The organism is Spirosoma validum (assembly GCF_014699035.1).
Taxonomy (GTDB): domain Bacteria; phylum Bacteroidota; class Bacteroidia; order Cytophagales; family Spirosomataceae; genus Spirosoma; species Spirosoma validum.
Genome location: NZ_JACXAA010000007.1, coordinates 57,672 through 115,342 on the forward strand (window position 1 = coordinate 57,672; position 57,671 = coordinate 115,342).

Below are 57,671 nucleotides of genomic sequence, written 5' to 3' on the forward strand. Positions count from 1 at the left end.
CAGGTAATAATTTTTTTGCTGAGTCGACTGATCTTTGGTCTGGATCGTAACGGTCAGCAAGCTAACGTGCGTATAGGCATTGTACGCGCTGATGTCACTGTCGGTAAGTTGCTGATTCTGCTGGGAAGCCTGTTCCTGAAGAAAAGTCAGAGCCTCTTCCTGAGAATCGAAACTGCCCAATAGATTTCCCAGATCAAGTGTAGGTTCCTGATCAGGCAACTCACCCGTGGTGCTGGAAATAGGCGATTCAATGCTCTCTGATGAAACAGCTTCAGGAGCTTCATATAACTCAATGGTCATATCACTTAAGCGTTTTGTCTTACCAATTAACTCGTTACAGCTCGTTTTGATAGATGAATTTTACACATAGACCCTAAAAAACAACGCTATGGATTCTAATTAGTTAGAACCCATAGCGTTGTTTTTTCATGAACAGCTTATTACTGTTGGAAGTATTCGATCTTGTCGGCGTCGAGGTTGTTGTTGGCCCGCTCTTCACCACCGCTGCCCCCCAGCATCGTACAGCTCACCGTCAGACTGCCCGAACTGGACCCCGCGCTGAAACGGCCCACCAGACCCACGCTCAGCCGGTCGCCCGCTGGAACGGGCTCCGTGGTCGTCAGCGTGTAATACCCATTCAGCGGACCACTTAACTGCCACACCCGGTTGGTCACTGCGCGTCCGCCCATAGTCGTCGCGTCAGCGGGCAAACTCAAGCTCAGTTTGGCGTCCTGGGTGATGCGCAGGGTGATCAAGCCGTTACTGGCTACCCCATTCTGTTCCACCACATCGACCACCACACTCATATCGGTGGTTCCGTACATAAGTGTCGGACGGGCGTACAGCAGCGGAATCAGGTCCGGCATTAGTCGATTCACCGTCAGGGTGGCCAGCGTGGAGGTTGTTGAGCAGACACCACTGCTGACCACTACCCGATAGGTCTGCCCGCTCAAGGCCGTGGTGGTGTTGGCGATGCTGAGCGTGGCCGAGCTGACTCCGGCATACGTGGCATCGTTGGTCAGATCGACAAAGCCGCTGCCTGAGTCAAGCTGCCACTGGTAGCTCAGTCCACTGCCGTCGGCGCTCACGCTGAAGCGAGCCGTCTGGCCCGCGGTGAGGCTCACGCTAGCGGGTTGAGCGGTAATATTGATGGGCGAAGAGGCATCGGCAACGGTCGTGGAAGCTACGCTGCTACAGCCATTGGTACCGATCACCGTGACGGAATACACGCCCGCACTAGATACCTTGGCCGTCGGTCCAGTTTCCACCTGGGTAGCCCCGGCACTGAACTGATAGGTAGTGCCGCCTGAGGCCGTTAAGGTCACACTGGTTTTAGCGCAGGTCAGCGGCCCATCGTTATTCATACTCGCCAGAGGAGGTTTCTGATCGGCCGTGACGGTGGTGGAGGCCACCTGGCTACAGCCGTTGGGGCCAAGGGCCGTCACCGAATACTCACCCGGTGTACTCACCGTGGCCGTGGGGCCGTTGCCGATCAAAGTGGCTCCCGAGCTAAAGACATAGGTAAAGTCAGGCGTAAGTACTTTCTGAGCCGAAGCGGTCAGCGTGACGCTGGTGGTGCTACAGGTCAGGCTGCCACTAGCGATCAGACTCACCGTCGGTAGAGCCTGATCACCGATCACTGTTACGGTGGCTGTGCTCGAACAGCTGCCGGTCGTGGCCGTCACCGAATAGGTACCGGCTACATTGACCAGAGCCGTACCCGAAGCCGGATCACTACTGACCACGCCCGGACCACTGAAGGCATACGTAGCACCACCCGTGGCGCTCAGCGTTACCTCACTTACTGAACAGTTCAGACTGCCACTAGCGACCAGACTCGCTACCGGTGGGATAGTATTACCCGTCACCGTCGTCGACGCTACGTTTGAACAGCCGTTCTCGCCAAGGGCCGTCACCGAGTAGATACCCGCCGTGGTGACGGTGGCCGATGAGCCATCTCCCGTGGGCGTGGCCCCATTGCTGAACACGTAGGTGAACAGCGTAGGAGCCGCCTGACGCAGCGAACCCGTGGGCGTCACCCGATTGGGGGCAAGCCGGGCCTGCGCGCTCAGAGTTACCGTGGGCTGATCGCAGCTGAGCGGACCATCATTAGCCAGGCTCACCTGGGGAGAGTCCGTGTTTTGTCCAACAACCGTAGTGCTAGTGGCCGTGCAGCCATTGGCCCCTGTAACCGTCACCGAATAGCTTCCCTGGGTGGTGACCGTGGCGGTTGATCCATCACCAAAGGGGGTAGCCCCGGTACTGAACTGATAGGTAGTGCCACCAGCGGCTGTCAAGATTACACTGGTTTTGGTACAGGTCAGCGGCCCGTCGTTATCCAGACTGGCGGTGGGTGGGGTTTGATCCCCTGTCACGGTGATGGAGGCCACCTGGCTACAGCCGTTGGGGCCAATGGCTGTCACGGAATACTCACCCGGTGCACTCACCGTGGCGGTAGGACCGTTGCCGATCGGAGTGGCGCCTGAACTGAAGACATACGTAAAGTCGGGCAGGATTACCTTCTGAGCCGAAGCCGTCAGCGTCACGCTGGTCACCGAGCAGGTCAGGCTGCCGCTAGCCACCAGACTCACGGTGGGTAGCGCCTGATCACCCATCACCGTTACGGTGGCCGTGCTGGAGCAACTGCCGCTGGTGGCCGTCACTGAGTAGGTGCCCGTTGTATTCACGAGAGCCGTACCCGAAGCCGGATCGCTGCTAACCAAACCCGGACCGCTGAAGGCATACGTAATGCCACCCCCCGCCGTCAACGTCACGCTGCTTACCGAGCAGGTCAGGCTGCCGCTGGTTACCAGACTCGCCACGGGTGGCGTGGTGCTGCCCGTGACGGTGGTGGAGGCCACACTCGAACAGCCATTTTTGCCGACAACTGTTACGGAGTAAACGCCTGCCGTGGTCACCAGGGCCGTTGAGCCATCACCGTTGGGAGTGGCCCCCGTGCTGAACTGTTGCACGGAGCCGCCCGAGGCTGTTAACGTTACACTACTGACTGAACAGTTCAGGGGGCCATTGTTGGACAGAATCGCACTGGGCGCACTCACATCCTGGATGACGGTGGTAGAGGCCACACTCGAGCAACCATTGGCCCCAATGACTGTGACCGAATAATCGCCGGGCGAGCTGACCGTCGCCATCGATCCATTCCCCGTCGGCGTAGCGCCTGCACTGAATCGGTAGCTCGTGCCGCCTGATGCCGTCAGTGTGACGCTGGTGGTCGAGCAGGTGAGTACGTCATAATTTTCCAGGCTGGCCGTGGGTGGCGTTTGATCGCCGGTCACTGTGACGCTGGCCGTGCTGGAGCAACTGCCGGTCGTCGCCGTCACCGAGTAGGTACCCGCTACGTTAACCAGGACGGTGCCCGAGGCTGGATTACTGCTGACCACGCCCGGACCGCTGAAGGCATAGGTCGTGCCCCCCGTAGCGGTCAACGTTACGTTAGTATTGGTACAGGTCAGACTGCCACTAGCGACTAGACTCGCCACGGGTGGCGTGGTGCTGCCCGTGACGGTGGTAGAAGCCACCTGGCTACAGCCGTTGACCCCTGTGGCCGTTACCGAGTAGATGCCCGCCGTCGTAACCGTAGCTGTGGGGCCGTTATTGATCTGGGTAGCACCCGCACTGAAGCGATAGCTCATGCTGGGCAGGGGGGATACCTTTTGGGCCGAAGCCGTCAGGGTAACGCTCGTATTGGTGCAGGTCAGGCTGCCACTGGCCACTAGACTCACCGTCGGCAAAGCCTGATCACCCGCTACCGTCACCGTGGTGGTGCTGGAGCAACTGCCGGTGGTGGCTGTTACCGAGTAGGTACCCGCTACGCTAACGATGGCGGTGCCCGAGGCTGGGTTACTACTGACGATGCCCGGCCCACTGAAGGCATATGTATTGCCCCCCCCCGCCGTCAACGTCACGCTGCTCACTGAGCAATTCAGGCTACCGCTGGTTGCCAGACTCGCCATGGGCTGGGCGGTGACATTTAGCGCAAAAGCGGTAGACGTAACACTTTGCCCACCTGACGTAACCACAACCGAGTAGCTGCCCGCGGCTGACGGTTGCACATTGCTTAGGGTGAGCGTAGCACTGGTTTGCCCGGTAACGGGTGAACTCAGATTGTCTTTGTACCACTGGTAGGTGATGGCCTGCGTAGCTGTAGCACTAACCTGGGCGGTCACGGTACTCCCCACGCATACGCCCGAACTGGCTGCGGGTTGACTCACGATGACGGGTGCTGGTGTGGCTAAAATGTACTTCTGGACACGGTGATTATTCTGATCGGCTACATGCATAGTGCCTGAGCCGTTTGCAAATACACTACTTGGATTTCTAAATTGATTAGCCGCCGATCCCGCGCCGTTGCCCCCCGCTACGGTAGTACCCTCAGTGGCCGAAGTCGAGTTGGAGGGGAATTTCTGGACACGGTTATTGTTAAAATCCGCAACATATATATTGCCCGAATTATCTACAAATACATAGTATGGTGTATTTAGTTGATTAGCCGCTGAGCCCAGTCCGTTGCCCCCCGCTACGGTAATACCATCAGTGACTGAAGTCGAGTTGGAAGGAAACTTCTGGACACGCTGATTAGCCTGATCGGTTACGTATATAGTGCCTGAGCCGTCCACAAATACGCTGCTCGGACGATTCAGTTGATTAGCCGCCGATCCCGCGCCGTCCCCCCCCGCTACAGTGGTACCCACAGTGGCCGAAGTTGAGTTGGGAGGAAACTTCTGGATACGGTGATTATAATAATCTGCGACATACATGTTGCCTGAACCATCCACAAATACACAATATGGATAAGACAGTTGTCCGCTGCTACCCACTACAGTGATACCCTCAGTGGCCGAAGTTGAGTTGGGAGGAAACTTCTGAATACGGTTATTATACATATCCGATACATACATATTGCCCGAGCCATCCACAAACACGCTGCTTGGTGAGTCCAACTTATTAGCCGCCGATCCCGCGCCGTTGCCCCCCGCTACGGTAGTACCCACAGTGGCCGAAGTTGAGTTGGGAGGAAACTTCTGGATACGGTGATTACTATAATCCGCGACATACATGTTGCCCGAGCCATCCACAAATATACCTCTTGGATAATATAGCTGATTAGCCGCGGGGCCTAGTCCGTTGCCACCAGCCGCAGTCGTGATCTGCTGAGCTTGCGTTAAACGAATACTAGCCAGCAAGAGCAGTACCCCCAACAGCCACAGACGGTTACCGAAACGGGGTGGATAAATTGATTGGGTAAAAAAAGTGTGCATAAGCAGATTTGGTTTTAAATAGGAAATAAATTCAAGGTGATATCGTGGTTGTCGCTACGCTTAGGGAGTGTTGGTTCGCAGTCGCGTCATAGAGTCGCTGGTGAGCTGGGCGTTGATTTGGGTGAGCTTATTCCGTTTCCGTATACGCTTATTTTTGGGCTCACAGGCAATACGGTTCTTCCCCGTTAGTGTATAGGTCGTGGACGTAGTCGTGTGGTTCGGACTGGTGAGGACGTTTACATTCAGTCCGTTTAGCCACAATAAATAGCTGAAGAGTATCCACAGAACACAGTAGGTAAGTAGGCGCATAAAGAGGTTGAGATAACGTAATGATTAATCAACTCCTGGATTGATGTCAGACCAGGGGGCCGCCATCCACCGACCACACCCGTGACTGGTGCAGCCGGTGAGATGGTCAACAGAGGAAGGGTGAACCATGGATAATGAGTCTAAATAGGGAGCCGGTTAGCCAGCAGGCGGTTGTCTGATTGGGCGTCAAAAACTCAGCAACGAACGGACACAAAAATAGGATTCACCCGGGTCATCGGGGTGTCAATCTGGGTATACAGACGTATCAGAGGGTATATCAGCGTGTCAAGATAGGTACATGAGCGTCTCAGGAGCCTGAAGGAGCAAACCAAACGGCGTCCATTCCCGTAGCAAACAACCATTCGGCCTGCCGGTAGTCCGTAAACAGCGACGGCCGCTTCTAGTCAGAAGCGGCCGTCGCTAAAGTGGGCACGCTGCCCCTACAGGTAATCGGAGGGTAGTTTGCCGAAGCGGCTTTTGAAGGTGATGGAGAAATGTTTGGTCTGTCGCAGGCCCACTTGATGGGCCGCTTCTTTCACCGAGGATACCCGCCGATTTTCCAGCAGGGTACGGGCGTACTGTAAACGGGCTTCGGTGATGTACTGAGCCGGGGTGAGGCCCGTCAGTCGTTTGATTTCCCGGAATAACGTACTCCGGCTTACCGAAATGGCATCGGCCAATTGATCGGCCGTCAGATCAAACTGGACTAACTGCTCCTGGGTATGCTGCTCCAGCCGTTCCAGCCACGCCACATCCACGCTCGACACAATTGGTACAGGCCCTGGCTCTTCGGTAACGTTCGTGCCAACGGGAGCCAGCGCATGGCGTTGCTGCCTATGCGTGAGCAGATTCGTCACGCGGGCCGTCAATTCGTCCTCATCGAAGGGCTTCAGTAAGTAATCATCTACGCCCAGCCGCAGCGCCTGAAGTTTATCGGTTTTATCGGCACGGGCCGTCAGCATCACCACCGGAATGTGTCGATACGTATCACTTTGTTTCAGCGTTTCCAGCAATTGAAAGCCGTCCATTACCGGCATCATCAGATCGGAAATAATCAGCGAAGGCAGGGTCGATAACGTACTGAGCTGATCGAGAGCCTCCCGCCCATTCTGGGCCGCTATAACGGTATAGATAGGCTGGAGAATCGCTGTCAGGTAATTACGCAGACTAACATCATCTTCTACCAGTAAAAGAGTAGCCCGTCTGTTATCTGGCTGGCTACTGACCGGAACCGTCATCCCCTGAATCGGAAAGATGGCCAGTTCATCAGGTTCTCCCAGGGCAACCGATTCGGTTACTTCGGCTGGTACGATGCGTTTAGGAATGTCCAGATAGAACGTAGTGCCCTGCTGCCACTGGCTATCTACCAGCAACTGACCACCCAGTAATTTGGCAAACTCCGCCGACAGGGCCAGCCCGATACCTGTACCGCCCTCACTCGGCGAACCGGGTTGCTTGGTCTGGAAATACCGATCGAAGACGTGCGGTAGGTCGTTCGGATAAATACCCCGCCCCGTATCACTAACTTTGATATGAATCTGACCCGGTGAGTCCGTTACGTTCACACAAATACGTCCCCCCGACGGCGTAAATTTGAACGCATTGATCAGCAGGTTATCCAGTATTTTCTGAAACTTATTAAGATCTAATTCTACCGTCAACGTCGTATCCGTGTCAAACCGCAACTCAAGGTCAACCCCTGACTGGTGAGCCAGTGACGTAAAATTAGCCACGATCCGGCTCATGAGCGTGTGTAGATTTACCGGCTCGTTCGTTACCTCCAGCTTACCCGCTTCGAGTTTGGTCAGGTCCATGATTTCGTTCACCAGCTCAAGGAGCCGTCGGGCGCTCTGATGCGCCGTCCGGAGAAGCTCTCCATTCTGATCGCCGGTCCCGGATTTTTTCAGAAGGCTACCAAGCGGTCCCAGAATCAGGGTCAACGGAGTCCGCAGTTCATGCGATACGTTGGCAAAAAACTGACCTTTCAATGCATCGACCTGACGTAACTGGTCGGCTTGCGCTGCGGTTAGTACCATTTGTCGCCGAACGGCCCGTTTGCTTTTATTCTGGAAATACAGGGCCACCGCCGTTGTCAGCAGCAGCAGGGTTACCAGGCCGATCACGATGATCAGATACGTGTACTGCTGGTCACGCTGTTTTAGTAATATGGCCTGCTCTTCGGTATGAAAAATGGCTTCCCACTGCGAGAGAGCAGCGGCATTCTGGGTCTGGTAGCGCTGGCTTACGGTTTGATATTCTTTTTCCAGATAAGCCAACGCGCTTGTTTTATCGCCTTTTCGTTTGGCAAGTTGGTACCATAGCAGATTTGTCGATGGAGAATAAGCCCGATGCGAAGCCGTGAGCCGGTTTAGCGAATCAATACGTAACGCTACCTGCCTGGCCTCATCAGTCCGGCTATTTTCCATGAATATATCATACAAAGCATAATAGGCCTGTTCTAACTGGAAGATTTCGCCCGTCAACCTGGAGTACTGCGTACTTTTTTGTATGAGCGCTTCCCGAATCGCAACCGATCCGATCGGCGTCCGTTGGCTGGCCAGTACCATTAACCAGGCGCTGATCCGAGGCAGATGCTTAGCCTCCGTCAGCGGAATCAGTTGCAGCGCGTGTTCGATGAACAGATCGAATCGCCCGGCATCTTCGTAATTAAACGCCAGCAGTAAGGTTTCCTGCGCGATCAGCATGGTGTCCCGTTGAGCTATACCGATTTGCAGGGCAGCCTGATGGTAGGGAAGCGCCTTGAGCGAGGCTCCGAAATAAATTCGTCGATTGATCTGACCCAATACCGAAAGCGCATTCGCTTCCAGATAAGGATCGTGCTGCTGGCGGCTCAACTCCAGCGCCTGATTGAGCATCGAATAGGCCAGCGGGAGATTTGATTCCTGCCTGAAAAGAATGCGTGACTGAACAACCCTGGCCCAGCCTTGCAACGTTTGCAGTGAATCGGCGAGCCGGACAGCTTGCTGACCATAGCGCCGTGCCGTTGTGTACTCACTGCGAATGGCGTAATAAGAAGCCCGTAGAATCAGCTCTGCCAGATAGCGGCCATCGTGGGCAGTTCCGATCCGTGATTCGAACAGACGCAGCCGTCGTTCGTTGCAGGTTATCGTGGCAGTAAGCTGGCTTTGCAGCGCAGCATATAACCAGTTCGGGCCGCTCCAGTTCGGGTCTGGTGGGCAGGGCAGGTCCGTTGGTGGCGTATCTTGCTGACACCACCGTATTAACTGCTCAGTTTTTCTGGGGTCAGCGGGGTATTGTTTAGTAGGTGTTACTGCCGACCAGAAGTCAACGATGCTATCAGTTGTTGGTTGAGCCTCTAAACTATAATTTACCAAAAAACAAAAAAAAAGCAAACAGAATTTTCGCATCTATAATGAGACACCCCAAGGAATTAACTACAAAAAAAAGGTTAATTGCTCAATTTTTATGAACTTAAGTCTATTTTTTATACACTCTACCGATACAAAACTCCACTAAAAGAACGCTTCGACCTCGACTTACTGCTTTGGCGAATAGTAAGAGTAAACAATAAAATGCCCACCGAATCTTCTGTTGAAAACCTGTTTTCCAAAATGTTTCCAGAATTGAGTTCGTGTTTTGTGAACACTTGATCGTACGGAAACAAAAGGTTGGTCAGGTTGGAGTCGATGAAGCAAGCACGTTATCCTTATGTTGTCCAAAAAGTCACAAGCCGTGGACGACGTAACAAAATGGTCTGGCTGCACCTGCTGGGGGCCGGTTTATTCACGACGCAGGTTGTAGGACAATCGCTGAGCCTCAATCAGGTTCTCGAACAGAGTGTTCGGCAGTATCCGTTTCTGAAATCCAAGCAGGCCGAAGTGAGCAGTGCCGAACGACGCGTACAGGCCAGCCAGACAGAACGGCTGCCAATCATGCAATTGCAGCATCAGTACAATTACGCTACCAGCAACAGCCTGAACGGATCGTTCTTCCCGAGCGAAGCCGTAACGATCTCCACCTCGGGGGGCGTTCGGCCCGTAGCTATTTCACAAGCCAGTTTTGGGAGTTTCACCAGCGCGTCCATCGAGTGGCGGGCCATTACGTTCGGGCGAATAAAAGCCAGTGTAAATGTAGCAAAAGCGGAATTACAGCGTAGTCAGGTCGATTATGAAAACGAGATTTTTCAGCATCAGGTCCGCACGATTGATGCGTATCTGCTTTTGCTGATCAACCAGAAACTCGTTCAGATTCAGCAGAGTAATCTGGATCGGGCGCAGACGTTCAAGCGCGTGGTCGACTCGGGAGTCCGCTCGGGCATGCGGGCGGGCGTCGATAGTGCGCTGGCCACCGCCGAAGCCGTTCGGGCCCGGTTGCTCCTGCTCGAAAGCCAGCAGCGGGAGCAGGTGCAACGTTTGCGACTTTCTGAACTGGCGGGGCAACTTCAGAGTGGTATGCAGGTCGATAGTATGCGGTTTTACACCTCACTCCCGAATGGTACGTTCCTGTCTGATTCGCTTTCACCCAGGAACCCAACGTTACGTTTGTTTCAGTCGCAGATCACGTTATCGGCGGCCCGAAGCTTGGCGACCCAACGATCGGGTATGCCGGTTATCTCGCTCGTGGGCGTAGGCAATGCCCGCGGCTCAGGCTTTTCCAATCAGGGCGATGTTTTTCTAAACAACCAGATTAACGGGCTTGGCTATCAGGTGGGTAATTATCTGTTCGGCCTTGTTGCCCGCTGGAATCTAACGAATCTGCTACGTGCCCACCAGGATTACCGGGCCGATCAGTTTCAGGTTGAGCGGTCGCGGCAGTTGTTCAATACGCAGCGACTCCAGATCACCCGTCAGTATCAGGAAGCTGAAACACAATATCAGGTCGCTTTAGAGCAGGCCCGGCAGGCCCCCATTCAGTTACGGGCTGCCCGGCAAGCCTATAACCAGGCTAAATCACGCTACGAAAGTGGTTTGACCGATCTGCCTACGCTACTCCAAAGCGTCGTTACGTTGAATCGCGCCGAAGTTGATGGCTACGTAGCGATCAGTAATGTCTGGCGCTTTCTGCTCCTAAAATCGGCCGCGGAGGGAGATTTGTCGGTGTTTATGAATCAGGTAAACTAAGGTATTCGCTTACGTGTGGCCAGGCTTGACAACGGCTGCGGTCGACCGTCTGACAGCACTAACGACTAAAAACTATGTATAACATCATTCGCTCTGCGCTTCGAAAACCCATTACGGTAGTTGTGGCGGTTATGGGTCTCCTCTTTTTTTCGGTGATGTCGCTCTTCACCATTCCGGTCGATATTTTCCCGAATCTCGATTTGCCTACGATCTACGTCGTGCAGCCTTATGGCGGTATGGCTCCTGATCAGATGGATGGCTTCATTGCTACCCGTTATCAGGACCACTTTCTCTACGTATCGGGAATCCGCGACATTGACGTAAAAACCATTCAGGGTCTGTCGTTGATCAAGCTCTCGTTCTATCCCGGAACCGACATGGCGCAGGCTGCGGCTGAGGTCGCGAACAACGTATCACGAGCCAAAGCGTACATGCCGGAAGGCACCGTGCCGCCCCAGGTCGTCCGGTTTGATGCGAGTTCGGTACCGGTGGGGCAACTGGTGTTTGAAAGTCCGAGTCGCTCGCTGAACGAAATTCAGGATTACGCGTCCTCGCGGGTGCGGCCGATGTTCTCCCGAATTCCGGGTGTGTCGAGCCCACCGCCATTTGGTGGAAACCAGCGAACAGTCATTATCAAAGTAAATCCGCAATTGGTACGTAGTTATCAGCTGACACCAGAAGAGGTCATTAAATCCATCGTGACCAACAACCAGCCCTCCCCTGCCGGCAACATTCGCATTGGCGATAAGACCTTAATGACGCCGGTCAACTCACTGGTAAAACGGCCGGAAGATTTTCTGAACATTCCGATTCGGGTTGGTTCCGGCCCAACGGTGTTCGTTCGGGATATTGGTACGGTCGAAGATGGCGCCGACGTAACGGTAAGTTACGCGCTGGTCAATGGTCGTCGGGCGGTCTACATTCCGGTGGTAAAGAAGTCAGATGCTTCGACACTGGATGTCGTGAACAACATCCGAAAAGCGATGCCTGAACTCCAGGCGGCAGTGCCGGAAGACGTCAAAATCTCCTACGAATTCGATCAGTCGGTCTACGTAACAAACGCCCTGAAAAGCTTAACGACGGAAGGTATTTTGGGTGCTGTGCTGACCGGTCTGATGGTGTTGCTTTTCCTCCGCGACTGGCGTAGTGTGATCATCGTGGTTGTCACGATTCCAATCTCGATTCTGTCGGCAGTCATCATGCTGAACCTGTGCGGACAGACCATCAACATCATGACACTATCCGGTCTGGCACTGGCCATTGGGATTCTAGTCGACCAGGCGACGGTAACGATCGAGAACATTCACCAGCATCTGGAAATGGGGAAGCCCAAAGCCGTGGCGATCTGGGACGCCTGTAAGGAAATCGTCTTCCCCGAATTCCTGATTCTGCTGGCAATTCTGGCCGTGTTTGCGCCCGCGTTCGTGATGAGTGGCGTACCACGTTCGATGTTCTTACCCCTGTCGCTTTCGGTTGGTTTCGCCATGATTGCGTCATTCCTGCTCTCGCAGACGTTCGTTCCGGTGATGGCCAACTGGTTGCTGAAAAGTCATCCGACACATGAAGCGCCAACGCTGGCACTCGACGCTCAGGAACGGCATATGATTGAGGACGAGCGCCCAGTTAAGGATGCAAAGGGGTTCGAAAAATTCAAACAACGGTACACGGCTACCCTCGAAAAAATCCTGAACCGGCGCGGCCTGGTTGTGGGAAGCTATCTAATTGGAAGTCTGGCGATTATTGTCGTGTGTTTTCGGGTGATCGGTACGGATATTCTGCCGCACGGCAACAGTCATCAGTTTCAGATGCGCCTGCGGATTCCCGATGGTACGCGGGTCGAACGGACCGAAATGGCTACGTTGAAAGTGCTGGATATTATTAAAGAAGCGGTCGGGAAAGATAACGTAGAAATCTCATCGGCTTATGTCGGTACGGTTCCGTCCAGCTACGGTACATCGAACATTTTCGTGTTCAACAGCGGCCCGCACGAAGCCGTTTTGCAGGTGTCGCTGAATGAAGAACATCCTGTACTAATGGACGATCTGAAGGAAGAGCTTCGGGAACGTATTGCCAAAGCTCTGCCGAATGCCAGCATCTCCTTCGAGCCGATTGAGCTGACCGAAAAAATCATGAGTCAGGGGGCTTCGACGCCGATCGAGGTGACGGTGGCGGCTAAAGACCTGAGCGAAGCGGGCCGATTTGCCAATAAGATTCGGGAACGGATGACGAAGATTGACTTCCTGCGCGACGTGCAGGTCGCTCAACCGCTGGCGTACCCCGTGCTGAACGTAACGATGAACCGCGAACGGGCTGGACAACTGGGCGTTACGTCCACCCAGGTCGCCCGCTCGATGGTGGCCGCTACGTCGTCGAGTCGGTTTACGGATAAAAACTTATGGCTCGATGAGTCAAAAGGCTTGGCCTATCAGGTGCAGGTTCAGATTCCGGAATACCAAATGAGCAGTGCTAACGACATCGGCAATATTCCGCTGAAGAGTGGCGAAATGCACCCGCTCCTGTCGGACGTAGCGACGTTTTCAGAAGGAACCGCACCGGGAGAATATGATCGCGCCGGCCCAAACCGGCTGGTAACGATCACGGCCAATTTGCAGAAGAAAGATTTGGGTACGGCCCAAAAAGCCGTTGAGAATGCCATTAAGGAAGTCGGCGAACCACCACGAGGAGTCCTTGTCGAAATGGGTGGACAAACTAACCTGCTAACGGATACGCTGAGCAGCTTGCAAACGGGTCTGCTGGTTGCCATTGTGATTATTTTCCTGCTGCTGGCCGCTAATTATCAATCGTTTAAATTATCGCTGGTGATTCTGGCCGCTATTCCGGCCGTGGTTGCCGGAGCTCTATTAATGCTCCTGGCCTGTGGTGCTACGTTGAATCTGCAATCGTACATGGGACTGATTATGTCCGTAGGCGTGTCGGTGGCCAACGCGATTCTGATGGTGACGAATGCGGAAAATCTACGCCTGGAAATCGGGCACACACGTAAGGCAGCTGTTCTGGCGGCTAACAGTCGGATTCGACCGATTCTGATGACCAGTATTGCCATGATTGCCGGGATGGTACCAATGGCGTCGGGATTAGGCGAAGGTGGTGACCAGATTGCTCCACTGGGTCAGGCCGTTATCGGCGGTCTGATCGCGTCGACGCTGGCGGCTCTACTGATTCTTCCCTGCGTCTTCACCCAGCTCCAGGCGAAAGCGACCACCCAATCCGTGTCGCTCGATCCTGAAGATCCCGAAAGCAAATTTTATCATCAGGAACAGCAGGAACTGAGCCACAGCCTGTAAGTCAATCTTTAGATAGTTAATCAGTATCGATATGAAATCGCTTTTAAACTTGATCGGAATTGTCAGTGTCACGACTGTCCTAAATGGCTGCTCATCAGCCAGCAGTGATCATAAAACAGGCGCGAAAGAACCCGAAGTGCAACAGGTTGGTATCACAACGGTACAGGCACTCCAACCCAGCAAGCGTGTTACGCTACCGGGAGAACTAAAGCCCTGGAATCGGGTCAATATGTACGCCAAAGTGAAAGGGTTTGTGCGCGATATTTCGGTTGACCGGGGTACGATGGTGCGCAAAGGACAAGTGCTGGCCCGGCTTGATGCACCCGAAGTTATTTCGGAACTCAGTCAGGCGCAGGCGCAGGTGCAGGCGCAGGAATCCAATCTGGTGGAACAAACGGCGCGCGCTCGGGCCAGTCGGCTGATGTACCAGCGGTTGCTTCAGACGGCAAAAATGGAAGGAGCGGTTTCGCTAAACGAAATCGATCAGGCACAGGCGAAAATGCAGTCAGACAGTGCGATGGTCGCCATGAGCCGTGGAACGATACAGGCCGCCCGCTCGAACTATCAGGCTAAAAATGAATTACGTCAATATCTAACAATTACAGCTCCCTTCGATGGCATCGTGATTGAGCGGAATATTAGCCCCGGTGCGTTAGTCGGCGCGGGCGATAGCGGCAAACCGCTGTTCGTTCTGGAAGATAGCCACACGTTACGTCTGACCGTTGCCATTCCCGAAACGTTTGCGAATCAGTTGCCACAGAAAAGTTCGGTTTCGTTTACCGTCAATGCCATGCCTGATCGTCAGTTCAACGCAAAGCTCGCCCGGTCGGCGCAGAGTCTGGTCGAAGCAAATCGTGCCATGATGGCGGAGTTCGACGTACCCAATGCATCGCATGAACTGAAAGCGGGTATGTATGCCGACGTACAGATGCCTATTGAACGTACTGCGAAAACGATGTTTGTGCCAACAACAGCTGTTGTCAGTTCCAGCGAAAAAATGTTCCTGATTAAGGTGAACGACAACCGGGCGCAGTGGGTATCGGTGCAGAAAGGGAACGTACTGGATAGCTTGGTTGAAGTATTCGGCGACGTACAACCGGGCATGACCATCGTCAAAAAAGCGTCCGAAGAAATCCGTGATGGCCAGGAGATCAAAGCAGTGAAGTAGATAATTTTAGTTTACGCCATTAATCAGTTCGGTACGACCCTGCTGGGGCCAAAAGTTTATACAAATCATTAGTTCTATAAACATTTCACCCCAGCGGGATCGTATTATATCCTAGTGTTGCTCGATTATTTATCTGGACATTTCCATCTGTTTTTCCCCTGTCCGGATATGTTCAGGGCGCGGCCCCATACCAACCAAGCGAGCCGGTAATCGTCGAAGTACAGGCAAATGCCTGAACAACCAGAGTAGATACGGCGGAAAGCCTGTGGGACGGGTCGATGAGGCATTGATCAATCGGCGATGGGCGAAAATCTGCCCTGCCTGAATTACCCGCACGGGCCACAATCGCCGACGCTGAATCCGGGCTAACAGATCCGTTGATACAGGCCCCTTTTGCAGCGGAACGGCCAACTGATTCGCGGTGGCAACAGCATCCTGAATTGCCAGGTTAACCCCTACTCCACCCGCAGGCGACATGGCATGAGCAGCATCGCCAATGCAAAGTAATCCCGGCTTGTACCATTGGCGCAGTCGGTCAATTTTAACAGTCAGCAGGCTGATTTTATCCCACGAATCCAATTCGTTTATATAGTCGCCAACAAAGGGAGCCAGGTCCAGAATATCGGCCTGTAAAGCTGATAGCCCACGCTGTTTAATTGTCTTGTACTGGCCTTTGGGGATTAGGAAACCGCATTGAAAATAATCGCGACGGTCGATGAGTACCATGAATTTGCCCGCTTTCAGATACCCCAGCGACTGCTCGCCAATAGCCGGATCTTTAAGAATTCGCATCCAGAGTACATCAATCGGAACGCCAAAATCCTGAACAGGCAGTTTTGCTTTGTCCCGAATAATAGAACGTCGTCCGTCGGTGCCCACAACCAGGTCGGCTTTGATTACCAATTCATTGGTCGGTGTACTGGCCTTCACGCCCGTAATCGTTCCATTTTCTTCAATCAGGTCGATCGCTTCGGTTTCCATACGCAGCTGAAACGACGGATACTGTTTGGCCTTATCGGCAATAAAATTCAGGAAATCCCATTGGGGCATGAACGCAATAAACTTGCAGTGCGTGGGCAGATGCGCAAAGTCGGCGATGGGTACGGTCTGGCCGTCAGAGGTAATTTTTACAGAATTAAGCTCCTGATGGGGCAGTTGAAGAAAATCGTCCAGTAAACCCAGTTCAACCAGCAGTTCCAGCGTCGATGGATGAATGGTATCCCCACGAAAATCCCGAAGAAAGTCTTTATGTTTTTCTAAAACCACTACGTCGACGCCAGATCGTGCCAGCAGAAAGCCCAGCATCATACCGGCCGGGCCTCCACCAACAATACAGCAGCGTGTTTGTATACTCTGCGGATTTTCAGTCGCTTGTGTCATAGCCAAAACGCATATTGTCATAGCTAACTGCTTTGACCAGGTTGTGTTTATTTGACGTATAAAAAAGTGCCTCTATTCTCACATGGATTGTTAACTCGCGCGTTTTTTCGCTTCGTGTTTTCATGATTCGTTTCATGAATTTGTTACCCAAAATACAAAAAAAGCCCTCTCCAGTTAGCTAACGAGACCCATGAGTTTTTAAAATAATTTATTTATATGATACTATTTGTATGAATAAAGTTTTGTTTAATCTTTGGTAACCATTTACTAAAAAAGGTTCAACAAATTAGTAGTATGCCGCACCCTTTCTACAAAACAGCTCCAAAAACCTACGATAGCTCCATCTGCACTGCTATCCTAACCGATTGGGTCCAGGCGGTAAGTACTTTTTATCAGCACTACCAGCAACTGGCCACCTACAGGATACGACAGAGTATTCCTCTCATCCAGCCAATACCAGTTAGTCAGTGTCCACTCGGCCATCTGGAGCACTTGATGGACGATATGCAGCGGCAGATAGAAAGTTTGCTTTTAGAGATGGGGGATGCTGAACCATCCCCCTCTAGCCAGGCCAGTTACCAGAAGCTCATCGATCATACTGCCCGCTTGAATCGAGTGAATCAGCATGCGCAGACCCTAGGCCTGTTAACGACGCTGTCACCCTCATAACTGCTTAAACAATTACTTTATATTTACCTCCCTTAACTGATAAACAGATGACACCGAACAATTCTTTACCGGATCTTTTGGAACGGTACGTCTTTGCGGTAGCTGCCCGGTTTGTCGAGTCGACCTCACCCGCGGATCAAACTCGATTGATTAATCTGTATAATTCGATTGGTAAGCCTATGCTTGACAGCAACCCGGCTGCCCCTGCTCTCCATACAGCAACTGAGTTAGGGCGTGCGTTGCCTTTACCGGAAACTAAAACCCAACAGAAGAACACAGTTACCAGGCCACCACGTAAGAAGCTTGTTCTAACAGAATCCCTTCAAGCCCTTGGTCAGCGGTCACTGGCTATGAACCAACAACAGATTAAGTTGACTCAGTCATACATTCTACAGATGGAAATGTTAATTATACGAACCCAAAGCACAATTAAAAATGCTTCCTTACGGGCTCAGTTGCTCAAACATTACCAGGGTATTCGGGAAAGCTATCTAGCCCGGCTGGAGCAGTTGGAAGCCTTTCAGGCAATAAAATTGAGTAAATTTTATACAGTGCAGAGTTGAGTTTATAGGAGTTATTGCAGTGCACCTCCAAACCAAACCCTTAGAAAAAGCAATGGCTGATGTGTGCCCAATCAGCACAGAGGGGCATGAATATTCCTTAAGCCGCTACCAGCAGAACCGTTTTTACGGGCACAACCATCCATGCCATAGCTCACGAGCATCTTTATTCAGTCTGGCCATATCAGACTGATAGAAAGACACTTGCGCGTCAAAAAAAATGTGGATTAATTCACTACTACTGTAATAGTTTACCCGCCCGCTTAGCCCACTGCTGCAACCGAGCCAGTGCGGCTGTCTTCTGAGCGATATCAGCCACCCATACTTCTTTGGGGGTCGAGTGCACCAATCCGTTAGCTAAATCCGTATATTGACGTATCCATCCACTAGAATCGGTTATTTTGTCATTTGTCAGTAATCCAGGCATTTTTAAAAGCCAGAATTCGATTTTGATTGTTACGTTCAAAATACCTTCACACAGTTATGTCGTTCTATTCAGCAAAACCCGAAGATTTACTTTTCGACGCAGCCCGCAAGGGTGATGTCACTCATCTTAATCAACTTATTGACAGTGGGATTGACATTAATATAAAAAACGACAAGGGCTTCACGCCGTTGGTTTTAGCCGCCTACGACGGCCATCTGGACGCAACACAACGTTTGCTGGATGCCGGGGCTAACGTGAATAATCAGGATATTGCCGGCAACACAGCCTTAATGGGTGTCTGTTTTAAAGGCTACGGCGAAATTGCCGAATTGCTGATTCAACACGGCGCCGACCTGAATCTGCAAAACGGAAATGGCAGCACAGCGCTTATGTTCGCTACGTTGTTTGGCCGAAATCAGTTAATCAAAATTATGCTCGACCACGGCGCCGATACGTCAATCCGTGATGGTCGAGGATTGACTGCCCTCGACCTGGCAAATCAGCAGGGTAATGAAGAAATCATCAAGCTTTTCGCCGAATTATAGTCTAGTTGACTAGTGGTGTCGGGTTCTCAAACTCGACACCACGCACCGTACATTATTGATTCCATTAAAATAATTGCGGATATTAGCACCTGTTGTCAACGATTAGGACTAACTGAAAACATTTGTCTGAGTCGTGCAATCGGTGCTTCTCCTCTATGACACAATTGTTCCGTCGGCTTTTCGCACTTCCGCTGATTAACGTACCGACGCAGAGTATCTGGATCTTTCTGGGTTTAGTTTCATGGACGGTTCCACTGGGCAATTACGTCTGGCTGGGAACACGTTATTTCGAAGACTGGCGTATTTTCCTGACCGCTTCCACCAGCGCTTATCTAATTTGTCTTTTTTTGTTAGTGGGTCAAACGGCCATTATCCGTTCGATTACCAATCGGTACCCGGAGGTTTCGCAAACGCCCAAACGTATGGTTCTGGAATTTCCGGTCTTCTTTTTCCTGACACTTGTAACCGAGTTCAGCTCGTTCTATCTCTACCAGGCTATACCGTTTTTTAACTTCTACCCCACCCCATCGGCTCAGATAACCATTTTCTGGATTGGTCTCGGCTCAAACATTATTTCCCTGTGTATGTATGAACTGTATTATACACTTACCAAGTGGCGGGAGAACAGTTTGCAAGCCGAAGCCTATAAACGCGAAGCCCTCTTGAATCAGCTCGACGTATTGAAAAATCAGGTAAATCCTCATTTCCTGTTCAACAGCCTGAATTCGCTGTCTTCGCTGATCAGTGAGGAACCAAAACAGGCCGAACAGTTCGTCGATGAACTAGCAAAAGTGTACCGGTATCTGTTGCAAACCAACGAAGGCAATCTGACTACGCTCGATAAAGAGTTATTTTTTATTGAGTCGTATTATTATCTCCTGAAGACACGCCACCAGCAAGGTGTCCGGCTCACGATTGACGTAACCCCCGAATACCGTACGCAATTTTTGCCACCGCTAACGTTACAACTGCTGGTTGAAAACGCGGTGAAACACAATCGGGTACAGGCTACTCAGCCATTACAGATTACAATCGACACAACGCCGGAGGGCTGGCTGCGGGTCCAGAATAATCTTCAGCTCAAGAGCGTTCGTATGGCTTCGAACCAGGTAGGTTTATCCAATATCACGACTAAGTATCGCCTGCTTAATCAACCCGAGCCAATCATCACCGACACGAATGGCCACTTTATTGTCAGGCTGCCTTTACTGCCCGAAAGCAATTCGAGGCTGGTCCTTTCCTAGAACCAGCCTCGACGTAATCGTTTTTTCTGAGCATTCCAGTTACTCTACTTTTTTCTTACGGCCGGAGTACTCCCGCTCGACGATCCTGCTTTAGCCGGGGGCGTAGCAGACGTAGCAGTCGCCGGATTTCCTTCTTTATCTAACTCGACAACCTCGTAGCCTAAGCGTTCCAAGCCTGGTTTGACCAAAGCCTTATCGCCTACAACCGTAATGATCATGTTGCTGGCGGGCAGGCGTTTCTGCACGATGGCGTTGATTTCCGCTTTGGTTATGTTCTTGAGAATGGCGCTCTGTTGATCGACAAAATTTCTGGGCAGATCATACTCGATAATTTCACCCAGGAAATACGCTTTTTGAAGGGGCGTTTCATACCGTAACGCGTCGCGCTGACCAATCGAACTTTTTGTGAGCGCCAATTCATCATCCGTGATGCCGCTTTTACCGTAATCCGTAATAACCTTCATGAACTCCACCACTGAGCTATCCGTAGCGGCCGCTTTGACCCCCGCCGATGCTGTAAATGGTCCCGGATTTCGGGTGCTGGTAAACGAAGACCCCGCTCCGTAAGTCCAGCCTTTCTCCTGCCGCAGTTTCATATTCAGGCGACTAACAAAGTCGCCACCCAGCATATAGTTCGCCAGTTTTGTTCGGTAGTAGTCGCCCGTTGCATCGTAGGGCAGGTCCGTCACGTAGCCAATCCGAATTTGCGACTGAGCTGCTTTCTCTTTGTCTACCAGATAAATCCGCGTCTTATCAATGTTCCGTTTCACCGTTACGTTCGGCAGGCTCACGGGCTTCGGTGCCCATTTATTCAGAAAAGTTAGTTTGGGTTTCAGAGACGCCTGGTCGATATCACCGACAACGACCAGATTAGTTACCGAAGGAGAGAAATTGGCGCGGTAAAATGCTTTCACATCATCCAGCGTTAGACTCTGTACTGTTTTAGTCGTACCGCTGGTCGGAATGGATCGAATGTTATCGGTGCCGTACAATAGCTTGTTATAGGCTTTGTTGGCAATCACGACCGGTTGGGTTCCCTGGTTAGCAATGCCTTCTAACTGCTGCTTTTTCAGCCGATCAAAATCCTCAGTCGCAAACTTCGGGTGAAACAATTTTTCTTCGACTAACGCCAACGTAGCGTCCAGCGATTTCTTCGGCGATTCAATAATTACTCCGATGTCCTCCGCCCGTGCATAGACCTGAATGCTGCTGCCTAGCTTTTCCAGCTCCGTATTCAACTGCTCGGTCGTGTATTTTTCCGTGGCCTCGTTGAGCATCGATGCCGTTAGTTGCGCAATGCCCGCTTTCGATAGGTCTTTAGCGGATAAATAATGACCACCTTTTACCGTCAGCAGCATCGTTACGGTTGGCACTTCGTCGTTTTTAGCCGCAATTAATTTTAGACCGTTTGGCAGCTTGTCGGTCCAGAATGGGGGCACTTTTACCGCGGGATTAGGACCGGGTGCGGGCTTTTTCGTGCGATCAAACGAATCCCTGGCTTTCGCATAAACCAGATTTTTGTAGCCGTAGTCAGGCGCCTGATAACCGGCGGTCGAAACGGTATAATTATCTGGTTGCGTAACAATATCTTTTTTGTCTTTCGGATAAACCGTCAGCACAACAGCGTGTTTGCCTTTGATGTACTGGTTATAAACCCGCATTACGTCGGCCTTCGTCACTGACTGATAACGTTTTAGCTCTTGCGGCAGGTAATTGGCCGTAGGGGCAAACGTCTGAAAAGACGCTAACTGCGATACCTTCCCATCAACGCTCGACAATTCTTTGATAATCTCCGCTTCACGCGTAGCCCGGAACTGAGCAATATCATCGTCGGTTGCGCCCCGTTTTTCGAATTCCGTTAGCGTCTGGCGTAGCATCCTATCGATACTATCCAGCCGCATCTCTGGAAATGACTGGATCGCAAACGAAAACTCACCCGCTAATTCAGATGCCGGATGGCCAGCGTTTGCCATGACGGCCTTACTGGTTTTGATAAAGTTTTTGTAGAGCAGCGACGTTTTACCACCACCCAGAATTTGCGCCAACGCATCCAGTGATGCTTCATCGGGGTGAAAGCGGGGAACGGTCGGATACGTGACATACAGCATCGGAAAACGGATGTTGTCTTCGTACGATACGTAGCGATTCTGGCTCAGCGAAACGGCGGGTACGATGGTTTTCGTTACGTCTGGCCCTTTCGGTATCGACCCGAAATACTTTTCCGTCAGTTGTACGATTTGTTTGGTGCTGACGTCACCACCAACCGTCAACACGGCGTTGTTAGGACCATACCAGCGTAGAAAAAAGTTTTTCAGATCGTCCAGACTACCCCGATTCAGATCTTCAATGTAGCCAATGGTGAGCCAGGAATACGGGTGACCATACGGATACAGATTCTTGGCCGTATATTCACCAACCAGCCCATAAGGCCGGTTATCATAGTTCTGTCCCCGTTCGTTCTTGACGGTGGCCCGCTGAATCTCAAACTTTTTCTGCGTAACGGCGTCCAGCAAAAAGCCCATCCGATCGGCTTCGATCCACAGCGCCGTTTCGACTAAGTTGCTGGGTATGGTTTCGTAATAATTGGTACGATCCCGATTGGTGCTGCCATTTAAGCTACCACCACCGCCCGTAATAATTTTGTCCATTGACCCGTTCGGCACATTGTCAGACCCTTCAAACATCATGTGCTCGAAGAAATGGGCAAACCCCGACTTATTGATTTCTTCGCGGCCCGACCCGACATGGTACGTAACGTCGACGTGAACGACCGGATCAGAATGGTCTTCATGGACGATCAACGTCAGACCATTGGGGAGTACGTACTTTTCGTAGGGAATGATCAGTTCATTTGCTTTTCGCTCAACTTTCTCAACTAGCTTCGTTTGAGCATACGTAGTGCTCACCACCAGCCAGGCCAATAACATTGATAGGGATAGGGTGTTTTTTCTCATGTTGGTGCTTAGTTGACATCAGCACGTAAATTACTGAAACTAAGTCATTAAGTAAAACACCCTACCTGAATCACCAGCTATTTACCACCCGGCTTCGTCGGGCGAACCTCAATCTTGCTGGGCAACGTACGAGCGGGCATGTGGATCAGATCCACGATGATCTGGCCAATGTCTTCAGGCTGTATTTTCCAGGCGTCTTTTTCGCTGGGTTGATGGTCGTTGAAATAAGAAGCAACCGAACCCGGCATAATCGTCGTTACTTTGATGCCTTCGTTCCGCAGGTCGAGCATAATGGCCTGTGTGAAACCCACCAGCCCGAATTTACTGGCGTTATAGGCCGCTCCTTTTTCAAAGAAGTTTGTGCCTGCCAGGCTCGCAATCGTGATGAAATACCCCTCCGATTTTTTCAGCGCGTCGATAGTCGCTTTAGCTGTATTGAATACGCCGGTCAGGTTGATATCGATGGTTTCGTGCCACTGTTCGGGGGTCAGTTCCTGAATGGGCGCAAAATGACCAACGCCTGCATTGGCTATTACGTAATCAAGCCGTCCCCACTGTTCGATTATCGCGTCAATGGCTTTTTGCTGCGATGCCAGGTCACGGACGTCGGCGGCAATGCCCAGCGCATAGCCGTCTTTTAGTTCATTGAGTGTTTTCGCAGCTAATTCGGCGGCTACCGATGAGCGGCTGGTAATTGCCACCCGGATACCGTCTTTGATCAATACTTCGGCGATGCCGTAGCCAATGCCTTTTGAGCCGCCCGTAATGAGCGCCGTTTTAATGTTATCTGCCATGCGTAATGAAACCTGAGTTGATTGAAAACTTTAGCCGATAAACGCCAGGCAGAGGTAAAGGTTTTCTGCAATCAGCGGCAAAACGCTGATTCGCTACTAATTCGCTTTACTAATTTACGGACGTCAACGCCTGAAGGACCTTCACCATTTGCTGCCCCGCCCGTTCAGAAGCACCGGGTTCACCCATTTTTTTCTGCACGTCAGCGTAACCAACTAACTGATTATCACGCTGTGAACCTCCCGGTAAAATAGCTTTTAATTCGGCAGTGACGTGTTCGGGGGTAAACTCATTCTGTATCAACTCTTTGACTACCTCACGATCCGCAATCAGATTGACGAGTGAGATAAACGGTACGGCAATAAGATGTTTGGCAATGGCATACGTAACGCCAGTCGTTTTATAACAAACCACTTGCGGTATGTTCAGCAAAGCAGTTTCGAGCGTGGCCGTCCCCGACGTAACGAGCGCAGCCGTCGAGATGTGTAATAAGTCATAAGCCGCATCGCTCACACGTAGTACGTCTGGGTAATCACGTAAAAAATGGTCGTATAGCTCTTTAGGTAGATTGCTGACGGTACCGACTACGAATTGATAATCCGGAAACTGGCGAGTGGCGGTCAGCATGGTGGGCAGGATAGACGTAATCTCCTGACGGCGGCTGCCAGGCAGAAGTGCCACTACAGGACGTCTTCTAACCGATTGTTCGTTTAATCCTAACTTTTCGAGAAACGCTGGATCGGGTTGAAAGTCTGCGAGGGCATCGAGCAGCGGGTTCCCGACGTAGTCAACTTTGTAGTCGTACTTAGCAAAGAACTCAGTCTCAAAGGGCAGAATCGTAAACAGCCGATCCACGCTGACCTTGATCTTTAACGCCCGACGCTGATTCCAGGCCCAAACTTTCGGTGAAATATAGTAAAACACCGGAATGCCCTGTTTTTTCGCAAAACGAGCCATACGTAGGTTAAAACCCGCGTAGTCGATTAGAATCAGTACGTCCGGACGATGAGCCAGCAGATCGGCCTGACACTCGTTCAGAATTCGACGGATGGTGCCTAGATTTTTGGCGACTTCCCAGAATCCCATAAACGCCATCTCGCGGTAATGCCGCACGAGCGTAGCACCGGCCGCTTCCATCTGTTCACCTCCATACGCCCGGCAGCGCGCGTTAGCATCGTGATGCTGAATCGCCCGGATTAAATTAGCGCCATGAAGATCACCGGATCGTTCGCCGGCAATTAGGTAGTAGGTCATTTATCATTCCTAACAGTCTCATTCACCAAAATAATCGACAAAATTCTTTGGGGTTTCGTAGAGACGAAGTTGATGAAGATGTGCGTCGGTAACGGGCTCCAAAGCGCGTTCAAGAATCTTCCAGATTTCGGTGATGAAGATTTCGCAACTGGCCATTTTACCCCGCATAAAGTCAACATCCAGGTTCAGATTTTTGTGATCAACTTTCTCAATAACCTCCCGCTTGATGATGTCGCCCAGTACTTTCAGGTCAATAACAAACCCTGTGTCTGGGTCTGGCTCTCCTTTGACCGTTACGATCAGTTCAAAGTTGTGTCCGTGCCAGTTAGCATTCGCACAAGGACCAAAAACTTCCTGATTCCGCTCGTCTGACCAGGCTGGATTATACAGCCGGTGAGCCGCGTTAAAGTGTTCAATTCGATTAATGTATACCATGGATCTGGTTTAGATAGGGCGGTTTCCAGAAACGCCGACTTGATAAATAATTCGCAAAGGTACGTACTCTTGTAGCCGTTTAAAAGTGGAGAATCCTGATCCTTAACCTATCTTGTTCATTCAATCCTGTATCACAAAAAAGTACAAATTAATCCCCAAAAACGCTATTCTATTGTACAATTTAAATAACGTATCTTTACAGCCTGTTTCACTTCATTCACACTGATACTTACCTATTTACCACTATAGGAACCTTCTCTACTGTTATTCTATGATCATAGTTACGGGAGCCGCCGGATTTATCGGAAGTTGTTTGATCAGTAAGCTGAATCAGGAAAATTTCAATTTTATCATCGCTGTTGATGACTTTTCCAATCCTGAAAAAGAAGCAAATCTGACCGGAAAGCGGATTCAGGAACGGGTCGATCGGGAAGTGTTTTTTGACTGGCTCGATCAGAACTATCAGGAAGTTGAGTTTATTTTTCACATCGGCGCCCGCACGGATACCACCGAATTTGACTGGCATATTTTCGAGCATCTGAACGTTGAGTATTCCAAGCAAATCTGGAACCGATGTATTGAGTATCAGATACCGCTCGTATATGCCTCATCGGCAGCCACCTACGGCCTGGGTGAACTGGGCTATGATGACAATGAATCGCTGGTTTCTCAGTTAAAGCCGCTCAATCCTTATGGCGAGTCAAAAAATGTATTCGACCGCTGGGCGCTGGAGCAGGAACGTAAACCCTTCTTTTGGGCAGGCCTGAAATTCTTCAATGTATACGGCCCAAACGAGTATCATAAAAGCCGGATGGCTTCTGTGATCTTCCACGCTTTTAATCAGATTAACCAGTCGGGCCGAATGAAATTATTCCGGTCACACAATCCCGACTTTGCCGACGGCGAACAAATGCGCGACTTTGTCTATGTGAAAGATGTCATTGAGGTTTGTTCCTTCCTGATGCATCACCGACGTAATTCCGGCATCTATAACCTGGGCAGTGGCAAAGCCCGCACCTTTCTCGATCTAGCAAAGAATACGTTCTACGCGCTCGACCTCGAACCCCAGATTGATTTTATCGATACACCCGTCGACATTCGGGATAAATACCAGTACTTCACCCAGGCCAACATGTCGAAACTACGTTCCATTGGCTATGATCGACCGTTTTGCTCACTCGAAGAAGGTATTGCTGATTACGTAAAAAATTACCTTAGCAAAGGGCATTATTTATAGGAGGCCTCACTGATCTGCTTTGTTTCAGGAACAAACAAGCTCAGTATAGCCAACGCTGCCACGGCAATTCCTGACAATACCAGAAAGGCTGTATTGTAGCCCGATCGCTGCACAATTCCTCCGGCAAACGCATTACTGAGTGAAGCGCCCAGCCCAATTGCCGTAGCAATGGCCCCCTGCGTTGTGTTGAATAAGCCACTCCCTTTGGTCAGATCGGATACAATCAGAATAGACAACACGCCGAACGTACCGGCCCCAATTCCGTCCAGAACCTGAATCGCTATCAACAGGATCGGATCGTTGGTTAAGGTGTAGAGCACCCCGCGAATCGGCAGCACTAAAAAGCCAATCAGCAACAGACGCTTTCGTCCTTTATCGGCTAACTGACCGGTCAGTGCGCTAACGGGAATCATCACAATCTGCGCCACAATGATGCAGGCTGACATATATGCCGAAGAAGCGCCCGCATTAATCCCCTTCGCTAACCGCTGACCCAGTAAGGGCAGCATAGCTGCATTTGCAAAATGGAACAAAACGCAGGCCAGCGCAAAAAACAGAATAGGTCGATTAGTAAATATAGCTCGCCAGCCCGATGGTTTATCGCCTGAATCCCCGCCTTCCGTATCGCCATCACCGCGCGCCAGTTCATGGTCAATATCTTCTTCCCGAATCTGCCAGATCGTTACACTGCTCACCAGCGACATGGCAGCCAGCAGAACAAAAATACCTTTAGGACTAACGTAGTATCCGATCAGTCCGGCGAGCAGGGCGGCAAACACATTTCCTGCGTGATTAAACGTTTCGTTACGTCCAATTTGCCGGTCCAGTACGTTGTGTCCCACCAAACCCAGCGTAATAGCAGCAACAGCCGGGGCAAACCAGGCAGCCGCTACTCCCATCAGGGCTTGTCCGCCAATCACGACACTGTAGGTTGGCAGCAGAATCGTTAAAAGAGCCGCCGTCGCAATTAGCATGGATGCCATAATGGATAACAGCCGTTTTTTACGAGTTCGGTCGACCAGAATACCCGCTGGGGTTTGGGTGACTACCGTAGCAATCCCCATCACCGACATAGCCAAGCCAATATTCTGCGCATTCCAGTGCAGCGAGGTTAATAGAAAAATCGCCAGATAGGGACCCAGCCCGTCGCGCACGTCAGCCAAAAAAAAATTGGCCCAATCCAGCGCCCGCAGACTTGTTCTGGAGGGTTGACGCGTATCAGATTTTTCAGCGATGTTTACCATTTCTTGAAGATGAAAAATACGGCGATCACAATAAATACGAAGCCCACGATATGATTCCAGCCGAGTTTATCTGACTTGAAAACGAATACGGTAATTAGCGTAAAAACCGTTAGAGAAACAGCTTCCTGAATCGTTCTCAGTTGAAAAAGAGAGAATGGTCCACCCGTTTCTTCAGACCCAACCCGGTTAGCCGGAACCTGGAAAATGTATTCGAAAAATGCCAGCCCCCAGCTAAGCATGATGATCCCAAACAGCGACAGTTTGGCCAGTATCGGGAACTGCTTTATTTGGAGATGACCGTACCAGGCCAGGGTCATAAATACGTTCGACAATGTAAGCAGGAGTACGCAGTAGAGTCCTTTCATTCGGTTGTTTGTTTAGTTTTAAAAATTGGGAGAAATGGGTAAATTTAACGTACTGGTAAAGGTATAGTCCTGCCAGTCGAGACGTAACGTTCCACCAAGAATGGTTGTTAAGCGGTGGCTGATCCAGAGGCCGAGTCCATGTCCTTCACGAAATGGATCAGCCTGAAAATAAGGCTGCATGAGGTTTAGTGTAGGCCCCGTTTCGCGAAGGGTCTGATTTTGCACGATGATGACACACGTTTCTGCCTGTTGATACGTAACAATTACATCACTTCCTGAAACCGCGTATTTAATCGCATTTTCGAGCAAATTCAGCAGAATGTGTTCCAGTTTAGCGGCATCGACAAGCAGCGGAAGTACGCATTCTCCTCCCCCATCCGTTCGGATCTTAACGTCATAGTCAGCCGCAACAGCTGTCAAGAAACCCGCGCATTTTTTTATTAATGATGAAAGATCCGTTGGCGTCGGTTTAACTAATAATAAGCCTTCATCCGGCCGGCTCAGGGTGAGAAATTCTTCGAGCAACCGCGTCAGTCGGCTCACTTCGTCCAGTTGCCCTGTCAGAAACGGCGTCGTTCGTTCGTCGACCTGGTCACTACCGATCGTAACCTCAAGGCCGGTTTTCATGACGGCTAAAGGGGTTCGAAGTTCATGCGCTGCGGCTCCGAAAAAATTACGCTGCAATTCGACGCTTTCCCGAATTCGCCCCAGCATCCGATTTAATGTATCGGTCAGTTGGTACAATTCATCACGGCTTTCGGGCAATGGAATGGGATCGATGAACGACGTATCGTTAATTTCGTTGGCCCGGCTTACAATCTGCTGAATCGGTTTCAATAACCAGCCAGCCACTACGTATCCGCCCCCAAAAGCCAGCACTACACTCAACAGCCAGCCCAAGCCAAATACCCACCTCAATCGCTGGATATCCTGTCGTAAACTGGCATCGGGTACGGCTAGCGTCAGGCTTACGTCGCCAGTTGGTAGTTGATCGCTTGTAGTATGCGTCGTTACAGACCGATACGACTGCTCCAGAGTATTCTTTTCCCGAATACCTCCATCTTTGTCAGGAAAACCGGGACTTCGAAATAACTCTCTATTATGACCGTAAGCCCGATACGTTACCCGCATGCGTTCTGTATCGGTAGGCAACGGCAAGATGACCGGATCGACACTGACCAGTGACAATAACCAGTCGGCGCGGGTCTGGATTGTTCGATCGAACGCGTTTTGCAAACTGACCTCTGCACGGGATAACATCAGCCAACCCGCCAGCAAGCTGATACTGGCAAATACCGCCGTTACGGCCAGCACGATCCGACTCCGCAGACTCATGTCGTTTTGAGCCGATAGCCGCGGCCAATAAGCGTTTCAATCAGACCTGTTGTGCCGATGGCATCGAGTTTTTTCCGGAGCTGGTAAATATGAACCTCAATGACGTTACTGCCCATATCGTAATCGGCAGACCATACCTTTTCGGCAATTTCGTTTTTCGTAATTAACTGCCCCGCCCGGCGCATCAGTAATTCAAGCAACGCAAATTCCCGATTCGTCAGCTCCAGCGTTACGTTGTTTTTTAAGACCGCATGCGAGACAAGCTGCATTTCTAAATCAGCGACACGCAGTACGACATTATCACTGGTAGTGGTACGTCGTTGCAGTACCCGGATTCGAGCCAGCAACTCATTGAAATCAAACGGTTTTCGCAAGTAATCGACCGCACCTAAATCCAGTCCCTGTACAACTTTTTCCGGATCGCTCAAGGCCGATAGGATCATGACGGGCACCATTAGCCCGAACGCGCGAAGGTTTTGCAACACCTCGAAGCCAGTCTGGCCGGGCAGCATCAGGTCGAGCAGGACGAGGTCATACAAGCCCCCCGCCAGATGATCAAGCCCTTCAGAACCGGAATGCGTTAAGTCAGCTACGTGTCCGTTCTGCTCCAGTCCTTGTTTAATAAACCGGGCTAGTTTACGCTCATCTTCAATAACCAGAATTTTCAAGAGCTATCTAGGGTTTTGGATTCGACCGGTAACCTGGACAGCCACATCCGGGTGTGAATGCTATTATTCCACACCCGGATGTGGCTGTCCAGGTTACCGTCATTGATTATCGAACAAGGTATTGCTGGCCGTTGATTGTCAACACGGAAGCTCGTAGGATGTTTACTTTCTCCAGCTGAACCTGCCCTTCGTTAAGAATCTTTGGGTAGCCCTGTACCGTAATGGCACTGCCTTTTTTAGCCAAATCGGTTAGCTGGTACGCTACGTGAGGGGGAATGCTGACAATCGTTTTGTCATCCAGTACCAATCCACTAACGCGGCCTTCCCGATTCAGTCGATAATCGGCAATTTTTCCGGTTACAGTAGCCAGTGCTGGGGTTTCGGGTGTCGAGGTTCTAGGCGTTGGCGGGGCATCATAGATCGTTGTTTTGCCGGCTGTCAGGCTGTTCATGCGAAAACGGGTTTCACCCTGTGGCGTTGTTTCCGCAAAACCCGTTACGTTCACGCTACTGCCCGACCGAATGGCTTTTTGTACCTGTTGCCCCAGATGTGCTGGAAATTTCACCGTCGTAGCGGCACCCGAACTGCCAGTAAGCGTGAAGCCATCAAGAACGGCATCGTCATTTCCGGTCCACTGGCCAACCGTGCCCGAAACAGTTGTTAACGAAGTTAATCCGTTTGCTTGTTTTCGACCGGGACCCTGTTCACGGTCAGAACCACCGGGCTTAGGACCCTGTTTTCCTGGTCGACCTCCCGGACCACCCAGTGGTGGAGCATCTGGTCGATCAGGGGCATTCAGGGCTATTGGTGGAGCCGGTTCAGTTGAGCTAGTCTGATTTTGTGCATGAGCCAGAGGAGACGCTAACGTAGCGACCAGCATAGCGACAGCGATTAATTTTGCATTGGTTTCCATAGTCAGTTGTTGTTTACTGTTGATTACGGAAGCAAAACTACACTCGCCATCTAAGGCCCATCTGAAACGGAAATTAATTTTTCTTCATACCAAAGCCTTACTCCCAAATCACTTCAATCACTTCTTTCTTCAAATCGACGGTAGTTTGTTTCTCGTCATTCGACCGACGCAACGTTACCTTACCATTCGCCACTTTAGCTGCTTCCTGCTGCATTACGTGGATTGCATCTTTTTTATGAAAAACCGATACAACGGCTTCGGTTGTTTCGATCGGCAACGTAAAGGTTTTACCCGTAGCTTTCACCGACCGGGCTGTGGCAGGCAATTCCTGATGTTTCAGTAGCGCCAACGCCCGCGACGCCTGCGGTACGCCATAGCCAACGTAGTTATTGCCGTAGGGATACAAATGCGACGACTTCTCGATAACCTCCATTATTTGCTTATTCGTCAACTTCGGATTGGCCTGCATTAAACAGGCAGCAAACCCCGTAATAACGGGTGCCGATAAGGACGTACCATACAGGGAGAAACACGATACGTTCGGTTTCAAATACGGCAGATTTTCCGGCCCAATGCTACTGTACCCGATACGATTCCAGAGCCGGGAATTTGTTGCTCCAATGGCCAGAACACCCTGCGCGTCGGCCGGGGTACTGATAATCCGCCATGAACGATCTTCCCCTTCATTTCCGGCTGATACAATAATCAAAATTCCTTTTTTATCGGCCGCAATCTGAGCCGCCCGACTGATAAGACTCGTGTGTCCGTCCATCTGGCTGGGCTCGTAATTGTCTTTCGGATTACTCATGCCCTTCGCGTATCCAAGTGACGTATTGATGAGCCGAACTCCCAGGCTATCCATCCATTCCATGGCCGCGACCCAGTTATCTTCTTCGCCCCGGTATTCACGGTTTCCCTGATCAGTTCGTGCCAGGTAGAACGTAGCATCGGTAGCCAGTCCAAACTGTAGATTTTCGGTTGGATCGTTTCCGGCAATAGCAGCCAGTACCTCCGTTCCGTGGAGGTCTGACGTAGTTTCGAGTGTACGTAGCAGTTCACTATGCGTCTTTTTTTCATTGACATAATCGCGAACCTGCTTGACCCCATTGCGCACGAATACGTGCTTGAGCGCATTGGCAGAGTCGGCGCCAAAAAATCCAGCATCAATTACACCGATAGTTACGAACCGACCTGTCAGGCCCGCTTGTGCAAAGTCGTTTGCCTGGATCTGCGTCATCACAGGGGCAAGTTTCGGATTGGTTGAGTGAGGGGCGGGCTGTTCAGCACTGTCGGGTGAACCAATCGACGTAATGACAATAGCCGGGTCAATTGCCCGAATGTCTTTGACAAACGGCATCGTTCGAACCTGAGCGTACTGCTGCGCCGTCAGCCGGGCCGATACGGCATTGAGCCAGCGCGACTGGCAAATGGGTTTTACATCAGCCTGCTGCAACTGACTAAGATACGCTACGGTCACCGGTTGGTCCGTTTCATCAACCGGCAGATTCAAACTTTGTCGCTGGCTTAAGGCTTTGGACGATAGAGCAGGAGCTGAGTTTTTGTCTTTATCGCGGAGTAAAATCCAATATTTGGGTTGTGCCTGTATCGAAAAAGCCAGCAGGCAAAGGAACGCAGTCAGTCGAATCATAATCGTTCAATTAGAAAAAAGTAGGCCCTTTCCCGAGGTTGTATAAAAGGCTAACCATGAAACGCTCAGAAACTAGTACGGTTTTGAGTTTCTTTGCAAAATTAATCAGAAACATAGCCCCAACGGCCTGCTTTATGCGTTATTTACCGATCGACAACCAGCTATTTAGTCAAAACCGGCAGCGGCTCACGAATCTACTCAAGCCCAAATCGTTAGTCGTTGTGAATGCCAATGATATTATGCCCACCAATGCCGATGGCACAATGGGGTTTCGGCAGAACAACGACCTTTTCTATCTAACGGGCGTCGATCAGGAAGAAACCCGTTTAGTACTGTTCCCTGAGCATCCAGACCCGAAGTTTCGCGAAATTTTGTTTCTACGCGAAACCAGTGAGCTGATCGAAATTTGGGAAGGCCACAAGCTGACGAAGACCGAAGCCGAGCAAACAACGGGCATACCCCAAAAGCAGATTTACTGGACCCATCAGTTCGAGCAGGTGTTTATACAACTGGTGTTTGAAGCCGATTATGTCTATTTGAACACCAATGAGCACACCCGTGCGGGAATTGAGGTTCAAACGCAGGACGCTCGTTATATTGTCGAGTTCCGTCAAAAATATCCACTGCATCACCTGGAACGGCTTGCTCCGCTTATGCATTATCTGCGAGCCATTAAACAACCCATGGAAATACCCCTCATTCAAACCGCTATTGACATCACCAATAAAATGTTCCGGCGGTTGTTAGGGTTCATTAAACCTGGCGTCTGGGAATACGAGATCGAAGCGGAGATGATGCACGAATTTATTAAAAATCGTTCGCGCGGAGCTGCCTATACCCCGATCATTGCCTCAGGTGCTAATGCCTGCGTACTGCATTACATCGATAATAGTCAGCAATGTCAGGATGGCGACGTAATTCTGCTGGACATCGGCGCTGAATACGCCAATTATAATGCCGACATGACCCGTTCGGTTCCGGTAAACGGCCGGTTCACAACCCGTCAGCGGGCCGTTTATGATGCCGTACTACGGGTGATGAACGAAGCGAAGCAAATGCTACGCCCCGGCAATCTCTGGGATGATTACCACCGTGAAGTAGGTAAAGTGATGGAGTCGGAACTGATTGGACTTGGTTTACTGGACCGTGACAAAGTGGCGAATCAAGACCTGGATGCTCCTCTGTATAAAAAGTACTTCATGCACGGCACGTCGCATTTTCTGGGGCTCGACGTTCACGATGTTGGGAATAAATACCGGAAAATGGAACCCGGTATGGTTTTTACGGTTGAGCCGGGCATCTACATTCGGGAAGAGAAACTTGGCATTCGCCTGGAAAACAACGTAGTGATCACGGAATCAGGCAATACAGATCTGATGGCAAATATCCCTGTTGAAGCCGATGAAATTGAGGAATTGATGAATAAATAGCCCGTGGGGTACTACGTAGTGATATCAGGTTTTCGAATTCCACACCGGCGGTCTGGCTGACACCACTACGTAGTACCCCATTTATCTAAATTCTAAACTGTTTCTGCTTTCTTTGATTTTTCGCGTTCGAGCGCAATGTTCAGGCTGGAATAGATCCGACGGATTGCGGTTTCTAAACGCTCCCAACCCGCGTCAGAACGCAGGTCAATATCGCCAATATGATCGCGCTGCGCACTGGTCAGCACGATATTTGTAACAGCAGCTACCATCAGGCTGGTGATTGCCATTGGGTCAAATTCAGAGTAAGGGGCTAATTTGCTAACCAGATTTTTGTACGACTGATCCCGGAAATCGGCCAGACGACGAGCCAGTTCTGTCTCACCGTGCGTCATCTCCCAACGAATCAGTTCCTGCGACGGTTTACGGGTCCGAAACTCGCGCATAAACTGGATGGTATATTCCGACCAAACTTTACTACGGTTCTCAGGCGGTAAGTTATTGGGGACTGATTCCAGAAATTTCTCATTAAACATCGACAGAAAGAAACCGCGATGTACATAGGCTTCCAGTAGCCCATTCCATCCACCAAAGTACCGATAGATGAGAACCTTATTCACCCCAGCACGCTCCGCAACGGCATTGATGCCTGCTTTTTCCGTACCACGTTCAGCCATTACGTCGCCCATGGCTCGTAAAATACGCTCCATAGTCATCTGGCGATTTCTACGCTTGACCACTTTCATACTGCTTGGTTGTTTTTGTTTAAGAGGAATCAGTAACTTTTTTCCGGGTTAGGCTATCCATACAAGTCGCCTATCCAATTGCTGTAGATACAAATATGGTAATAACAGGGATGCTATCAAAAAAGGATCGGCTAAAAAAAACAAAAAAAAATCGAAATAGTGATTTACTCGATAATGAAATCTATTGATTATTAAATAGTTGTACAACTAATATAACATTTTCCACAATCAGTATATTAAATCATTTTATCTAACGGAATAATTTTCAATCAAAAAGATTTTACTATAACTGATCTGGCCTTTTGTCCGGATGCAAACTATGAAGTTTGCATCCGGACAAAAGGCCAGATCAGTTATAGCACTCGTTTATTCTACCGCTCTGGGTAATTATCTATTTGCCCTGACAATTCCTGAATAGCTTCCTGTAATTGATTGCGACTCAGAAGAATATCCATTTCCATCGGAAAATCAGGATAAGCGTGCCAGGAAGGGGTTAGAGAACGATCGAGTTGAATCTGAAGGCGATACTTATCGTTAGGCAGTGCTTTAGCTTCCACGCTCAAACCTGGCTCAGAAAAGGTAAAGTCCACATAAGTAGTTGCTCTGTTCCAAAGCGAGCGTAGTCCACTTAGTAGCCGCTTAACTTCCCATGTATGCAATGGAGCCGACTGCGTATCCGTCTTTTGCCGCCAGAAGGTCGAGAACCGGCATTGCAACAGGTTGCGATCCCGCCAGGTTTTAGTAGTCTTTCCATAACCTAAGATCGCTAATTCAAACGAGTCTAATGAACCAGAAGAGGATACAAATTTCATAGCGGGGATTTTTCGGGAGTGAGCAATATGTCTACTTAACAAATATAGTAAACAATTGTTGGAAAACTATCTTGGATAATTAACAATTTTCTCAGTATCAGCCACTTTAATGTATAAATAGCGCATAAATCGTAATACAGATTGATTTCAGCATAAAACCAATATTAACCCTCGGAAAAACTTATTTTATACCATGATTTTATCCGGTCGCAACCTACCACACATTTCATAACACGAACTTTACCTGTCTACTTATCGACATTCCTTATCTTTGCGCCCGAAAAAATCCATAAACGCTTAAATTTAATTAGATGGCAAACGTGCTCATTATTGGGGCCGGTGGAGTTGGCAGCGTCGTTGCACACAAATGCGCAATGAACAGTCATGTCTTTACAACTATTATGCTGGCCAGTCGCACTAAGGCAAAGTGCGACCGGATTGCTGCAGAAATTCAGGAAATGCATGGCGTAGCGATTCAGACGGCGCAGGTAGACGCCGACGTAGTAGCCGATATGGTTGCGCTGATCCGATCATTTCAGCCAGTGCTGGTCATCAACGTAGCACTCCCCTATCAGGACCTGCCCATTATGGACGCCTGTCTGGAGGCTGGTGTGCACTATATGGATACGGCCAACTACGAGCCCAAAGACGTTGCCAAATTTGAGTATAGCTGGCAGTGGGCCTACAAAGAGCGCTTTGAACAGGCGGGATTGATGGCGCTGCTGGGCTGTGGCTTTGATCCAGGCGCTACGCAGGTATTCACGGCCTACGCGAATAAACACCACTTCGACCGAATGGATTACCTGGATATTGTCGACTGCAATGCGGGTAACCACGGAAAGGCTTTTGCCACCAATTTCAACCCTGAAATCAATATTCGGGAGATTACCCAACCGGGTCGCTATTGGGAAAACGGCGAGTGGATCGAGATTCCGGCGATGAGTATTCATAAGCCCATTGATTACCCAGGCATTGGCCCTCGTGAGTCGTATGTGTTATACCACGAAGAACTGGAATCGTTGGTGAAAAATTTTCCGACGCTGAAACGGGCGCGCTTCTGGATGACGTTTGGGCAAGCGTATTTAACCCATCTGGAAGTGCTTCAGAACGTGGGCATGACGCGTATCGATGCGGTCAAGTTTCAGGGAATGGACATCATCCCGCTCGAATTTCTGAAAGCCGTTCTCCCTGCGCCGGATAGCCTCGGGGAAAACTACACGGGTCAAACCAGCATTGGTTGCCAGATTAAGGGGGTAAAAGATGGTGATGAACGTACCTATTTCATCTGGAACAACTGCGACCACGCAGAAACGTACCGTGAAGTACGCGGTCAGGCGGTCAGTTATACGACTGGCGTACCGGCTATGATCGGGGCGATGTTAATGCTAACGGGCGTCTGGATGAAACCGGGCGTCTGGAACTGTGAGGAACTTGATCCCGACCCGTTTATTGAGCAAATGAATAAGCAGGGACTGCCGGTTAACGAACGAATCAATATTCCATTGCCACACGAGTATCCGGCCTGAATAAAGCCCAATCAAAACAAGAATCCCGCTACGTGACATAGCGGGATTTTTCGTTATTTAGCTGATTATCCGGCAAAACCACATTGACATGAAATCTTTATCTGTAGCGCTCTTGTTGTCCATAACGTTAGTCCACTTGTTTGCCCAGACTGTGGATTCAACGAAAACGCGTCCAGTATCTCAACCCAACCTGAATGACCAACGTAACGGTTACGAAATTTATCAATCGACCGGCCAGATCATCGGGGCAAGCCCTTACACCATGATCAATACCATCGATAATCGCTATGAGGGTTTGCGAGGGAGCCCTTATTTTCTACCCGAATGGAATAAAGGCCAGATTGAAATGATAGCCGGGCAGAACTACAAAGACGTACCGATTAAGTTTGACGCTTACCGACAGCATCTGATTTTACTACGCACCCGGGTTAGCAGCGACTCAATTATCGTGAACGCCGATCAGGTAAAGTCATTTCAATTTGCCACCAATGATGGGCAGTTTTACGTATTCCGTCGATATCCGACCGCCAAAACAGCCGATGGGAGCCTAAGAGAAGGTTATTTTCTGGTCCTCTATCAGAGAAAGTCAGCGCTGTTGAAACGAATCGTGAAAACGTTACGAAAAGCCGATTACAAAAACCCGTATTCAAGCGACACCCGGTACGATGAATTCCGAACTGTCGTTTCTTATTATCTGCTTAAACCCGACCAGAGACTGGTTAAAGTGAAGCTCTCGGATAAAACCCTCGAAGACGCACTCGGTGACCATAAAGACGAATTAAAAGCCTTTGTTAAACAAGAAAATCTGTCGTTTAAAAACGAAAATGATGCCATTCAACTGGTGAAAAAATACGACAGTTTGTAATTTTTTTATGGAATCAGGCAAGGTTAGCCATCCATGTGGTACTAATCAAACTACGTGTGGCCATGCTTCGCTCTACTGCTTCTACAACCGTCGCGCTGAGTTACGACGACATTATCTTTCAAACCCGAAACCGAGCCTATGGCGCTTTCGAACTGCGCCAACAGTACCGACCGACGCTTACCCGCGCTTTGTGGCTGGGCATCGGTTTATTTTTGTTGGGGCTGGCATCGCCAACCTTTTACGCACGAATGTGGCCCAGCGATTCCGCAGATGCCAGCCAGTTTATGGAAGAGGCAACGTTAACGAAAGTTGATCAACCTGACGAACCACCCGTACCTCTACCGCCTGTTGAGCAGGCGCCGACTGTCAGTACGGTTCGCAACCCGCCACTTGTCGTTATGCCGGAGGTCGACGTAGTGGAGGATCATCTTCCGCCTACCACCGACCAATTGCAGCAGGCTACGTCTGGCGCCGAAACCGCAGAAGGTACTGGCGATTTAGAGGCTATTATTGCTCCCGAATCATCAGGTCCAACCATTCAGGAAAAAGCGCTTGAGATTGTAGCAAAACCCGAAGAGGTATTTATTTTAGTTGAACAACAGCCGGAGTTTCCAGGCGGCATGGATGCTTTACGGACCTTTTTAAATAACAACCTAAAGTATCCTAGAGCAGCGACTTCCGCAGGCATTTCAGGCCGGGTTTTCATCAGCTTTGTGGTGAATACCGATGGTAGTCTGACCGATTTACAGGTGCTGAAAGGGATTGGCTTTGGCTGCGATGAAGAAGCCATCCGGGTTATGCAGAAGATGCCACACTGGCGTCCGGGAAAACAGTCGGGTCGGGCTGTTCGAGTAAAATTCAATTTACCGATTTCATTTACGCTGGAATAGAGTTTTATGGAAAATCGGGGTGAAGCGCACCTATTGACTGTAGCATTAACCTTGGTCGCTTATGCACACATTGTCTCCCGCAAAATCCAGCTCCTCTCAGCATTGTCAACTAGCAATTCTACATTTCGCAAAGAGAATTACCAGCCTATTGCTATTAACTGAACCGGTTTTTGCGCAAGACAACGTTAAGAATCTTCTCTTAATCGAACCCGATAAGACGGTTTATACAATTGTTGAAAAGCAACCTGAATTTCCGGGCGGGATGCGAGCGATGGAAAACTATTTACTAACGACAGTCCGCTATCCAGCCGAAGCCAAAAAGGCGGGTATTATTGGACGCGTATTTGTTTCCTTTATCGTGGAAATAGATGGTCGTATTACAGGTGTCGAGCGCTTGAACGGGCTTGGCTTTGGTTGCGACGAGGAAGCCATTCGCGTCATCAACGCCATGCCCCGCTGGACACCCGGTAGCCAGTCAGGAAGGCCGTTACGGGTTAAATACCGTTTGCCCGTTTTATTTGGAATCGATTATCCAGAGCGTAAAGGCCACTAGTTTTGTCTATTCAGTTGGCATTAACCTGGAACAACCCTTAGCTTTAGTAACTATATTAAAAAAGCCAATCTATGATAAAGCGACTTGTCACATTACTAAGCTTATTCTTACTTTTCCTGTATAGTACTGCGCAAGCCCAATCACACGGAAATTCTGCTACTGTTGTCGTTACCATAAATGATTCGATAGTTCCGCAAACCACAACAGAGCCTGAGTTTCCGGGAGGTTCTGGCGCTCTAAACAACTATTTGCAACAAAACGTAACGTATCCGGAAGCAGCGTCACAAGCACAAATCAGCGGACGGGTATTCGTATCTTACGTAATTGACACTGTCGGGCATGTGACAGATGTGAAAATTTTGAAAGGGATCGGTTACGGTTGCGATGAGGAGGCATTACGTGTTGTGCGGGCAATGCCTTCCTGGAAACCAGGTACACAATCGGGTAAAGCCATACCGGTGAGATATAATATTCCAATTCGCTTTCCTGTCAAGTAAGTTTATAGTCCGAAACCCGCCAGCGAACGTACCAGAGTTAGGCGTATGCCCCGAAAGGCTTTACCTTTGCGGCATGAATACGAATCTGCTGCAAAACCTTGAAACGATTCCCTCCCCTTGCTTTGTGCTGGAAGAAGCCAAACTTCGCCGAAATCTGGAACTGATTGATTCCGTACAAAAGGCGGCTGGGGTAACCATTATTCTGGCACTGAAAGGCTTTTCGATGTATAGTGCATTTCCGCTCGTACGCGAATACCTCAGCGGAGCCACGGCCAGTTCGCTCAACGAAATCAAACTTGTCAATGACTATATGGGCGTGAAAGCGCATACCTACATTCCCGCATACCGCGACGATGAGTTCGACGAGGTTGTGGAACGTAGCAGTCATCTGACGTTCAACTCCTGGAATCAATGGGAGCGATTTAAGGATCGTGTTGCCAGTAAATCGGTTTCCTGTGGTATTCGGGTTAACCCGCAATATTCAGAAGTTGCCACGGATATGTACAATCCCTGTGTACCCGGTTCGCGGCTGGGCGCAACCCGTGATCAGCTGCCCGATCAGTTACCAGCCGGTATAGAAGGCATTCATTTTCATACCCTTTGTGAGAATGACTCGTTCACGCTCGAACGAACGCTCAACGCCCTCGAAAGCCGCTTTGGCGATCTGTTGCATCAGGTCAAATGGGTCAATTTCGGCGGAGGACATCTGATGACGCGTGAAGGGTATGATACCAACCACCTGATTAATTTGCTAACTGCTTTCCGGCAGAAATACAACGTAGATGTTATTCTGGAACCGGGTTCCGCCATTGCGTGGCAAACGGGGGTGCTGGTGTCAACCGTGTTAGATGTACTCGACAGTCAGGGCATTCACGTAGCTATTCTAGATACATCCTTTGCCGCGCACATGCCTGATACGCTGGAAATGCCGTATAAGCCGCGCATCCTACATTCTTACCATGAACCCGTTGCCGATAAACCAACGTACCGTCTGGGTGGCATGACTTGTCTCGCAGGTGATTTCATGGGCGATTATTCCTTCGATAAACCGCTGAACATCGGCGACAAGATTGTATTTGATGACATGATACACTACACGATGGTGAAAACCACTACGTTCAACGGGGTTAATCTGCCAAGTATCGGAATCTGGAAAGCGGACGAATCCTTTCAGCTGATCAAAACGTACGGATACGACAGTTTCAAGGATCGGCTGAGTTAATATCAATACGTAGATAAACAAAAAAACCTGCATGCAACACGGCCCGCAGGTTTTTCAAAGACAGCTAAAGGTGTACTGCTCTAGGCAAATACAAACGTAAAATTATACAATTTTTTAGGAACTACAACACAATCATTGGTTTACTGCTTCACAAATTCGCGGTGATAAGCAGCCCGGTAGAGTTCTTCTTCTGGTAAGCTCTTGAAGTACTCATACGTGACCCGTAATCCCTCAGCCCGCGACACTTTCGGCTCCCAGCCTAAAATCGCTTTCGCTTTGGTAATATCGGGTTGGCGTTGCTTCGGATCATCTTTGGGCAGGTCTTTGAAGATTAACTGCTGGCTCGTACCAGTCAGCTTAATAATTTCTTCGCCAAATTCCTTGATCGTAATTTCAGATGGGTTGCCAACATTAACTGGATAGGCATAATCGCTCAGTAACAGGCGATAAATCCCTTCAACCAGATCATCGACGTAGCAGAACGAGCGCGTCTGGCTACCATCGCCAAAAACGGTAAGATCTTCACCACGTAGTGCCTGACCAATAAAGGCTGGTAATACACGACCGTCGTTTAGGCGCATGCGTGGACCATACGTATTAAAAATCCGGACGATACGCGTTTCCAGACCATGATACGTATGATACGCCATCGTCATAGCTTCCTGAAAACGTTTGGCTTCATCGTATACACCACGCGGTCCAACCGGGTTTACGTTGCCCCAATATTCTTCGTTCTGTGGGTGAACCGTCGGATCGCCATACACTTCCGAGGTCGAGGCAATAAGCACCCGCGCGCCTTTAACCCGAGCTAAACCGAGGCAGTTGTGAATACCAAGCGACCCAACTTTCAGGGTTTGAATCGGAATCTTCAGGTAATCAATCGGGCTGGCTGGCGAAGCAAAATGAAGGATGTAGTCCAGTTCGCCCGGTACGTGGATAAACTTAGAAACATCGTGGTGGTAAAATTCAAAATTAGGCAGGTGGAACAGGTGTTCGATATTACGGATATCGCCCGTAATCAGGTTATCCATCGCTATAACGTGGTAGCCTTCTTTAATAAACCGGTCGCACAGGTGCGAACCTAAAAATCCGGCACCGCCAGTAATCAGTACTCGTTTCATATAAGGATTGGAAAATAGTAAACCACAGAGACACAAAGAACACAGAATGAGCTCAGTAAACGCTCTGTGTTCTTTGTGTCTCTGTGGTCAGTTAAATTTATACTTTCTGCTCAACGGGGGCCAGAATCGCTTCACGACCCACGCTGTAATACGTGTAATTCATGTCCCGCATCTGATCCAGCTCGTATACATTGCGGCCATCGAAAATCACTTTTCCTTTCAGCAGCAGATTCATTTTATCAAAATCAGGCGTGCGGAACAAGGGCCATTCTGTAATGACAACCAGGGCGTCAGCGTCATCCAGAGCAGCATATTGCGTATGTGCATACGTAATCGAATTGCCCAGGATTTCTTTTACGTTGTCCATCGCTTCAGGATCGTAGACCGTCACTTTAGCGCCAGCGTCCAGCAACGCCCGAATGTTATCCAGGGCCGGAGCTTCACGAATATCATCGGTGTAAGGTTTGAACGCCAGGCCCCATACCGCAATGGTTTTACCCGTCAGATTTCCCCCGAAATGCTTCAGAATCTGCGGGATCATCTTAATTTTTTGCTTGTAATTAACGTCCATTACCGACTTCAGCACTTGAAAATCGTAATCAAAATCCTTGGCAGTTTTGGCCAGGGCCTGTACGTCTTTCGGGAAACAGCTACCGCCATAGCCAATACCCGCAAACAGGAACCGCTTACCAATCCGGCTGTCGGTGCCGATACCCCGACGAATGTCATCTACGTTCGCACCCGCCCGTTCGCACAGGTTAGCAATCTCGTTCATGAACGTGATTTTGGTTGCCAGGAAAGCATTGGCCGCATATTTGGTCATTTCAGCAGAGCGCTCGTCCATGAAAATAACGGGGTTACCCTGCCGAACCAAAGGTGCGTACAGTTTATTCATTACCGCCTTGGCCCGCTCCGATTTTGTACCGATTACAACTCGGTCAGGTTTCATAAAATCCTCGACGGCTACACCTTCCCGTAAAAACTCAGGATTTGACACTACGTCGAAATCAACCTTAGCGTTGTCGGCAATATGCGCGTGAACTTTTTCAGCCGTACCTACCGGCACCGTACTTTTATCAACGATAACCGCATACTGGCTCAGGATTGGCCCAAGATCACTGGCTACTTTCAGAATATATTTCAAATCAGCAGAGCCGTCTTCGCCCGGAGGTGTAGGCAGTGCAAGAAAAATTACTTCAGCTCCTTTGATTCCTTCTTCGAGATTTGTGGTGAATGATAACCGACCTTCTTCAACGTTACGATGAAACAACGTTTCAAGGCCTGGTTCATAGATAGGAACAATACCATTATTTAGTTTCTCAACTTTTCGCACGTCAATGTCAACGCAGGTTACTTGGTTGCCGGTTTCAGCAAAACACGTACCTGTAACAAGACCCACATATCCGGTTCCAACAACTGCTAATTTCATAAATTAACTGATATAAAGAGTGTGATTTATAGCTATTCAGATGATGCCGATAAATAAACCGGTCAGCACAAAAATAGGAGTTTTTTAATAATCTCCTACGATTCATGAAACGAATACTGATTGACCGGGACAAAAGTTACTATTCGCTAAAAATAGTAATATTTACTCAGATACAAACGCTACCTATGCGAAAATACCAACTTTCAGGTGAATAAGATCAGCGATTTACGTTTTGACGATTCTGGACTTCATCCATTTCCCACTATTTTACGTTTATTGTAATTAGATATATAACTAAGGTGCATACTTGTTGGATCGACGTTATCAGCATCTTAACAAACTGGATTTATGAATACTGAAATAGGAGAAAACCAAGTCAGCGCGGCTGATCGATCGGCACTTTCCCAGCTGATTGTGCAGTCTGTGCGCGACATAAGCGAACGCCTTATCCGCCCTAGCATTCGCCAGTGGGATGAAGACCAACATTTTCCTGCTGACCTGTTTCGTCAGTTAGGTGAACAAGGCTTAATGGGCATGTTAGTGCCTGTTGAATATGGAGGAGCCGGGCTGGGTTACGAAGAATATGTTACGTCCATTGTTGAATTGTCGCGGGTAGACGGATCCGTGGGTTTGTCTATGGCGGCTCACAACTCACTCTGCACTAACCATATTTTATTATTCGGCAATGAGGAGCAAAAACAAACGTATCTGCCCCGGCTAGCTACCGGCGAATGGCTGGGTGCCTGGGGATTAACCGAACCAAATACGGGATCTGACGCGGGAAACATGCGTACAACGGCTGTGCGACAGGGTGACAGTTGGGTGTTGAACGGTGCGAAAAACTTTATCACACACGGTAAAAGCGGGAACGTAGCGGTTGTTATCGCTCGCACTGGAGAACCCAACACGGCTCATAATGCTACTGCTTTTGTTGTCGAACGAGGCACCGCCGGTTTTTCGGGCGGACGTAAGGAAGATAAATTGGGAATGCGGGCTTCTGAAACAGCCGAAATGTTGTTTCAGGACTGTGTCATTCCCGATAGCCAGCGGCTTGGTGAAGTAGGTGGTGGCTTCATTCAGTCCCTAAAGGTTCTCGACGGAGGCCGGATTTCGATTGCTGCGCTAAGTCTAGGCATTGCTTACGGAGCTTACGATGCGGCTTTGGCCTATGCGAAAGAGCGTGAACAGTTCGGACAGCCCATCGCCAACTTCCAGGGTATCAGCTTTAAACTGGCCGATATGGCTACAGACATTGAAGCAGCCAAGCTGCTGACCTATCAGGCTGCTACGTTGAAAGATGAAGGAAAACCCGTAACGAAAGAGTCGGCGATGGCTAAACTGTTTGCGTCGGAAACGGCCGTTCGGGTTGCTAACGAAGCCGTTCAGATTTTTGGCGGTTACGGGTATACGAAAGATTTTCCGGTCGAGAAATTTTACCGCGATGCCAAGCTGTGTACGATTGGCGAAGGAACCAGCGAAATTCAGAAAGTAGTGATTTCACGACAGATATTGAAATAAAGGGAGAAAGGGGAAGAGCGGGACGAAAGGGAAAAAGGATTGCTTTGTTAAGCTCCATTCTCCCTTTCGTCCCGCTCTTCCCCTTTCTCCCCCCTTACTATACTGTACTGCTACACTGTACTGCTACGTCCTTTGATTAGCGCGGCAATACCAAGAATGATAACGGCACCAACGAAAGCGGTTAAAATCTGATCAATCATACCACCATCACGGCCAAAAATCCAGCCGCCAACAAATCCACCGGCTATACCCAGTAAGATTTCAGCGAATAATGAAAACGAAAACCGTTTAAATACGAGGTCGGCCAGCCAACCGGCAACGGCACCTACCAGAATTGATACTAAGATTCCCATGGCTATTAACTGTTGAGTAAAAGATGTGTTAGTAAAAGATGTGTTGTTAAAAAACACATATGTAACGAGCCATATGTAAATTTTGTTTAGAACTTAATGCCAATTACTGCCAGCATTCGTCCAGTTTGCCCCTGCTCGACGCGATACGAGAAATAATCCTTGTTATGCAGCACTGTTGAAAAGGAGGATATACCGATCTGAGCGGCCGGAATGCCGAAGTCGAGTAAGGGTTGTTTATTGGCCGCTTTTAGATCAATTAAGCTCTTTCCACTTCGTAAATCATCGCGTCTAAACGACGAGCCAAACTGATCAGCCACTTCCGGCCCGACCTCAAACGAACAGTCATCAATACACGTACCAACATAAGCGTAGCAGTGGTCGGCCAACGTACCAAATCGCTGCTGCATATACGTAAGGGTTTTATTGACGATGCCACCGACCGTTCCACGCCAGCCTGCATGAATAGCGGCAACGGCTTGATTAGCTTGGTCATAAATCAGGATGGGTACACAATCGGCAACCGTTACGCCGATAAGTAAGCCGGGCTGATTGGTGATGAGAGCGTCGTATCCATCGAAACGCCCCGGCTCAACTGTGTACAAAATGTCAGTACCATGAATCTGGTGCGAAGAAGCGAACCGGAACGTAGCAGCTCCGATGGCGTCAAAAAAACGTCGTCGATTCTCATCTACATTTACAGAATCGTCGGACGTATTAATTCCCAGATTTAACGAATTGAAAGGAGCCGGACTAACGCCCCCATGCCGAGTGCTCTCAGCCGCAATCAGGTTAGGAAAGCTAGTGAATACGTCTGGAATACGATACGAAACCTGCGTTGACCTGGTCACTGTATGCATATAGTCAAAAGTTAATTAGGCAAAATTGGCACTTAGTCTACAGCAATCCTACTAACCTTTCTCTCAATCATCCTTACTTTATCGCCACTCATCCAAGCCAATAACCGTTCCAGTAGTTTGCAATACATAGTACCATCCATCACCTATACATTTGGTTCATCAATCGGGAAGAACCCGACCTGCTTTTGAACAAGAACAAACAACATACTACCATGAAAACGCTCATCAAATCACTCGCCTTAGCCCTTTCATTAGGTTTTGTAACATCAGCCGCCACGTTTGCTGAAACGAATCCAATCGGTCGCCCAACATCCGCAGCTTCCTTTAAAACAGGCATCTATTCTACAGTCACGGGTACGCTACGAGTGTCCGTAGACAAAGAAACAGGCGGAAAAGTCGATGTTCGCTTAAAAAATGCAGACGGAAAAACACTGTATACGCAACACTTGAGCAAAAATGATCGGAACTGTCGCTTACTGCTAAATCTGAACGATCTGGAAGATGGGGTTTACCAATTGGAAATCACAAACGGAGTCGAAACGACTACGCAGAACGTAACGCTTTTAACCAAATTGCCTTCCACACCCAATCGAATTGTGTCTATAAATTAATTACCACCATTCACTCGTTTACAATCCCTACCTGGGGAAACAGGTAGGGATTGTTTGTTCTGATAGCTACAACTCTTTACAATCAATTTTATTAACTGCAATTTGTTCTATATTCAAGAAATTTTTGACCTTCACCGCGAAAACAATAAGTTACCTAAACTGCTTGATTAAGGTGCTTTGCATCTTCTATTATGGTCATTACACAATCTTTAACTACTGCTACTTCCTGGTCTACTGCTGCCTCAGATCCCAAACTGTGGGCAATGTTGACACAAACGCTGTTACCCCTTTACGTAAATACATGCCGGTGGTTTGCGGGAAAAGCCCGGCAACAAACAGGTTTTTCAGCGCGAACTGTACACACGTTACCCCTACCCGATGGTAACGTAGCGTATCTATTGATTCTGGAAGCTAGTTATGCCGATGGGGTTCCCGAGAATTATCTCTTACCGCTGTCATTTATTGCGGATCAGACTGGAGATGCCTTAACCGATGTTCCCGACAAAGGCCGTATCGGCGAGGTTACCTTTGGCAGAAAAAGTGGCATTCTGGTCGATGCTATTTACGACGGACGGTTTCGTCAGGCCTTACTCACCGCCATCTATCACAACCAGATCGTTTCACAGACCGATGGACAACTGACGTTTCACCGGGGACAGGGTCTTGAGGAAGGCGATCAGGAATTAGTCTCGCGTGTGCTGCCGGTAGATTCGAGCAATTCGGCCATGACTTTCGGGGATAAATACTTTTTAAAACTTTACCGAAAGCTTTTTCAGGAAACCAATCCGGAAGTAGATATGGTCGCGTTTCTGACCGACGAAAGCCATTTCGCCAACATTCCGGCTTTTGGAGGCAGTGTTGTCTGGCAGGCAGCCGACACTAACCCGTCCGGTTCGCCGTTGCGAGACCATGCCGACGTAACGCTCGGGATGATGCAGCGCATGGTGCCGAATGATAAGGATTCCTGGATGCAGACCGGCGACTATCTGAACGATTTTCTGTACGGCGTTCCGCAGCGGATGTTTGCGATTCGGGAAGATGTGTTCGACAAAGTTGAGTTGCTGGGTCGTCGGACAGGAGAATTGCACTGCGCTCTTTACAAGCCAACGGCCGATGCGGCTTTTGCCCCCGAACCCTTTACTGACGACTACCGCCAGTTTCTGATCAAGCGCTTCGAAGACCTACTCGAACGTCGGTACGCACTCCTGATCGACAATTACACCAAGCTCGATGCGCAGGCGCAACGATTGGCCTGGGTGTTTATGGAGGCCAAAGAAATGATCGATACGTTCATTGCTGATTTCCGCACCCGCCCGCTCGATTCGCTACGTATCCGTATTCATGGCGATTATCACCTCGGGCAAGTCCTAGCAACAGAGAATGACTTTGTCATCATTGACTTCGAAGGCGAGCCCGAAAGCAGCATTACCGATCGCAAAATCAAGCATTCGCCGTTGAAAGACGTGGCCGGGATGATTCGGTCCTATCACTACGCCGTTTCGGCTAAGCTCTTCAACTCGGCGGAAACCGATACCCTCGATCCTGATCATCTGCAACGCGTGTCGGATCGTTGGTTTTACCTTATCCGCGATACGTTTCTGGATGCGTACTTAGATGTGTTTGGTGCTCCACACCCGCTTTTCAAAAACAACACTGAAATCAACTTTCTGCTGTTGATTTATCTGCTCGAAAAAGCAGTCTATGAATTGGGCTATGAAATCAGCTACCGACCGTCGTGGGTAAAGATTCCGCTAAAGGGCATTATCGACGTAGTACGCGAAATTGAAAAAATTCGCCTGAGCGATGGCAATGTCGAATCCGGCGTACCGATGTTACAAACCGGCTTGCTACAAACTCAACGGCCTTAATACCCTTAAAAGAATTCGTTAATTGGTACGTTCATGTCCGGTCCGATTTGAACAAAGACTTTGGCTCACCGACCGCTGAGTTGATTGATTCATTCCGGATAAGGCTAAGTTTTTTTCTAACTTTCCGGCCATGATTACGTTCACTACGTATCTATACCCATTTCAAACCTATGGCAAAACGTAAATCGCCTACACCCTCAGCCGAACCCGAACAGACGGCTCAACCAACATTATCCAACCTATCTGTACAAGAAGCGGAGCAGACGGACACGCCCGCACAAACTGACGGCCCCTATTCCCGATTTACTGATTTCGATATTTTTCTATTCCGATCAGGAAAACATCAGCGACTCTACGAAAAATTTGGCTCACACGTTGTTACGCATAACGGTGTTGTCGGTACGTATTTCGCAGTCTGGGCACCTTCTGCCCGCTACGTAGCGGTTATCGGCAATTTCAATAGCTGGGATAAAGGCAGTCATTCGATGAATGTGCGCTGGGACTCGTCGGGCATCTGGGAGACTTTCATACCTCATATTGGTGCAGGGGAAACCTACAAATATTTCATCGTTCACGAAGGTGGACGTGAACTGGAAAAAGGCGATCCTTATGCTCACTTTTGGGAAGTTCCCCCCAAAACTGCCTCAATCGTCCGGGATACGTACTACGAATGGCAGGATCAGGAATGGATGGCGAATCGGAAAGAGAAAAATGCACTTAATGCTCCCTTCTCCGTATATGAAGTTCATTTAGCTTCCTGGCGACGCGACCCTGGTGATCCTGAACGGGAGCTGAGCTACGACGAAATTGCGAACGCGTTGGTTCCTTACGTACAGGATATGGGCTTTACGCACGTTGAGTTCATGCCGGTTATGCAATACCCGTACGCACCTTCCTGGGGGTATCAGATTACGGGCTATTTCGCTCCGAGCAGCCGCTTTGGCACTCCGCAGGACTTTATGCGATTGGTTGAACGGTTGCATCAGGCAGGCGTTGGCGTTATCTTAGACTGGGTTCCCTCCCACTTTCCAGGCGATGCGCATGGCCTGTACGAGTTCGATGGGTCGCATTTGTATGAGCACCCGGACATGCGTAGAGGCTACCACCCCGACTGGAAAAGCTACATTTTCAATTACAGTCGACCAGAAGTCCGCTCATTTCTGCTGAGTAATGCCGTCTTCTGGCTCGACCGATGCCACGCCGACGGATTACGGGTCGATGCTGTAGCGTCGATGCTTTATCTGGACTATTCGCGTAACGCCGGTGAATGGGAACCGAACATGTTTGGTGGGCGCGAAAATCTGGAAGCGATTTCGCTGATGAAAGAAATCAACGAAGCTATCTACAAAGAATTTCCGGATACGCAGACGATTGCCGAAGAATCAACGGCGTTTCCGGGCGTATCGCGACCGGTTTATACAGGCGGACTTGGTTTCGGCATGAAGTGGATGATGGGCTGGATGAACGATACGTTACGCTATTTCGAGCGCGATCCTAGCTTCCGTAAATTCCATCAGGATGAACTGACATTCAGTACGATCTACGCATTTACGGAGAATTTTATGTTGCCCCTCTCGCACGACGAGGTTGTATATGGCAAACATGCGCTGGTCAGTAAAATGCCCGGTGATGAATGGCAGCGATTCGCTAATCTGCGATTGTTGTATGCCTACATGTTTACCCACTCGGGCACAAAACTGATGTTTATGGGTGGTGAGTTCGGCCAAACATCAGAATGGAAGTTCGATGCCAGTTTAGATTGGCATTTGCTTGAGTTTGCTCCCCACAAAGGCATGGCTGCCTGCGTGAAAGCGCTGAATACACTCTACAAGACTGAACCAGCCATGCATGAGCGTAGCTTCACAGCTGACGGCTTTGAGTGGATTGACACAACCGATCGGGATAACAGCGTTGTTACATACATCCGAAAAGGAAACCGCCCCGAAGATACCCTGCTGGTTGTGCTGAACATGACCCCCGTTCCCCGTCACAATTACCGTATCGGTGTACCGATGGCTGGCTCATATAAAGAGGTCTTTAACAGCGACTCTACGGAGTTCTACGGTAGTGGTGTTACAAATACCACATCCATTGCCAGTGAAGAAGAAATATGGCATGGTCGACCTCAGTCGATTCAATTAAACGTTCCTCCCCTGGGAGCAGTTGTGCTGAAGGTTGACTAAACCTGGCTGTCTGAACCAAATTTTATATGATTCGAAGGATTCTCGTGATTGTCTTGTCTGCTGACAGAATCACGAAAACCCTTCGAACCATAATAAATCCTGACGGGCCGACGTATTGGTTCGGCTTATATCTTTGCCGCTCGAACAGCCTGAAAAGTATAAATGAAGAAACTCCTTGTTGCCTTATGGGTATTAGTTTCCATCCATAGCTTTGCCCAATCGCCCGTTTCAACACGGCTTACTAGTGGTGTTGACCTGGGAATGGCCTACTCAACGAATAACTATCATCCCTCACTCTCGTATTATCAGTTAATTAACATCGGCGAAAAGAAACTATTCGCGCTTGGCTGGACAGTACGTTTCGGTGCTTTCTACGGCGATAATCTTAATTATTACACAGCTCCGGCTCGGCTGACGCGGGGTAAAGCGGGATTTGGTGCCCTGGGAGCTCCGTTAATAACAGACCAAATCGATACGGTCCGCTACGATTACGTTAGCATGACTTCGCTCAACTTTGGTATTCGGGCCCAGCTTAACCTAGGCCCTGTAGAGCTAGGAGCCAGTGCGGATTTGCTGGGATTAACGCTTGGAAAGTCTCGTACAGGGCGCTATATGTCGTCGAATGGTCAGTTTATGAATACCGATACGACCTCTGCGTATTTTCAGGGACCTAATATGTTTCAGCAGTCTCGTCCAAGTCATTTGAATGCGCGTTTATTGGGCGATAATGACCGTGGTGTTCTTTCGACAGAGGTGTATGCTCGTATTCGTGTCTCTCAACGTATTGGTGTCAAGTTAGGTTATCAGTGGCTAACAACGGAGATGACTGTTAGCAACCGCGATATTATTGCGGATAACAACCGGTTCCGCAATCGGGCCGGTATGACTTATCTGGCGATAACGTTTCCAGTCTTTCAGTAATAGCGAGCGAAAGCCTGAATGAGTGAATATGCGAAAAAATAGGCATTAGCCGTCCGCTCGTTCGCTCATTCAGGCTTTCGCTCTTTAATTACACTTCCACCGGTTTTGAATCGAAATACGTCTGAAAAATGGCAGCTCCAACTTCATTCGTCCGCGTCTGGAAGTTGTCAAGATACTGGTGTAGGCCCAATTTGAAAATATCGGCCGTCTCGGTGAACTCAATTTCTGTCCGTAGTTTAGAGAGCGTTCGTTCGGCCGTATTGCCAAAGCCGTTTACCATATTATTTCCCGAGATTTCATACAGCGACAACTCTGCCTGGCGAATACAGTGGGCTGTTGCACGCGGAAACATTTTATCCAGGAGCAAAAATTCGATAATACTCGATGGCGTCAGTGAACGATGGCGCTGACGGTGCATATTATACGCACTAACCGATCTTAGCACGGCCGACCAGATCATCAGATCGATGGTTGATCCAACGGCTTCGATCTCTGGCAGCAGTGTAAAATACTTAACGTCCAGAAACCGTGAGGTTTTATCCGCCCGTTCCAGAAAACGGCCCAGCCGCCCAAAATGCCAGGCTTCATTCCGGGTAACAGTCGAATCGATAATGCCATAAAACAACTGTACACCATTACGGATGTCCAGAAAAAACTCCTGCGCCTGCACCTGTCCCCACTCCTGCTTTGGCGACGTATCACGCACCATCAGGTAAAATTTATTGAGCTGTTCCCACATCGATTTCGAAATGACTTCGCGAATCGTACGGGCATTTTCGCGAGCCTCGCTCAGGCAGGCTACAATTGAGTTCGGATTGCGCTTATCGAACGTCATGAACTGAATGACATTCTCACGGGTTGGATGCTGATAATATTTAAAAAACAGATCATTATCGGCCGTAGCGATCAGTAAAGGCTCCCACTGCTCATTCACATTCGGAGGCAAATCGAGCGCCAGATTAAAATTTACGCTCATAAAGCGGGCATAATTTTCGGCCCGTTCAATATAGCGGTGCATCCAGTAAACAGAATTGGCAACTCGGCTTAACATATCGTAGAAATTGTAGTAAAAGCAATGACTTATGGACAAAAATAGAACTTTGTGAATACTAGACAAGATATCAGATCCAATTGTGGCTTTTCTGCAAAACAATCATTTAAAAAGAAAGTAATTTACCAACTATTCTTTCTTTGGGTAGTACTATGAAAATCTTCTACGTCTTCATTACCTTGAGTATGCTGTTTAATGCAGCAAGTTTCGCTAAACCTAATCCGACTAAGCCCAGCTCTAAGCTGTATGAGATGCGGATTTATTACCCAACGCCAGGAAAATACGCCGAGATCGTCGATCGGTTTAGGCAGTACACGACGAAAATTTTCGAGAAGCACGGGATGGAAAACATTGGTTACTGGACACCGACCGATACGTCCCGCAAAGAAGTCATTTATATTCTGGCCTATCCGAATCGTGAAGCCCGTGATGCTTCCTGGAAAGCATTCGGCAGCGATCCGGAATGGAAAGCAGTAGTGGCCAAGACAGAAGCGAACGGTAAATTAGTTGATCATGTCGACCAGATTTTTATGACTGAGGCCGATATATCACCCGCCATCAAGCTCAAGCAGGCGTCGCCCGAACGGACTTTTGAGCTACGTACCTACACGGCTTCACCGGGCAAACTTCCGAACCTGCTAACGCGTTTTCGTGATCACACGCTAAAGCTCTTTGAAAAACATGGCATGACGAACATTGGCTACTGGGTTACCCAAGAGAAGGACCCTGGTGTTCAACCAAAGCTCATTTACATTCTGGCGCATCCCAATGAAGCTGAAGGGAAAACGCATTTTGACGAGTTCCGTAAAGATCCTGTTTGGGTAAAGGCTAAAGGCGAGTCGGAAAAAGATGGTTCGCTAACAACAAAGGTTGAGTCGACTTACATGAAACCAACCGACTATTCGCTGATTAAATAACGTATTGTAGCGCGCATAAAAAAGGATACCGATTTCGAAATCGGTATCCTTTTTTATGCGCCTTATGGTTGAACACAAGCAGACCGGTACGTCGTTAAACGGCTTTGACAGGAGCTTTTGCATGTTCAGGTTTTAGCACGACTACGTCGCGCACAATGCCACCTGCATTTATTTTATCCACCATTTTATCCAGCAAGGGAGTTGCCCACTCAGGAATGTATTTGTCGGTAGTCTGAATAAGCACTTTCGGAAAATCGTATAGCGCCCGACCCAAGCCAAACTGTACGGCACATCGTTTCATGGCATCGCTGATGCCTCCTTTTATAGGCTCAACATTCGTACGGCTAGCGCCATCGGTTTTACGGATCATTTCACCACCAGGCAAAACAGCCGTAATCGTACATAAGAATCCGCCATCTATTTCCCGAATTTCATTCTGCCATCCAGCCCAGCCAAACTGCTCATCGAACCGTTGCATCACACAACGATTGGTGATATAGGGAACAACGACGATCTTCTGACCGTCTTTTGTCTGACTTTGCACGCGCCATTCTACTTCCTGCGCCGTCAGTGGGGCATTTAATACGTCTAAATTCATGCGTTGTTGTTTACTTATTAGTCAGCAATTTTTATCTTTTTAAAAGGCATCAGGCCATGTCTTTTCTCGTAATGTATCCGGCCTGGATAAGCTTTGCAATATACTGATTTCTGTATTTCGGGGGGCGTAATCGTCGAAGAACCTTTATTACGTACGCTCAGGAATTGGAGTATCTGCGAAAGAGGAATGGATTGAAGATAGCATCAAGCTCAGTTGGCTTCAATCCGCAGCAAGCTATAGAGGAATTTATAAACAACAAAAAAGCCAAGCGAGACACTCTCTTGGCTTTCTGATTTACTCAACGTTATGAAAAACTTTTCTTTTCGACACAATTATAAAACAAAAATACAGGAAATTGATTCTATCTCAAAAAAAAAATTTCATATGAAATGATAACATATTGACTTTCAAATCATTAATATTTAAAAAATAGGTGATTTCATCCGCTTTTTTAAGTAAATATACTTACAAAAATCAGCACAAGTCAATCTTTTACACGCGGTAAATTACTTAAAGATTAGGCCGTCCCGAATCGTAACGGTCCGGTCGGCAAGAGCAGCTAATGCTTCGTTGTGGGTCACGATGATAAAGGTCTGACCTAGTTCATCGCGAAGCCGGAAGAAAAGTTGATGAAGATCTTCGGCATTACGTGAGTCAAGATTACCACTCGGCTCATCCGCAAAAACAATAGCGGGTTCGTTAATTAAAGCTCGCGCAACAGCTGTCCGCTGCTGCTCACCGCCCGACATCTGCGACGGTAGATTATTGAGCCGATGCTGCAGTCCGAGCGTTGTTAGCAATGATTCCGCACGTTGGCGAACCGTCTGATCATCTTTCTCTGCAATGAAGCCAGGCAGGCATACATTTTCGAGAGCTGTAAATTCGGGCAGCAGATTATTAAACTGAAACACGAAGCCGATACGTTCGTTGCGGAACTGAGCCAGTTGGCGATCGTTTAGTGTGAACACATTCTGTCCATCAATGTGCAACTCCCCGGCATCGGGTCGATCAAGCGTACCCAGAATTTGCAACAAGGTTGTTTTCCCAGCACCTGACGCGCCTACAATCGAAACAACCTCACCTGGTTCGATCTGTAAATTGATTCCTTTCAGAACCGGCAAATTGCCGTAGTTCCGGCGAATATCAGTAGTTTGAAGAAGTGACATGTAAAAGAATGATAAATGATGAATGATGAGTGATTACTGAGAAAAGAAGGGGGCGTAAGCAATTTTAGGCGATTACGTTCGTCGTTCGTCGTTCATCATTCATCATTTCCTGCTAACTTGCCGCACAAAAATACGATTTCCAACTCTCCTTGTTGCAGTTGTCATGAATATACACGAGTATCAGGGTAAAGAAATTCTCAAAAAGTACGGCGTCCGGATTCAGGAGGGCATCGTGGCTGAATCACCCGAAAAAGCCGTTGAGGCTGCCAAGCAGATTATGGCCCAGACCGGATCTAAATTCGTCGTCGTGAAATCGCAGATTCACGCGGGCGGACGTGGTAAAGGTAAAGTCGTTGGCAGTGAGCAACGGGGCGTAGCCTTAGCCAAATCGGTTGATGAGGTGCGCGACATCGCCAAAAATCTTATTGGCAACGTACTGGTAACCCACCAGACTGGCCCAGAAGGTAAGAAAGTAAACAAAGTGCTGGTCGCTCAGGATGTTTTTTACCCAGGCGCGTCGGAGCCGAAAGAGATGTACATCAGCATCCTGCTCGACCGTAGTAAAGCCTGCAATGTCATTATGGCCAGCACCGAAGGGGGTATGGACATTGAAGAGGTCGCGGAAAAAACACCCGAAAAAATTGTGAAGGAATGGATCGATCCAGCTGTCGGTCTACAACCCTTCCAGGCTCGTAAAGTCGCTTTCGGGCTAGGTCTTCAGGGAGAAGCGTTCAAAGACATGGTAAAGTTCGTTACGTCGCTTTACAAAGCGTATGTGGATACGGACGCATCGATGTTTGAGATCAACCCCGTTCTGAAAACGTCAGACAACAAAATTCTGGCTGTTGACGCGAAAGTGAACTTGGATGATAATGCTCTTTATCGTCATCCCGATCTGGCTAATCTACGCGACATCTCTGAAGAAGACCCACTCGAAGTAGAAGCGTCAGCTAATGACCTGAACTATGTTAAGCTTGACGGTAACGTTGGCTGCATGGTAAACGGTGCAGGGCTGGCTATGGCTACGATGGACATTATTAAATTGTCGGGTGGTGAGCCAGCCAACTTCCTTGATGTTGGGGGTGGTGCTAATGCCAAGACGGTTGAAGCTGGTTTCCGGATTATTCTTAAGGATCCTAACGTAAAAGCAATCCTGATTAACATCTTTGGCGGTATCGTACGCTGCGACCGTGTAGCAACGGGCGTAGTAGAGGCTTACAAAGCCATTGGCGACATTCCTGTACCGATCATTGTTCGGTTGCAGGGTACCAATGCAGAAGAAGGAGCCAAGATCATTGACGAGTCAGGCCTGAAAGTACAATCAGCAGTGCTATTGAAAGAAGCAGCCGAAAAGGTACGTCAGGTAATTGAATCATTGTAATACTGATCAAATTGAGCCTACATAAAAAAGCCGGAGCAGTTGCTCCGGCTTTTTTGTTAACTAAGGAATACTACCTTTTATAATACTTCATGGCATCAGGCAACAGTTTTTGCAAATCCGCAATTCGACGGGTATCGGATGGGTGATCGGAAAGAAACTCAGCAGGTGCTTTCCCCCCACTGGCTTTCGCCATCCGCTGCCAGAACGTGATAGCCTCGTTTGGATTATAGCCCGCCATAGCCATAAAAATTAATCCGAGGTGGTCGGCTTCCGATTCCTGTTTACGGCTGTGTGGAAGGCCAACTCCATATTGATAGGCCAGTGGA

General features: G+C 49.3%; 48 protein-coding genes (2 of these 48 cut by a window edge). 22 read left to right on the forward strand and 26 right to left on the reverse strand.

Translation table 11 applies throughout. The features are described 5' to 3' along the window. The 4 genes from IC230_RS18860 to IC230_RS18875 form a co-directional block, all read right to left on the reverse strand. A protein-coding gene (locus tag IC230_RS18860) for a hypothetical protein (RefSeq protein ID WP_191040602.1) crosses the window boundary here: on the reverse strand, positions 1-300 show its 5' portion. It extends 21 nt beyond the left edge of the window; only the first 300 of its 321 coding nucleotides appear in the window; its start codon is at positions 298-300; its stop codon lies off the left edge, out of view. A 140-nt stretch (positions 301-440) separates the two neighbouring features. Beyond that, on the reverse strand, positions 441-5,279 hold the full coding sequence (locus tag IC230_RS18865; RefSeq protein WP_191040603.1) for an immunoglobulin domain-containing protein: 4,839 nt from the start codon (positions 5,277-5,279) through the stop codon (positions 441-443). A gap of 60 nt (positions 5,280-5,339) precedes the next feature. Next, positions 5,340-5,588, reverse strand: coding sequence for a hypothetical protein (locus IC230_RS18870; RefSeq protein ID WP_191040604.1), 249 nt, complete (start codon positions 5,586-5,588; stop codon positions 5,340-5,342). 440 nt (positions 5,589-6,028) lie between these two features. Then, a complete protein-coding gene (locus IC230_RS18875) occupies positions 6,029-8,944 on the reverse strand; it encodes a response regulator (RefSeq protein ID WP_191040605.1) in 2,916 nt (971 codons plus the stop codon). A 312-nt stretch (positions 8,945-9,256) separates the two neighbouring features. Here IC230_RS18875 and IC230_RS18880 point away from each other — a divergent pair, with 312 nt between their 5' ends. From IC230_RS18880 to IC230_RS18890, 3 genes are all read left to right on the forward strand, one after another. Beyond that, the gene (locus IC230_RS18880) at positions 9,257-10,690 is read left to right on the forward strand and encodes a TolC family protein (RefSeq protein WP_223860717.1); all 1,434 of its coding nucleotides are present in this window, start codon (positions 9,257-9,259) and stop codon (positions 10,688-10,690) included. 74 nt (positions 10,691-10,764) lie between these two features. Beyond that, a complete protein-coding gene (locus IC230_RS18885) occupies positions 10,765-13,995 on the forward strand; it encodes an efflux RND transporter permease subunit (protein WP_191040606.1) in 3,231 nt (1,076 codons plus the stop codon). Positions 13,996-14,026: 31 nt separating this feature from the next. Then, complete coding sequence (locus IC230_RS18890) at positions 14,027-15,163, forward strand: efflux RND transporter periplasmic adaptor subunit (RefSeq protein ID WP_191040607.1); 1,137 nt, start codon at positions 14,027-14,029, stop codon at positions 15,161-15,163. Between the two features lie 129 nt (positions 15,164-15,292). Here the strand turns inward: IC230_RS18890 and IC230_RS18895 are convergent, their stop codons facing one another. Beyond that, the gene (locus IC230_RS18895; RefSeq protein WP_191040608.1) at positions 15,293-16,543 is read right to left on the reverse strand and encodes an FAD-dependent oxidoreductase; all 1,251 of its coding nucleotides are present in this window, start codon (positions 16,541-16,543) and stop codon (positions 15,293-15,295) included. Positions 16,544-16,837: 294 nt separating this feature from the next. Between IC230_RS18895 and IC230_RS18900 the strand changes: the two genes are divergently transcribed. Further along, complete coding sequence (locus IC230_RS18900; RefSeq protein ID WP_191040609.1) at positions 16,838-17,212, forward strand: hypothetical protein; 375 nt, start codon at positions 16,838-16,840, stop codon at positions 17,210-17,212. A 47-nt stretch (positions 17,213-17,259) separates the two neighbouring features. After that, positions 17,260-17,775, forward strand: a complete 516-nt coding sequence (locus IC230_RS18905) for a hypothetical protein (RefSeq protein WP_191040610.1) — start codon at positions 17,260-17,262, stop codon at positions 17,773-17,775. 235 nt (positions 17,776-18,010) lie between these two features. Here IC230_RS18905 and IC230_RS18910 read toward each other — a convergent pair whose 3' ends face one another. After that, on the reverse strand, positions 18,011-18,199 hold the full coding sequence (locus IC230_RS18910) for a hypothetical protein (protein ID WP_191040611.1): 189 nt from the start codon (positions 18,197-18,199) through the stop codon (positions 18,011-18,013). Between the two features lie 56 nt (positions 18,200-18,255). Between IC230_RS18910 and IC230_RS18915 the strand changes: the two genes are divergently transcribed. Both IC230_RS18915 and IC230_RS18920 read left to right on the forward strand, forming a co-directional pair. Continuing rightward, the gene (locus IC230_RS18915; protein ID WP_191040612.1) at positions 18,256-18,744 is read left to right on the forward strand and encodes an ankyrin repeat domain-containing protein; all 489 of its coding nucleotides are present in this window, start codon (positions 18,256-18,258) and stop codon (positions 18,742-18,744) included. A 155-nt stretch (positions 18,745-18,899) separates the two neighbouring features. After that, a complete protein-coding gene (locus tag IC230_RS18920; protein ID WP_191040613.1) occupies positions 18,900-19,988 on the forward strand; it encodes a sensor histidine kinase in 1,089 nt (362 codons plus the stop codon). A gap of 44 nt (positions 19,989-20,032) precedes the next feature. Here the strand turns inward: IC230_RS18920 and IC230_RS18925 are convergent, their stop codons facing one another. The 4 genes from IC230_RS18925 to IC230_RS18940 form a co-directional block, all read right to left on the reverse strand. Then, positions 20,033-22,942, reverse strand: a complete 2,910-nt coding sequence (locus IC230_RS18925; RefSeq protein WP_191040614.1) for a M16 family metallopeptidase — start codon at positions 22,940-22,942, stop codon at positions 20,033-20,035. A gap of 77 nt (positions 22,943-23,019) precedes the next feature. Then, positions 23,020-23,736 carry an SDR family oxidoreductase gene (locus IC230_RS18930; RefSeq protein WP_191040615.1) on the reverse strand — a complete coding sequence of 239 codons (717 nt, stop codon included), beginning with the start codon at positions 23,734-23,736 and terminating at the stop codon, positions 23,020-23,022. 109 nt (positions 23,737-23,845) lie between these two features. Continuing rightward, a complete protein-coding gene (gene lpxB / locus IC230_RS18935; protein WP_191040616.1) occupies positions 23,846-24,988 on the reverse strand; it encodes a lipid-A-disaccharide synthase in 1,143 nt (380 codons plus the stop codon). Between the two features lie 18 nt (positions 24,989-25,006). Further along, positions 25,007-25,423, reverse strand: a complete 417-nt coding sequence (locus IC230_RS18940) for a 6-pyruvoyl trahydropterin synthase family protein (protein WP_191040617.1) — start codon at positions 25,421-25,423, stop codon at positions 25,007-25,009. 271 nt (positions 25,424-25,694) lie between these two features. On the opposite strand from IC230_RS18940, the gene rfaD reads away from it, so the two are divergent. Next, positions 25,695-26,660 carry an ADP-glyceromanno-heptose 6-epimerase gene (gene rfaD / locus IC230_RS18945; RefSeq protein ID WP_191040618.1) on the forward strand — a complete coding sequence of 322 codons (966 nt, stop codon included), beginning with the start codon at positions 25,695-25,697 and terminating at the stop codon, positions 26,658-26,660. Here rfaD and IC230_RS18950 read toward each other — a convergent pair. The 6 genes from IC230_RS18950 to IC230_RS18975 form a co-directional block, all read right to left on the reverse strand. After that, positions 26,651-27,904, reverse strand: a complete 1,254-nt coding sequence (locus tag IC230_RS18950) for an MFS transporter (RefSeq protein ID WP_191040619.1) — start codon at positions 27,902-27,904, stop codon at positions 26,651-26,653. The genes rfaD and IC230_RS18950 overlap by 10 nt on opposite strands. Next, the gene (locus IC230_RS18955) at positions 27,898-28,269 is read right to left on the reverse strand and encodes a DMT family protein (RefSeq protein ID WP_191040620.1); all 372 of its coding nucleotides are present in this window, start codon (positions 28,267-28,269) and stop codon (positions 27,898-27,900) included. The genes IC230_RS18950 and IC230_RS18955 overlap by 7 nt, the downstream gene beginning before the upstream one ends. An 18-nt stretch (positions 28,270-28,287) precedes the next feature. Further along, complete coding sequence (locus IC230_RS18960; RefSeq protein WP_191040621.1) at positions 28,288-29,604, reverse strand: sensor histidine kinase; 1,317 nt, start codon at positions 29,602-29,604, stop codon at positions 28,288-28,290. After that, a complete protein-coding gene (locus IC230_RS18965; protein WP_191040622.1) occupies positions 29,601-30,272 on the reverse strand; it encodes a response regulator transcription factor in 672 nt (223 codons plus the stop codon). The genes IC230_RS18960 and IC230_RS18965 overlap by 4 nt, the downstream gene beginning before the upstream one ends. Positions 30,273-30,378: 106 nt before the next feature. After that, entirely contained in the window at positions 30,379-31,185 is an 807-nt protein-coding gene (locus tag IC230_RS18970) for a hypothetical protein (protein ID WP_191040623.1), read from the reverse strand. A gap of 97 nt (positions 31,186-31,282) precedes the next feature. After that, the gene (locus tag IC230_RS18975) at positions 31,283-32,833 is read right to left on the reverse strand and encodes a S8 family serine peptidase (RefSeq protein WP_191040624.1); all 1,551 of its coding nucleotides are present in this window, start codon (positions 32,831-32,833) and stop codon (positions 31,283-31,285) included. A gap of 134 nt (positions 32,834-32,967) precedes the next feature. On the opposite strand from IC230_RS18975, the gene IC230_RS18980 reads away from it, so the two are divergent. Then, on the forward strand, positions 32,968-34,263 hold the full coding sequence (locus IC230_RS18980; RefSeq protein WP_191040625.1) for an aminopeptidase P family protein: 1,296 nt from the start codon (positions 32,968-32,970) through the stop codon (positions 34,261-34,263). 92 nt (positions 34,264-34,355) lie between these two features. Here IC230_RS18980 and IC230_RS18985 read toward each other — a convergent pair whose 3' ends face one another. Both IC230_RS18985 and IC230_RS18990 read right to left on the reverse strand, forming a co-directional pair. Next, complete coding sequence (locus IC230_RS18985) at positions 34,356-34,976, reverse strand: TetR/AcrR family transcriptional regulator (protein ID WP_191040864.1); 621 nt, start codon at positions 34,974-34,976, stop codon at positions 34,356-34,358. Between the two features lie 401 nt (positions 34,977-35,377). Further along, on the reverse strand, positions 35,378-35,818 hold the full coding sequence (locus IC230_RS18990) for a WapI family immunity protein (protein WP_191040626.1): 441 nt from the start codon (positions 35,816-35,818) through the stop codon (positions 35,378-35,380). 311 nt (positions 35,819-36,129) lie between these two features. On the opposite strand from IC230_RS18990, the gene IC230_RS18995 reads away from it, so the two are divergent. The 6 genes from IC230_RS18995 (at position 36,130) to nspC (ending at position 41,371) form a co-directional block, all read left to right on the forward strand. Continuing rightward, positions 36,130-37,344 (forward strand): saccharopine dehydrogenase family protein, encoded by a 1,215-nt coding sequence (locus IC230_RS18995; RefSeq protein ID WP_191040627.1) that lies wholly within the window; start codon positions 36,130-36,132, stop codon positions 37,342-37,344. An 88-nt stretch (positions 37,345-37,432) separates the two neighbouring features. Then, positions 37,433-38,209 (forward strand): hypothetical protein, encoded by a 777-nt coding sequence (locus IC230_RS19000; protein ID WP_191040628.1) that lies wholly within the window; start codon positions 37,433-37,435, stop codon positions 38,207-38,209. A gap of 62 nt (positions 38,210-38,271) precedes the next feature. Beyond that, positions 38,272-39,099 carry an energy transducer TonB gene (locus tag IC230_RS19005; RefSeq protein ID WP_191040629.1) on the forward strand — a complete coding sequence of 276 codons (828 nt, stop codon included), beginning with the start codon at positions 38,272-38,274 and terminating at the stop codon, positions 39,097-39,099. A gap of 148 nt (positions 39,100-39,247) precedes the next feature. Then, the gene (locus tag IC230_RS19010) at positions 39,248-39,652 is read left to right on the forward strand and encodes an energy transducer TonB (RefSeq protein ID WP_223860718.1); all 405 of its coding nucleotides are present in this window, start codon (positions 39,248-39,250) and stop codon (positions 39,650-39,652) included. A gap of 71 nt (positions 39,653-39,723) precedes the next feature. Further along, positions 39,724-40,149: an energy transducer TonB gene (locus IC230_RS19015; RefSeq protein ID WP_191040631.1), complete on the forward strand. Its 426-nt coding sequence runs from the start codon at positions 39,724-39,726 to the stop codon at positions 40,147-40,149. Positions 40,150-40,222: 73 nt separating this feature from the next. Then, a complete protein-coding gene (gene nspC, locus IC230_RS19020; RefSeq protein WP_191040632.1) occupies positions 40,223-41,371 on the forward strand; it encodes a carboxynorspermidine decarboxylase in 1,149 nt (382 codons plus the stop codon). 140 nt (positions 41,372-41,511) lie between these two features. On the opposite strand, the gene IC230_RS19025 is transcribed toward nspC, so the two are convergent. Then, positions 41,512-42,492 (reverse strand): UDP-glucuronic acid decarboxylase family protein, encoded by a 981-nt coding sequence (locus IC230_RS19025; RefSeq protein WP_191040633.1) that lies wholly within the window; start codon positions 42,490-42,492, stop codon positions 41,512-41,514. Positions 42,493-42,589: 97 nt separating this feature from the next. Next, a complete protein-coding gene (locus IC230_RS19030; RefSeq protein WP_191040634.1) occupies positions 42,590-43,921 on the reverse strand; it encodes a UDP-glucose dehydrogenase family protein in 1,332 nt (443 codons plus the stop codon). A gap of 348 nt (positions 43,922-44,269) precedes the next feature. Here IC230_RS19030 and IC230_RS19035 point away from each other — a divergent pair, with 348 nt between their 5' ends. Then, the gene (locus tag IC230_RS19035) at positions 44,270-45,439 is read left to right on the forward strand and encodes an acyl-CoA dehydrogenase family protein (RefSeq protein WP_191040635.1); all 1,170 of its coding nucleotides are present in this window, start codon (positions 44,270-44,272) and stop codon (positions 45,437-45,439) included. A gap of 110 nt (positions 45,440-45,549) precedes the next feature. Here IC230_RS19035 and IC230_RS19040 read toward each other — a convergent pair whose 3' ends face one another. Together IC230_RS19040 and pgeF are read right to left on the reverse strand one after the other, a co-directional pair. Further along, positions 45,550-45,792: a GlsB/YeaQ/YmgE family stress response membrane protein gene (locus tag IC230_RS19040; protein WP_093829530.1), complete on the reverse strand. Its 243-nt coding sequence runs from the start codon at positions 45,790-45,792 to the stop codon at positions 45,550-45,552. Positions 45,793-45,878: 86 nt separating this feature from the next. Continuing rightward, a complete protein-coding gene (gene pgeF / locus IC230_RS19045; RefSeq protein WP_191040636.1) occupies positions 45,879-46,649 on the reverse strand; it encodes a peptidoglycan editing factor PgeF in 771 nt (256 codons plus the stop codon). A gap of 212 nt (positions 46,650-46,861) precedes the next feature. On the opposite strand from pgeF, the gene IC230_RS19050 reads away from it, so the two are divergent. The 4 genes from IC230_RS19050 (at position 46,862) to IC230_RS19065 (ending at position 52,232) form a co-directional block, all read left to right on the forward strand. Next, complete coding sequence (locus IC230_RS19050; RefSeq protein WP_191040637.1) at positions 46,862-47,260, forward strand: hypothetical protein; 399 nt, start codon at positions 46,862-46,864, stop codon at positions 47,258-47,260. Positions 47,261-47,451: 191 nt separating this feature from the next. Then, positions 47,452-49,128: a putative maltokinase gene (locus IC230_RS19055; RefSeq protein ID WP_191040638.1), complete on the forward strand. Its 1,677-nt coding sequence runs from the start codon at positions 47,452-47,454 to the stop codon at positions 49,126-49,128. Between the two features lie 170 nt (positions 49,129-49,298). After that, on the forward strand, positions 49,299-51,311 hold the full coding sequence (gene glgB / locus IC230_RS19060; RefSeq protein ID WP_191040639.1) for a 1,4-alpha-glucan branching protein GlgB: 2,013 nt from the start codon (positions 49,299-49,301) through the stop codon (positions 51,309-51,311). 162 nt (positions 51,312-51,473) lie between these two features. Further along, a complete protein-coding gene (locus IC230_RS19065) occupies positions 51,474-52,232 on the forward strand; it encodes a hypothetical protein (RefSeq protein WP_191040640.1) in 759 nt (252 codons plus the stop codon). A gap of 88 nt (positions 52,233-52,320) precedes the next feature. Here IC230_RS19065 and IC230_RS19070 read toward each other — a convergent pair whose 3' ends face one another. Continuing rightward, complete coding sequence (locus IC230_RS19070; RefSeq protein ID WP_191040641.1) at positions 52,321-53,283, reverse strand: alpha-E domain-containing protein; 963 nt, start codon at positions 53,281-53,283, stop codon at positions 52,321-52,323. Between the two features lie 152 nt (positions 53,284-53,435). On the opposite strand from IC230_RS19070, the gene IC230_RS19075 reads away from it, so the two are divergent. Beyond that, positions 53,436-54,200, forward strand: coding sequence for an NIPSNAP family protein (locus IC230_RS19075; protein WP_191040642.1), 765 nt, complete (start codon positions 53,436-53,438; stop codon positions 54,198-54,200). Between the two features lie 94 nt (positions 54,201-54,294). On the opposite strand, the gene IC230_RS19080 is transcribed toward IC230_RS19075, so the two are convergent. Further along, positions 54,295-54,798: a Rad52/Rad22 family DNA repair protein gene (locus tag IC230_RS19080; protein WP_191040643.1), complete on the reverse strand. Its 504-nt coding sequence runs from the start codon at positions 54,796-54,798 to the stop codon at positions 54,295-54,297. Positions 54,799-55,304: 506 nt separating this feature from the next. Next, complete coding sequence (locus IC230_RS19085; RefSeq protein WP_191040644.1) at positions 55,305-55,964, reverse strand: ABC transporter ATP-binding protein; 660 nt, start codon at positions 55,962-55,964, stop codon at positions 55,305-55,307. 163 nt (positions 55,965-56,127) lie between these two features. Between IC230_RS19085 and sucC the strand changes: the two genes are divergently transcribed. Further along, on the forward strand, positions 56,128-57,345 hold the full coding sequence (gene sucC / locus IC230_RS19090) for an ADP-forming succinate--CoA ligase subunit beta (RefSeq protein WP_191040645.1): 1,218 nt from the start codon (positions 56,128-56,130) through the stop codon (positions 57,343-57,345). A 70-nt stretch (positions 57,346-57,415) separates the two neighbouring features. Here sucC and IC230_RS19095 read toward each other — a convergent pair whose 3' ends face one another. Beyond that, positions 57,416-57,671: the end of a M48 family metallopeptidase gene (locus IC230_RS19095; protein ID WP_191040646.1), read on the reverse strand. It continues 569 nt past the right edge of the window; the window shows 256 of its 825 coding nt (coding positions 570-825); its start codon lies off the right edge, out of view — the gene reads right to left on this strand; the stop codon is at positions 57,416-57,418.

Excerpts from the sequence above, each read along its gene's own strand:
- IC230_RS18865 (WP_191040603.1), bottom strand. The coding sequence starts at position 5,279 with ATGCACACTTTTTTTACCCAATCAATTTATCCACCCCGTTTCGGTAAC.
- IC230_RS18870 (WP_191040604.1), bottom strand. The coding sequence starts at position 5,588 with ATGCGCCTACTTACCTACTGTGTTCTGTGGATACTCTTCAGCTATTTA.
- IC230_RS18880 (WP_223860717.1), top strand. The coding sequence starts at position 9,257 with ATGAAGCAAGCACGTTATCCTTATGTTGTCCAAAAAGTCACAAGCCGT.
- IC230_RS18885 (WP_191040606.1), top strand. The coding sequence starts at position 10,765 with ATGTATAACATCATTCGCTCTGCGCTTCGAAAACCCATTACGGTAGTT.
- IC230_RS18890 (WP_191040607.1), top strand. The coding sequence starts at position 14,027 with ATGAAATCGCTTTTAAACTTGATCGGAATTGTCAGTGTCACGACTGTC.
- IC230_RS18895 (WP_191040608.1), bottom strand. The coding sequence starts at position 16,543 with ATGACACAAGCGACTGAAAATCCGCAGAGTATACAAACACGCTGCTGT.
- IC230_RS18900 (WP_191040609.1), top strand. The coding sequence starts at position 16,838 with ATGCCGCACCCTTTCTACAAAACAGCTCCAAAAACCTACGATAGCTCC.
- IC230_RS18905 (WP_191040610.1), top strand. The coding sequence starts at position 17,260 with ATGACACCGAACAATTCTTTACCGGATCTTTTGGAACGGTACGTCTTT.
- IC230_RS18910 (WP_191040611.1), bottom strand. The coding sequence starts at position 18,199 with ATGCCTGGATTACTGACAAATGACAAAATAACCGATTCTAGTGGATGG.
- IC230_RS18915 (WP_191040612.1), top strand. The coding sequence starts at position 18,256 with ATGTCGTTCTATTCAGCAAAACCCGAAGATTTACTTTTCGACGCAGCC.
- IC230_RS18920 (WP_191040613.1), top strand. The coding sequence starts at position 18,900 with ATGACACAATTGTTCCGTCGGCTTTTCGCACTTCCGCTGATTAACGTA.
- IC230_RS18925 (WP_191040614.1), bottom strand. The coding sequence starts at position 22,942 with ATGAGAAAAAACACCCTATCCCTATCAATGTTATTGGCCTGGCTGGTG.
- IC230_RS18930 (WP_191040615.1), bottom strand. The coding sequence starts at position 23,736 with ATGGCAGATAACATTAAAACGGCGCTCATTACGGGCGGCTCAAAAGGC.
- lpxB (WP_191040616.1), bottom strand. The coding sequence starts at position 24,988 with ATGACCTACTACCTAATTGCCGGCGAACGATCCGGTGATCTTCATGGC.
- IC230_RS18940 (WP_191040617.1), bottom strand. The coding sequence starts at position 25,423 with ATGGTATACATTAATCGAATTGAACACTTTAACGCGGCTCACCGGCTG.
- rfaD (WP_191040618.1), top strand. The coding sequence starts at position 25,695 with ATGATCATAGTTACGGGAGCCGCCGGATTTATCGGAAGTTGTTTGATC.
- IC230_RS18950 (WP_191040619.1), bottom strand. The coding sequence starts at position 27,904 with ATGGTAAACATCGCTGAAAAATCTGATACGCGTCAACCCTCCAGAACA.
- IC230_RS18955 (WP_191040620.1), bottom strand. The coding sequence starts at position 28,269 with ATGAAAGGACTCTACTGCGTACTCCTGCTTACATTGTCGAACGTATTT.
- IC230_RS18960 (WP_191040621.1), bottom strand. The coding sequence starts at position 29,604 with ATGAGTCTGCGGAGTCGGATCGTGCTGGCCGTAACGGCGGTATTTGCC.
- IC230_RS18970 (WP_191040623.1), bottom strand. The coding sequence starts at position 31,185 with ATGGAAACCAATGCAAAATTAATCGCTGTCGCTATGCTGGTCGCTACG.
- IC230_RS18975 (WP_191040624.1), bottom strand. The coding sequence starts at position 32,833 with ATGATTCGACTGACTGCGTTCCTTTGCCTGCTGGCTTTTTCGATACAG.
- IC230_RS18980 (WP_191040625.1), top strand. The coding sequence starts at position 32,968 with ATGCGTTATTTACCGATCGACAACCAGCTATTTAGTCAAAACCGGCAG.
- IC230_RS18985 (WP_191040864.1), bottom strand. The coding sequence starts at position 34,976 with ATGACTATGGAGCGTATTTTACGAGCCATGGGCGACGTAATGGCTGAA.
- IC230_RS18990 (WP_191040626.1), bottom strand. The coding sequence starts at position 35,818 with ATGAAATTTGTATCCTCTTCTGGTTCATTAGACTCGTTTGAATTAGCG.
- IC230_RS18995 (WP_191040627.1), top strand. The coding sequence starts at position 36,130 with ATGGCAAACGTGCTCATTATTGGGGCCGGTGGAGTTGGCAGCGTCGTT.
- IC230_RS19000 (WP_191040628.1), top strand. The coding sequence starts at position 37,433 with ATGAAATCTTTATCTGTAGCGCTCTTGTTGTCCATAACGTTAGTCCAC.
- IC230_RS19005 (WP_191040629.1), top strand. The coding sequence starts at position 38,272 with ATGCTTCGCTCTACTGCTTCTACAACCGTCGCGCTGAGTTACGACGAC.
- IC230_RS19015 (WP_191040631.1), top strand. The coding sequence starts at position 39,724 with ATGATAAAGCGACTTGTCACATTACTAAGCTTATTCTTACTTTTCCTG.
- nspC (WP_191040632.1), top strand. The coding sequence starts at position 40,223 with ATGAATACGAATCTGCTGCAAAACCTTGAAACGATTCCCTCCCCTTGC.
- IC230_RS19025 (WP_191040633.1), bottom strand. The coding sequence starts at position 42,492 with ATGAAACGAGTACTGATTACTGGCGGTGCCGGATTTTTAGGTTCGCAC.
- IC230_RS19030 (WP_191040634.1), bottom strand. The coding sequence starts at position 43,921 with ATGAAATTAGCAGTTGTTGGAACCGGATATGTGGGTCTTGTTACAGGT.
- IC230_RS19035 (WP_191040635.1), top strand. The coding sequence starts at position 44,270 with ATGAATACTGAAATAGGAGAAAACCAAGTCAGCGCGGCTGATCGATCG.
- IC230_RS19040 (WP_093829530.1), bottom strand. The coding sequence starts at position 45,792 with ATGGGAATCTTAGTATCAATTCTGGTAGGTGCCGTTGCCGGTTGGCTG.
- pgeF (WP_191040636.1), bottom strand. The coding sequence starts at position 46,649 with ATGCATACAGTGACCAGGTCAACGCAGGTTTCGTATCGTATTCCAGAC.
- IC230_RS19050 (WP_191040637.1), top strand. The coding sequence starts at position 46,862 with ATGAAAACGCTCATCAAATCACTCGCCTTAGCCCTTTCATTAGGTTTT.
- IC230_RS19055 (WP_191040638.1), top strand. The coding sequence starts at position 47,452 with ATGGTCATTACACAATCTTTAACTACTGCTACTTCCTGGTCTACTGCT.
- glgB (WP_191040639.1), top strand. The coding sequence starts at position 49,299 with ATGGCAAAACGTAAATCGCCTACACCCTCAGCCGAACCCGAACAGACG.
- IC230_RS19065 (WP_191040640.1), top strand. The coding sequence starts at position 51,474 with ATGAAGAAACTCCTTGTTGCCTTATGGGTATTAGTTTCCATCCATAGC.
- IC230_RS19070 (WP_191040641.1), bottom strand. The coding sequence starts at position 53,283 with ATGTTAAGCCGAGTTGCCAATTCTGTTTACTGGATGCACCGCTATATT.
- IC230_RS19075 (WP_191040642.1), top strand. The coding sequence starts at position 53,436 with ATGAAAATCTTCTACGTCTTCATTACCTTGAGTATGCTGTTTAATGCA.
- IC230_RS19080 (WP_191040643.1), bottom strand. The coding sequence starts at position 54,798 with ATGAATTTAGACGTATTAAATGCCCCACTGACGGCGCAGGAAGTAGAA.
- IC230_RS19085 (WP_191040644.1), bottom strand. The coding sequence starts at position 55,964 with ATGTCACTTCTTCAAACTACTGATATTCGCCGGAACTACGGCAATTTG.
- sucC (WP_191040645.1), top strand. The coding sequence starts at position 56,128 with ATGAATATACACGAGTATCAGGGTAAAGAAATTCTCAAAAAGTACGGC.